Here is a 57671-nt window from a genome sequence, read left to right as displayed (position 1 = left end):
CGAGCCGTAAAGCTTTAGATGTCGTACACACGCATATACGTGAAGAATATCAAATCAGTACAGATCAACATGTGGTACATCCGTTTTTACATGAAAAATTAGAAGAGAAACAACAGCAATCGGCTTTTTGGCGTAATCCTGTGATTGCATGGTTATGGATCCATATCCCAGATATACTCGGGATGATTTTCTTATTGGTGTTTATCTTTGCAATTTACATGGGCGGTTCATTGCTTTGGCAATGGTTAAAGGCCAATGGGGTATTGTAGATAGGACAGATTTGTGGCTTGAGTGCTAGCAATGAAAGGCTGTTCAACTGAAAAGTGATTGATAAAACAGTAAATGCTCTGAGAAAAAATTAGACTCAAAAAAAGCCTCCATAGGGAGGCTTTTTTACGACTTACATTAGATGCTCGATTATGGGCAATCTAATTGTTGTAAAGCCGCAACACGTTGTTCAATCGTTGGGTGTGTTTGGAACAATGCAGCTAAGCTGAAACCTTGTTCTTGACCCGCAGAAATAGCAAAGGCTTTCATTTCTTTTGGCATTTGATCTGGCATTTCAGATTCTGCTTGTAAACGTAACAGGGCAGAAATCATCGCTTGTTTACCTGCTAGACGCGCACCAGCTTCATCGGCACGGTATTCACGGTAGCGAGAGAACCACATCACAATGGCAGACGCTGCGATACCAAAAACAATATCTAATACAATCGTAATGACAAAATATGCGATACCCGGTGCTTCACCATCTTCACGACCAAAAACATTACGGTCAATGAAGTCACCTGCTACACGCGCAAAGAACATCACAAAGGCGTTGACTACACCTTGCACCAACGCAAGGGTTACCATATCACCATTGGCTACGTGACCAATTTCGTGAGCGAGTACGGCACGGAGCTCATCTTTGTTCATACGTTCAAGTAGACCGGTAGAAACTGCTACTAAAGCATCATTTTTATTCCAGCCTGTTGCAAAGGCATTTGACTGGTACGATGGGAAAATACCCACTTCTGGCATTTTGATACCAGAACGTTGTGCTAGTTGCGCAACTTCGTTAAGTAACCATGCTTCAGCTTGGTTACGTGGTGCATTAGGGTCAATCAGCTCTGTACCCGTGGTTTTCTTCGCCATCCATTTTGACATGAATAGTGAGATCATTGAACCCACCATACCGAACACAAAACAGATTACGAGCAAGTTGCCTAAGTTTAAGCCGCCTGCACCGTGGTAACTACCGACACCGAAGAGTGACAAGATTATGCCAGCTACAACCAGTACCGCGAGGTTGGTCAGCAAGAACAAACCAATCCGCATCATTGGGTAAATCCTCTTATTATAGAAAAATGATCTGATTTACAAATAAAAATCATTAAACTCAATATGAGGTGAAAGTCTTAAAATTTCAAGGAAAAATTAGTAAAACAGATGCAATTTTACAAAATCAGTGAATTTATTCATTGAAATAAATACGCGCTGAAGCAGACGCATTTGCTGTGGCAAATGAACCTGAAGGTGCGTCGGTAAAACTACCATTGTCTGTTTGAATAATTTGACGTGCTGATGATTTAGCAACCGTAGGGGCAGCAGCATGATAATTATCCGAACTGGCAATAATCCGACCACTATTTGAAGCGATATTGGAATTACTCGAACCTGATACACTTAAACTACCAGCATATAGGTTATTGTAGCGGCTAGTGACACGGCGGACATAATCTTGTGTTTCGCGAAAAGGTGGGATACCACCATATTTTGCGACATTGCCTTCACCTGCGTTATAACCTGCTAAAGCAAGAGACGTATTGCCATTAAAACGTTTCAGTAGCCAAGATAAATATCGAGCACCAGCCATAATGTTCTGATGAGGATCATAAGCATTTGTTACATTGAAGCGACGTGCTGTGGCAGGCATGAGCTGCATTAAACCTTGAGCCCCAACAGGTGAACGAGCATTAGTGTTAAAGCCTGATTCGGTATGCATCACCGCTTTGATTAGACCTTCGGAAACACCATGTTGGGCCGCTGCTTGTTTAATAATATTGTCAAAGGCATTTTTATTCCGACTATAACTAGGTAAGACAGACGCTTCATTTGAGCCCCAGTTACTATAACTATGGATATTACTGTCCGGATAGTAGGTTTTTTTTTCAACTTTTAGATTGCTATAGCGGCCTTGTTTATTGGTCAGTAACGTTGTGCCATTACTTTCACGCAATTGATAAATCGTTTGGCCGGCAAAAATGTTTGGTGCAGCTAAACTGATAGCCACACTTCCACCTAATAACAGCCCCAAAGTCCAAGTAATGTTTTTCATTTTATTGTGAAGAAAAATTCTGTCCCCAAACAGTTAAAGAGAGTTTATCAAAAAAAAATTAGATGAAAAGGCTTCATAGACTGATTTCTTCTTTACTTTGTAAAAATCAAGTCATTTTGATGATTCAATAATCAAAAAAAATATTTATTTTTTTTTATTGATCTTAACTTGACACACTTAAGTCATTGATAATTAAATTTATTTAAATTGATCAAAAAATGATCAATTTAAATAAAAGCCTTAAAATAAGGGCGGCTCACCTTGTCAAGTCATTTAGAATCCACAAAGTTATCCACAGCTTTTGTGGACAACTGTGGAAAAGTCCAAAAGATAAGCATTTGGGCTAAAAAATGAACTGTACCGTATAGAATATTGCACTGAAGATTACGTGATCATGACAGTATTTCTACTTTTTTCGGAAATTACATTCTTTTGATGCGAGAAGTCTGCGAATCGGATAAAATTGCGCGGTATTTTTTTTTAGGTTTAACTCGTCTATGTTCTCGCCAGTTGAGTCCGAACAAGGATTTAATTTCAAACCAGAACTACCAACTAGCTCTGCGTATTATCGTCTATTGAAAAAGCTACGCCGTCAGGTCGGTCATGCCATTCGTGATTTTAAAATGATCGAAGAGGGTGACAAAGTGATGGTCTGTATTTCAGGCGGTAAAGACAGTTATACCTTGCTCGACATTTTGTTGCAGTTTAAGCGTATTGCGCCGATTAATTTTGATGTGGTTGCGGTCAACCTTGACCAAAAACAGCCGGGTTTCCCTGAAGACGTATTGCCACGTTATTTAGAAGAAAACAAAATTCCGTATTACATCTTAGAAAAAGATACTTACAGCATTACCAAACGTTTAACACCAGAAGGTAAAACGTACTGCGCAGTGTGCTCACGTCTACGTCGTGGTTCGTTATACGGCTTTGCTCAAGAAATTGGGGCGACGAAAGTGGCTTTAGGTCATCACCGTGATGATATTTTGGCGACGTTCTTTTTGAACTTGTTCCATGGCGGCAGTTTAAAAGCCATGCCACCGAAATTATTGTCTTCTGACAAAAAGAACATTTTGATTCGTCCACTGGCTTATGTGGAAGAAAAAGACATTATCAAATATGCAGAAATGCGTAAGTTCCCAATTATCCCGTGTAATTTGTGTGGTTCTCAAGAAAACTTACAACGTGCGATGCTAAATGACATGCTGCGTACTTGGGATAAAGAATTTCCTAAACGTTTACACAGTATTTTTGGTGCTTTGCAAAATGTTTCGCCCTCACAACTGGCTGACCGTGAGTTATTCGACTTTGAAGCCCTAGATGAACAACGCGAATTTGATTTTAAAAATAGCGAAAGTTGTTCAACTGAAGAAGGTGAGTCAGAAAGCAAACGCATTAATATGGTGAACTTAGGGTTTATGGCAGATTAACCCGAAAACCTTATCATGCAAAAGGCATTCTACAGAATGCCTTTTTTATGCTTATGATTTTTCACATTTTGTTGTTAAACAGTTAAATATTGAACGGCGCGTACAAAAAACTTTAGCCTTTTCACAAATGATCATGCTATAACAAACCTCAAGCAAAATATGCTTGCACTGATGTTGTCCGGAACGGCAACACACACGAACAAAATAAATTGAGGAAAGATCATGCCTGCTTTTTTAACTGATGATTGGTTTTCAACTGTAGAAACTCTGACAGCTCAAGCTGGTGATTTAAACTTACCACCTGCATTGGCTAATCTTGCAATTAACCTTGTGGTTGCTGACGCTGCAGGCAATACTGAATTGTCATTAGACGGTGGTGCAATTAAAAAAGGTTTATCTTCAAATGCGAAAACAACTTTGAACATGGATGCCGAAACTTTACGTAAGGTATTCCTTGAGTTTGATATGGCTGCAGCGATGCAAGCGTTTATGACGGGCAAAATAAAAGTACAAGGTGATATGTCACAATTGATGGCATTACAAACAGCAAAACCAAGTGCTGAGCAAAAAGATTTGTTCAAAAAAGTACTTGAGCAAACTGCTTAAGTCTAAAACGAAAAAAGCTTACCTAAAGGTAAGCTTTTTTTGTGCGCTCACATGTAAATGTTAGGTGGATGTATATTAGATATTCACCAGTTGAGGTGTGGTTTTAATATGTTCCAAATAAGCACGAATACGCGTGACATATTGCACAGCTTGACGATAACGACCATTGCTGGCCTTGTTACGGTCTAGATAAGCATATAAATTCACCCACTTATTCGGGTTTTTACCTTGAGATTGGATGCGCTTTTGAATCTGACTTACAGCACCAGGACCCATGTTATAAGCCACTAAGGCATACCAATTACGATCTGGGTATGGAATGTTACTATAACGGTTTAGCATTTGGTCATAGTACTTTGCACCACCTTGAATGCTTTGAGTCGCATCTGTGCGGTTGCTCACACCCATGGCTTTTGCTGTACTGTTGGTCAGCATCATAATGCCACGAACACCCGTTGGGGATACCGAGTCAGGTTTGAGGTAAGACTCTTGATAACCAATCGCTGCCAATAAATGCCAGTCTAGATCGTATTGCTTGGCCGTGTTTTTAAAACTTGCCTTATAGATCGGCATACGTTTACTTAAATCACGTTGAATCACATTCCAAGAATCTTGTTTGACCACATTACGGTTGTAGAATGATGCCAACTGTCCAATTGCGCCATTTTGTTTGGCACGGCAAATAAAACCACTCGCGGTTTGGCTTAGTGGATCATCTGCATTTTTAAATACCCAGTTTAAGTTGCTGTTTAAACCATTCTTTTTTAAAGAAACGGTATCACCACAACTGGCTGAAAATGACGTCAAATGCTTGGCTTCAATGGTACTCATTTCGGCAGTGGTCATAGCAAAATTGGCTTGACCTTTGGCAACCATTTTTAAAGCAGTGGCATTATCATTCACTGTTTTAAAATCTAATTGGACATTTAAACTTTCTGCATAGTTACGTGCAAGGTCGTAACCAAAACCATGTCGATGTTTACCATCCTGAAAAACAATGGCAGGATTGGCAACTGCAACAACAGTGAGTTTATTACTGTTGACGACAGCATCATATTGATGTGCTGTTTTGCTGGCATTAATACTGTGAAAAGGAATTAAGACAGTACTAAGTGCAAGCGCTTTAAATGGGAGAGAGTTAAAAGAGTTAAGGCAAAGCCTCGACCCAGAAGTTGAACTACTGTGCATGTTGTCTCCGCTACAAGTAATTTATGCCCTAAAAAGCAAAGGCAAACAGGCCTCAGACTTTTTCAAGTTTGATAAATTCAATAAGGGTTGGGCAGTCATGACGTCATTCAAAAATGACTAGGGGGTTTCGGGAAATATGTAGAAAATCTACACTGGATAAAAATTAAACAAGCCTAAAAGATGTGCGCATAATAATGAGCAAAAAAATACTTGTCAAATTTTGTACGAAAAAATATTAAAATATGTAACATAAACAATTGATTTTGTTTGGGAATAAATTTTATATACTTTGCCTGTGTAGAAATGGAGGATAAAATAGGCATGTTTTGTAAAAATCAGCACTTGCTCAAGGCCTAAAAATCATCATGAAATCTAACTTAATTACCCGTGGTGGACACGATTTATTGGTCGCTGAACTTCAACATTTATGGCATGAAGAGCGACCTGAAATTACCAAAAAAGTGAACTGGGCGGCTAGTCTTGGAGATCGTTCGGAAAACGCGGATTATCAATATAATAAGCAATTGTTACGCAAAATTGACCGACGTGTACGCTACTTGGGAAAACGTTTGGAAGAGCTTCGTATTATCGATTACTCACCCGAACAAAAAGGGAAAGTCTATTTTGGGGCATGGGTTGATATTGAAAATGAAGACGGCGAACACAAAACGCTAAGAATCGTGGGGGTAGATGAAATTTATGATCATCATCCGCAACATATCTCAATTGATTCACCTATGGCTCGAGCACTCTTATCCAAGCAAGTGGATGATGAAGTCGAAGTTCTAACCCCGCTAGGGAAAAAATGTTGGTATATCAATTCAATTCGTTATGAAATGGGCGAAAGCACTGAAAAACAATAAACTGCTTTTATTTTGTTCAATTGGACGTGTTTTTTACAAAATAATTTGCCATTGCTGAATTTTATTTATATGATGGCGGCCATGGAAGCGTGGCAGAGCGGTTTAATGCACCGGTCTTGAAAACCGACGAGGGCGCGAGTCCTCCGTGAGTTCGAATCTCACCGCTTCCGCCAAATTCAAAAACCCTGATGTTTTTAGCATCAGGGTTTTTTTATGTGCGTAAATTGAGGTAATGCAATTAGCCTTGACCTCAATTCAATAAATTTTGATTGAGCTTCTATTTTTCAGCTCGAAGCCAAAATTTTACAATCGCCTAAATTTTGTATGAACGATTCGCCAAGTGTTCAAAATAAGGCAAAATAATTTGCCAATCTGAATTTTTATTTATATGATAGCGGCCATGGAAGCGTGGCAGAGCGGTTTAATGCACCGGTCTTGAAAACCGACGAGGGCGCGAGTCCTCCGTGAGTTCGAATCTCACCGCTTCCGCCATATTCAAAAACCCCAATGTTTTACATTGGGGTTTTTTATTGCCTAAATTTTTGAATAGTTTTTTTCTACAGGCGAAGTTGATATACAGCATGAATATGACATGCTATTAATTATTCACAATAAACAGAAAACATAATTAATAGATTTAGAAAAGGAATTCATCCATGCAAAAACCAGAGCTTATTCATGAACTGGAATGGCAAGCGCGTTGTCAATTGGCGGCACTGTATCGCTTAGTGGCTTATTATAAAATGACCGACTTAATTGATACCCATATCAGCCTGCGTTTAAGTCATGAACCGGAGCATTTTTTGATTAATCGTTATGGTGTGACCTTTGACAAAATGACAGCTTCTGATTTGGTCAAAATTGATCATGAAGGAAAAATTATTGAAACTTATGATGCAGGGAAGATGGTGAATGTCGCCGGCTTTGTAATTCATTCGGCCTTACATCATGCGCGTGCAAATATTAATTGCGTTATTCATACGCATACTGCAGATGGCGTGGCAGTTTCTGCACAGGAACATGGATTATTGCCAATCTCACAACATGCGTTAAAGTTCTATCAGAACATTGCTTATCATGAATATGAGGGTATTGCCTTTTCAACTGAAGAGCGTGAAAGACTGGTACAAGATATGGGGCATTATCGTTGCATGATTTTACGCAATCACGGCTTGCTTGCGACTGGAGAGAGTGTAGCACGGGCATTTCATGAAATTTACTTTTTAGAACGGGCTTGTCAAATTCAAGTAAAAGCGTTGTCGAGTGCTACATTGCATTATCCGAGTCCTAAGGTTTGTGAACATACGTTGCAGCAGTTTGAAAATCCGATGGCCGAGCCCATTATTCAAGCAGCTTGGCAGGCGGCCTTGTCCTTGATTGAAGATCAGCAGTCAGATTATTGTCGATAGTATCATTTTCGATCATCTAGCTTATAGAGTATAGGTGCTATGTCTTATGTGCAGAAGAATAGTCATGGCATGAGCAACGCGTTATCATGTTCGTAGTGGAATTATGAGATGAACTATGAAAATCGTTGCAGATGAAAATCTGGCATTTACTGAGTATTTTTTTTCCGAATTTGGTGATATAAAGCAAGCGGCAGGTCGAACATTGACCCATGATGATGTCAAAGAAGCCGATGCATTATTGGTACGATCAGTGACTCAAGTAAATGCAGAGTTAATTCAACAGACCGCACTCAAATTTGTCGGTAGTGCTACGATTGGAACAGATCATTTAGATATTAATGCTCTAGAAAAGCAGGGCATTGCTTGGTCAAATGCCGCAGGTTGTAATGCACAAGCGGTTGCTGAATATGTGATTACTGCATTGCTTTATGTTAAACCTGAATTGTTGAATGCAAATGAACAATTTACCTTGGGCATCGTTGGCTTAGGTAATGTCGGTTCACGTTTAGCCGTCATGGCAGAATTATTCGGTTGGAATGTCATTGGCTATGATCCATTTGTGCAATCTGATCAGGTGAAACAAGTTGAATTTGCAGAATTGTTAAAAAATGCAGATGCGATTAGTATCCATGTGCCACTAACTAAAGTGGGGGAATATCCAACCTGTCATTTAATTAATGCTGCTGCACTTGCCGCTATGAAGCCTTCAGCGATTTTGATTAATTCCGCGCGTGGGCCAGTGGTCGAAGAAGCTGCCTTAATTGCCGATATTCAACAGACTCAGCGTAAAGTGGTCTTAGATGTTTTTGAACATGAGCCAGAGATTTCAACAGCGTTGTTGGATTTAATTTACGTGGTGACACCCCATATTGCAGGCTATAGCTTGGAAGGTAAAGCACGTGGCACACAGATGATCTATGAAGCATTCTGTCAAACTTTTAATCAACCGATAAATAAAGCTTTTGAAAGTCAGTTGCCCGTCTGTGAGCAGTATTTTACTGGCGCTGACTTTAAGACGGTATTACAGCGTTATTTAAAAGATATTTATGATATCGCTCGTGATGATGCCAACTTACGTGCTTGCCTAAAAGACGGCAAGGTGGATCAAAAAGCCTTTGATTATTTACGTAAAACCTATCCTTTACGCCGTGAATGGGCTGCGCATGGAGGCCCAGCAGCATGAGTCAAATGAACTTTCAGCCGAGTTGTGAACTCACTGCACTTCGTGCACGTGCCACGATGTATGCTCAAATTCGCCAGTTTTTTGCTGCACGTGATGTGCTTGAAGTGGAAACACCTGTGCTTTCACAAGCGGGTGTCACCGATGTGCATTTAGCATCGGTACAAGCTCAGCGTCATGTGAATGGTCAAAAGCAAACGCATTATTTGCAAACTTCACCTGAATTTGCCATGAAGCGTCTGTTGGCAAGTGGCAGTGGGCCTATCTACCAAATCTGTAAAGTTTTCCGTGATGATGAACATGGACGTAAACACAACAGTGAATTCACCATGTTGGAATGGTACCGTCCGGGTTTTAGCTTAAAAGACTTGATGTTTGAAGTGACTGACCTATTGAATGAAACTTTGAAACAGCGCTTTGGTGAAATTCGTCCGACTATTTTGAGCTATAAGCATGCTTTTATGGATCGTTTGGATTTGAATCCGTTACAAGCCACTTTACAAGATCTGAAAGATTGCTGTCGTCGTGTTGGACTTAGCTTAGATCTGGGTGAAGACCGTTTAGGCTATATGGATTTATTGTTTTCGCATTATGTTGAGCCGAGCCTCGGTTTTGATGCGCCAGTGTTCCTTACAGATTTTCCACCGGAAATGGCTTCTTTGGCGAAAACCCGTGTGGACGAAGATGGTGAATTGGTTGCAGCACGATTTGAGCTGTATATCGAAGGTTTAGAGTTAGCGAACGCTTATGATGAACTGATTGATGCGGATGTTTTACGAAGTCGTTTTGAGGCAGATAATGCAGAGCGCGCTAAACTTGGGTTGCATGTGATGCCGATTGATGAATATTTGCTTGCTGCATTACCGCATATGAGTGAGTGTGCAGGTATAGCCTTAGGTATTGATCGATTGCTAATGGTGGCTATGAATCAGCTAAAGCTTGAAAAAGTCATTAGTTTTCCAGCAGCTGTGTCATAAGTGAACTGAATAGCTGCTGTCTATAAATGCTTATACATTTTAGACAGCAGCATAGCTTTCAAATTTAAAAAGGCCTATCAACGTATAGATTGTGATTTAGCGATAATATGTCTAAATATTTATAAAAGATGCAATTTAATTACAGCAGAGTAGCTCAAATTTTATATAAATTATCAATGTCACAATAATAAAAAGAGTAATAAAGGCTATTTCAAGACCTTTATTTCTTTGAATTTTTTTATGATAGAAAACAATGCTGAGTGGGGAAAGAAAAAAGGAGACAATTATCGCCCACAGCCAGTTTAAATTTGGGCTTCTATCAATACTCCCGTCATTCTGTGTAGTCCAGTCTTGATGTGGATGAATAAAATCCACAGCAGCGCTCGCCAATAGAAAAATATTAATATAAAACATAACTCCCAAAACTATATAAAAAGGAATAGAGCTTATAAATGAACGCTTAATTATTAAGGAGCCTAAGGCTAACATTCCAAAAAATATCATGATGAGCTGTGGCAAACTTTTTAAAAGGGTTTGGGTAAAGCCCATCCCTACTAGGAGTCCGCAAAAGACAATAGCAATCAATATATTGGAAAGTTGTTTCTTCATTATTTTTATTCTTTTTACCAGTCTTAAATTGGGTTGAGTATCAGTATTTAATTTTCAGAGATGACACTAGATTATTTCAATTTTTCATTTATTTCAAAATACTTCGGCAGGCTTAACAGCAATGATGAAAGTCAATCCTCTCATTTCTGAGAGGATTTATTTTAAGCTGTAGGCGTGTTATGGCCGAGTTCATGCTTGAATTGTCCGATAGCTTCAATTCGTTTCTGAATCAACATTTCACCAATATCAGGGCCTTTCACATCTGAAGGTAAGTCAGAAGCCTTGATATTACGAACCACCTGCATGGCATCTAAAACGTATTGAGCTTGCGGATAGGCACGATCCTCTAAACCTAAGCGACCACGTGAATCACATTCACAGGCTTGTACAAAGGCCTCTACGCGTTCAGGACGGCGTAATACATCCATACGTTGTAACAGACGCCATAATGTTCCCGGTTTTAAACTCAGAGCTTGGTGGCATTTTAAATGCTCTTTACACACTGAGATGGCCAATTGTTTGGTATTGGTGGGAACTCGCATACGGTCACAGATTTCGGTAACAGGTTTTACACCACGTTCTTCATGCATGATATGGCGCGGTAACTCATCTACTGGAGTAAGTGCTTTGCCTAAGTCGTGTACCAGTACAGCAAAACGAACATCCAAAGAATAATTTGCACGACACGCTTGTTGTAGCGACATCATGGTATGAATGCCACAGTCTATTTCAGGATGATATTCAGGACGCTGTGGAATACCGTATAACGCATCAATTTCAGGGAACAAGACTTTTAAAGCGCCACAGGCTCTTAATACCTCAAAATATTCATCTGCATGGTCTTCCATTAATGCACGGGATGTTTCCTTCCATACGCGTTCAGGTGTGAGGGCTTCAAGCTCGCCAGATTTGGCAAGCTCTTGCATCAGCTCAAGTGTTTCTTCAGCCACTTTAAAACCTAAAGCTTTATAACGTGCCGCAAAACGTGCAATACGTAAAACCCTTAATGGATCTTCGACGAAGGCATCAGACACATGACGAAGGACACGCTGTTCTAGATCACGTTGACCGCCATAGGGGTCATAGACATTACCTGCATCATCCATCGCTATCGCATTGATCGTGAGGTCACGTCGAATGAGATCTTGTTCGAGTGTGACATTGACGTCGGTATAAAATTCAAAGCCATGATACCCATGTCCAGACTTACGTTCTGTACGGGCTAAGGCATATTCGTCTTTGGTCTCTGGATGAAGAAAAACAGGGAAATCTTTACCCACAGGTTGATAACCTTGAGCAAGTAATTGTTCCGGCGTTGCACCGACAACGACATAATCTTTTTCGTGATAGGGGTGCCCGAGCAAGTGATCTCGAACTGCACCGCCTACTAAATAAACTTGCATGAAAAAACCTCTATTCTTAGAGCAATCATGCTACAGAACAGAGGTTTTCTCAAGTCACAAAGTGTGTTCAGGTCAACTAAATTAGAGTGCTAATTTTTCGTTTTCTTGAATCTCTGCAACAGTTAATGCAGTCATATTCACTAAACGGCGTGTTGTCGCTGTTGGCGTTAAAATATGAACAGGTTTTGCAGCACCCAAAAGAATTGGGCCAATCGTCACGTTACTGCCCGATGTTGATTTCAACAAGTTGAACGAAATGTTCGCTGCATCCAGATTTGGCATAATCAGCAAGTTCGCAGAACCTTTAAAACGTGAGTTCGGGTATGCGAAATGACGAATATTTTCATCCAGTGCGGCATCACCATGCATTTCACCTTCAACTTCAAGTTCAGGTGCAATTTCTGACAAAATATCATAAACCTTACGCATTTTTTGTGCGCTAGGATCGTTTTGGTCTGAACCGAAACTTGAGTGAGAAAGCAATGCTACACGCGGCGTAATACCAAAACGGCGTACTTCTTCAGCCGCTAAAATAGTCATTTCAGCAAGCTGTTCAGCTGTTGGATTACGGTTAATGTAAGTATCGGCAATAAACAAGTTACGGTCTTCAAGCATCAATGCATTCAGCGTGAAGAAATTATTGCGGCCTTCTTTTAGACCAATCACATTGCTGACGAAGTCTAAGTGAATGTCGTAGCTTGAATATGTACCACACAGCATGCCGTCAGCCACACCATGGCGAACCAGCATTGCCGCAATAAGTGTAGAACGACGACGTGCTTCACGCTGAGCATATTCAGGCGTTACACCTTTACGCTGCATGATGCTGTAGTAATCGTCAGCAAACTTATCGTAATCAGGGTTTTTCTCTTGATCGACGATAGTGATGTTCACGCCGTCTTCAAGACGTAGACCTAATTTTTTGATGTTTGCTTCAATGACTGCAGGACGGCCTACAAGAATTGGTTTTGCTAAACCTTCATCAACAGCAATTTGTACTGCGCGAAGTACACGTAAATCTTCACCTTCAGCATATGCAATACGTTTTGGATCAGTTTTCGCTTGCGCAAAAATTGGTTTCATCATGAATGCAGAGTTATAAACAAACTCAGACAAACGTTGACGATACGCAGAGAAGTCTTGAATTGGACGAGTTGCAACACCTGAATCCATCGCTGCTTGCGCAATAGCAGGTGCAATTTCAAGAATCAAACGTTGATCTAATGGGCGCGGAATGAGGTAATCACGACCAAATGAAGCAGATTTTTCACCATATGATGCAGCATCAGCTTCGACATGTGCCATGCGAGCAATCGCATGTACACAAGCAATCTTCATCTCTTCATTAATTGTGGTTGCACCAACATCTAGTGCGCCACGGAAGATATAAGGGAAGCAAAGCGCATTGTTCACTTGGTTTGGATAGTCTGAACGACCAGTTGCCATAATCACGTCTGGACGTGCTTCATGTGCATGTTCAGGAAGAATTTCAGGGTCTGGGTTAGCAAGGGCAAAGATGATCGGATCTTTCGCCATGACTTTAACCATTTCTTTGGTCAAAATACCTGCTGCAGAAAGACCAAGGAACATGTCCGCACCTTCCATTACATCAGCAAGCTGAGAGCCTTCGATATCTTGAACATATGCTTTTTTAGACTCATCCAAGCCTTCACGTTTAGTGGTCAATAAACCGCGTGAATCTGCCACAACGATGTTTTCTTTTTTCACGCCAAGTGCACAAAGTAAGTTCAAACATGAAAGGGCAGCAGCACCTGCGCCAGAAGCGACAATTTTGATTTCTTCAATTTTTTTGCCATTGAGTTGAAGTGCATTCAGTAATGCAGAACCCACAATGATTGATGTACCGTGTTGGTCATCATGGAACACAGGAATATTCATGCGTTCACGAAGTTTTTGCTCGATGTAGAAACACTCTGGGGCCTTGATGTCTTCAAGGTTGATACCACCGAAAGTTGGTTCCAATGCTGCAACGATATCTACGATTTTGTCTGGATCGTTTTCAGCAATTTCAATGTCAAAAACATCAACACCAGCGAATTTTTTGAATAGAACGCCTTTACCTTCCATAACAGGTTTTGACGCTAAAGGACCAATGTTACCTAAGCCCAGTACGGCTGTACCGTTACTGACTACAGCAACAAGATTACCGCGCGCTGTGTAAAGTGCAGCAGTAGATGGGTCGCGTTCAATTTCTAAACAAGGTGCAGCGACACCTGGCGAGTATGCGAGGGCTAAATCGTGTTGGTTGACCAATTGTTTGCTTGGTGTAACGCTGATTTTCCCCGGAGTTGGAAATTCGTGATAATACAAAGCCTGCTGTTTTAAAGATTGATCGTCCATCTGTATCTCGATTGTGTTTTGTTTATCCAATATAAAGCTGCAATGCTTGCTTTATCCGCTTGAATATAACATTAGTTGCACAGTTGGGACAGTCGAAGTCGCGTCTTTTTTAGACAATCTTATAGCTCAGGCATAGTGACTTATATTAAGTAAGTATAAGCAGGCGAAGAGATATTATTTTCAAGGAACACGGTTGCCTCTTCTTGTGGCAGTGGCTTAGAGAAAAAATAGCCTTGAGCAATGTCACATTCTAAGTCTTGTAGATACTGTAACTGCTGTTCAGTTTCAATCCCTTCAGCGACTACCGTCATGCCCATCGCTTTACCCATGGCAATCATGGCACTAACGATGGCCAATTGTTTATTTTCACCAATTTTAGAGATAAAACTGCGGTCTATTTTTAAGATATCAATTGGAAAATCAGCTAGATAGGATAGAGAAGAATAGCCCGTACCAAAGTCATCAAGTGAAATATTGATCTTTCGTTTTTTTATTTCATTTAACAGTTCACGTACTGAATCTAGATTTTCGACCAAAGAAGATTCTGTAATTTCCAGTTCCAGACTGGCACCATCAATCTGATTGGCATCTATCGCTTCATCGAGATCATTTAATAATTGTCCACGGCGCAGTTGCTGTGCAACAATATTGACGGATACACAAATATTTTGATAACCCAAATTATTCCAAAAGCGAATTTGCTGCGCGGTTTTTTGCAGGACAAAACGCCCGATATCCGAAATTAAACTGGTTTGTTCTGCTAAAGGAATAAATAAGCCCGGTGGTATTAAGCCTTTTTCAGGATGATTCCAGCGCACCAAGGCTTCAAAACCGTAAATATTTTTATCACGGAAATTGATCTTCGGTTGGTAATACACCACCAGCTCATTATTTTGAATGGCTTTACGTAAGTCTCGCTCCAAGAAGATACCTTGTTCTAATAATGCAGTATTTTCATTGGAATAATAACGTGTAGTATTGCCTCCCAAATTTTTGGCTTCGCTCAGCGCTTGTTCTGCACAGTTATTTAGATAATCTAGCTGACGGCCATGTTCAGGGTAGAACGCGACGCCCATCGATAAAGTGATGACATGATCTTGGCCAAAAATATTAAATGGAATGCTAAAGGCTTTATTGATGCGTTCACAATGCTCTTGCACAGAAGGGCGGATGTGTGAAATTTCATACACAATCGCAAAATCATCGCCATTTAAGTGTGCGACAAACAGAGCTTCGGCATTGGTTAGACGTAAACGCTGTGCGACTTGGCGTAACAGTTCGTCACCACCATTATTGCTGAGATATTCATTTAATGGACGGAAGCGATCGATGTTTAAACGAATGACGGCCAACTGTTTAATCGAATCTTGTTGCGAAACTAAATACTGATGCAGTTGATAGTTGTAATAAAAACGGTTCGGTAAATCCGTTAAGGTGTCATAATTTTCTAAATACGATAAACGTTGTTCTTGCAATTTACGTTCGGTTAAATCTGAGACAATTCCAATGTAATGGGTGACGCGATTTTGATCATCGGTAATCGCATTAATATGCATCCATAGCGTCAGTTCTTTACCTGAAAGAAATTTTTCGTGCAATTCCCCATCATACTCACCAATTTTCAGCACTTGCTTAATGATCGAATAGTGCATACTACGTTGAATTGATTTGTAATTTGCAGTGATATCAAAAAGATGTTTACCAATAATTTGGTCGTAGTTAAAGCCGGTTAATTGTTCGTAAAACGGATTGACTTCGATATAGCACAGCTCTTCATTTAAAATGAAAATCCCTTCAGCAGCTTGTTCGAGTACACTGGCTGCAAGTTTTAAACGTTCTTGAGATGTCCGTTCTTGATGGATATCACGTCGAATACCGACCATGCGCAATGGCTTACGATTATCTGGATCGCGTTGAATGACCCGTCCAATATCATGTACCCAACTCCATTTTCCTTGACTGTTTTGAATCCGATAGGTGGCCTCATAACGGTTTTTAAATCCACGTAGATGTTGAATCATCGCTGATTTAAAATGTGGGATATCATCAGGATGGATCACATGTTGTAACTGTTGCTGATGCTCTTTCGAATGTCTAAGGGTTTTTTCTTGCTTATAGTTGGTGACAACGATTTTACGGTCTTTGATATTCCAATCCCAAGGACGTAAACCTGCAATTTCATGCGCAAGGACTAAATTGGCTTGTTGGTTTTCTAAATCCTTGTTCATTTGCTCAATGTCGAAGGTCCGCTCTTTGACTTTCTGTTCAAGGATTTGGTTACCTAGCTGTAGTTGTAATTCGATGTCTCTTGATTTGTTGACTTCTTCTTGGAGCTGCTGACACAGTTCATCAGTCCATTTGACTTGTTGCTTGGCACTATCGACCAATAGGTTGTTTTTAGCATGTAAAGTCGATACACGACGATGAATGCGATATGACGTCATGGCGCACATTAGAATCACAATAAGCCCAAAATTAATACTCAGGCTAAATAAGTGATTTGAACCATCTAAGAAAAAAAACTGTGCAATCAGATAGGGCACAATAGATGGAATAAATGCCAAACAAAAATAATTGAGTTTTTGCGTTAAATAGGTCAAACCAAAGGTTTGTGTCACGATCAAGAGTAGGGCAGAGAGTGTCAGGGCTTGAATTGGTTCAAAGCTTTGATTGGTCGCAGGCAAATAATAAAAAATTAAAAAAATACCGCTCGCAATCAGTGTGCCGACAGAAAAACACTGAAATTGTAGCCAACGATGCGCAATCATCAGTGAATATTGTTCGGGTTTAAAATAAACGGTGCTCATCAGCCAGCATAAACTGACAAAAACTTCGGTAAAAATAAACCAAATATTGAAATACAAAGATGGCGATTTATAAAAAATTTGATATATCGAAAAAATATATAAGCAAATAATCAGGATACTGACTAAAAAATAGCGGCTATGGCGAATCGTGTTCGCAATTTGAGCAGTATGATTGTACTGCTTGATATATTCATCTTGTTTATACATCATGAATATAAAAACCCTGCCTTAACTAAATCTAGATCGTTGTATTTGTATTGTTCCTGAGAGTATTTGTTTATTCTTGGTAACAAATAAATTGTTTTTATTGACTCTAGGGTAATTGCGTTACAAATAAAAAGCAATATCAAGGATGCCATCATTGATGCTTTCAGATGAACTATCGAGTAAAAATTAAATAAATTTATAATTTAAAATTGAAAGTGCAACTACAGGTGCAGTTTCTGTGCGAAGGACACGTTCACCGATACACCAGTTCACGAAACCCTTCTCATTTGCTGCGCTGATCTCTACTTCGCTCAAGCCACCTTCAGGGCCAATCAGTAAGGCAACGTGCGGGTCAGCATCAGCTAATACATCAACTTCATCTTTATTGGGTGCGAGCACCAATTTTGTTGTCGGTAGGTCACTTTCCAACCATTTTTCAAGGGAAAGAGGCGGAAGTACTTTAGGAACAATGTTGAGTCCACACTGTTCGCAAGCAGCAATAGCGATGCCTTGCCAATGGTCAAGTTTCTTTTGATCACGATCGTACTTCAAACGCATCTCACAACGTTCTGAAGTGAGTAGTTGAATTTCAGAAACACCGAGTTCCACCGCTTTTTGAATCGCATAATCCATGCGGTCGCCTTTGCTCATCACTTGACCCAATAGTGCCGTAAAATGTGGTGTGCGATTGCTTGGATTGAATTGCAAAACTTTGACGGCAGCCGACTTTTTAGCGATTTCAACCAATTCAACATGGTATTCGCCACCTTGCCCATTGAACAAAGTGGCTGTTTCGCCCACTTGAGCACGTAAAACTTTTACCCAGTGATGAAACACTGTTTCCGTTAATTCAACAGTCGTATCAACAGTTAAATCAGCTTCAATATAAAAACGTGGCATTAAAGTTTTACTCTCAAAAAGGTCGAAATGTCTTATGCAAGACCGAGGTCTTTCACAAGTTGACGTGTAGGGTCAGTGGTGTTCATGGTGTAGAAGTGCAGGCTTGGCGCACCACCAGCAATCAGGCGTTCGCAAAGTTTTACAATCACTTCATGACCAAAGGCTTTGATTGACGCTGTATCGTCGCCATAAGTCGCAAGCTGTTTGCGAATCCAACGTGGAATTTCTGCACCTGTACCATCAGCAAAGCGAATTAAATTACTTGCATTGGTAATAGGCATGATGCCTGGAGCGACAGGAATGTTCACGCCTTCTTTTTGAATGCGCTCTACAAAGTAGAAGTATGCATCTGGGTTAAAGAAGAACTGTGTCAAAGCTGCATTTGCGCCCGCATTGGCTTTATCGCAGAAACGTTTGATGTCGAGATCAAAACTGTCTGCTTGCGGGTGCATTTCTGGGTATGCTGCAACTTCAATTTTGAAATGATCACCAGTGTGCTCACGAATGAAACGTACCAAGTCCGTTGCATAAGGTAATTCGCCTAAACCCACCTGACCTGAAGGCAAGTCACCGCGAAGCGCAACAATACGGTCAATACCTTGTGATTTATATAAATCCAGCAATTCAGCAATACGTGCTTTGCTATCACCAATACAAGACAGGTGAGGGGCAACCGGTGTGCCTTTACCGTTGAAATCATTCAATGTAGACAAAGTGCGTTCACGGGTAGAACCGCCTGCACCATATGTTACAGAGAAAAATTCAGGATTTAATAATTGAAGTTCTTGGTGTACAACTTTAAGTTTTTCCGCGCCCGCATCAGTTTTGGTCGGGAAAAACTCAAAGGAAATAGGAATCTGTTTTGACATGTTCAAATCCTTTTTTATAAATACTTTTTATTTAGACCTCTCCCTAACCCTCTCCTAAGAGGAGAGGGAACGTTCATTATAAATTTACTTAATAATGAAAAGTCCCTTCTCCCTATGGGAGAAGGCTAGGATGAGGGGGAATATAAAACTTAGTATTTATAAGCCTCAGCTTTGAACGGGCCTTCAACTTGAACACCGAGGTAATCCGCTTGTTCTTGAGTCAAAGTCGTTAATACGCCACCGAAACCTGCAACCATTGCAGCAGCAACTTCTTCGTCTAATTTCTTAGGAATAAGTTCTACGCGGATCGCAGCTTGTTTTTGATCTTCAGGAAGATCAGCAAATTTTTCAGCGAATAGGTGCATTTGACCCAATACTTGGTTGGCAAAAGAACCATCCATAATACGTGAAGGGTGACCGGTTGCATTACCAAGGTTCACCAAACGGCCTTCTGAAAGAAGAATAAGGTAATCATTTTCATTTTCTGAACGATACACTTGGTGAACTTGTGGCTTAACTTCAACCCACTTATAACCACGTAAGTAATTTGTGTCGATTTCAGTATCGAAATGACCGATGTTACAAACTACAGCGCCAGCTTTTAATGAATCAAGCATTGCAGCGTCACATACGTGGTAGTTACCAGTTGTTGTTACGATCAAGTCAGTATTTTGAAGAAGATCAAGGTTGATGTCTTCTTTCTTACCCGTTTGAATGCCATTTTTATACGGAGCAACAACTTCGAAACCGTCCATGCATGCTTGCATTGCACAGATAGGGTCAACTTCAGTGACACGTACAATCATACCTTCTTGACGAAGTGATTGAGCAGAACCTTTACCTACGTCACCATAACCGATTACAAGTGCACGGCGGCCAGATAAAAGCATATCTGTACCACGTTTGATGGCATCGTTTAGTGAGTGACGGCAGCCGTATTTGTTGTCGTTTTTAGACTTAGTGACAGAGTCATTTACGTTAATCGCTGGAACTTTTAAAGTACCGTCGCGGTGCATTTCGTAAAGACGTTGAACACCTGTAGTGGTTTCTTCTGTAATACCGTGGATTTTAGCAATCACTTCAGGATATTTTTCGTGAACAAGCGCAGTTAAGTCACCGCCATCGTCCAGAATCATGTTGGCATCCCAAGGTGTACCGTTCACATTGATTTGCTGTTCAAGACACCACATGTATTCTTCTTCAGTTTCGCCTTTCCAAGCAAATACAGGAATACCTGCAGCAGCGATTGCAGCAGCAGCGTGGTCTTGAGTAGAGAAGATGTTGCATGAAGTCCAGCGTACTTCTGCGCCCAATTCAACTAGAGTTTCAATTAAAACTGCAGTTTGAATAGTCATGTGGATACAGCCTAAGATTTTCGCGCCAGCAAGCGGTTTAGCCGCTGCATAGCGTTTGCGAAGACCCATTAGGGCTGGCATTTCTGCTTCTGCGAGTTTGATTTCTTTACGGCCGTAGTCAGCTAGTGAAATATCGGCAACTTTGTAATCTGTAAATGAAGCATTAACCGCGTTCATCACGATCTCCTTAATAAAAACAATTGATCATTCAGTTCGCGGATGCCGTTGTTGATTGGAACGAGTGTCCAACCGAATCGTCGAGCCTAGCGATCTTATATTTAGTGCCTATAAGAAAGTCGCAGCATCCCTCGACTAGGGCAGTATTGTACTTGGAAATAGAGTGAGTTCCAATCAAAAATTGGTTAATATGTAGATGAATAATCTGATAATAAAAAGATAATAACGTACATATCATGAATATATTAAAATTTAATATTTTCCTAGTTTTACTCGTATCTTCACAAGCTGTCTCAGCAAGGCGAGGCGACTTTTCACCACAAGATATTTTTTTTCTGCCTTTAATTTTGATTGGGGTTTTATCCTTATTTAAATTTTCAGGCTTTATTGAAAATTATACGAAAGGCTTAAATTTAACCCTTAGAGTAGTCATAAAAGCAGTGAGTTTTATTATTTTGATTGGCATCATTGCCCTTATAATTATCGGGATAGGGCTAATTTCTGAGTATATTCCTGAAAAATGGTCGATGATATTCTAGTGCAATTTTAAATATAAAAAATTGGAAGCTAATAATGAAAAAATTAACTGCATTCATATGCTTGTGTTTTTCAGCACTAACATATGCCAACGATTCAACAGGCTATGTGGCAACAGGCGGTGTGCAATACCTGAAAAATAAAGATATTCAAATGTTCAGTGAAGACCTGTTTATTAGTAAAAAAATCATCAAGGTCGATTACCAGTTCAAAAATTTAAGCAATAAAGATGTGACTGAAACCATACTCTTTCCACTGCCAAAAGTTGAAAACTTCTTTGAATCTGATTTTGCCAATACTGAAAAATTGCTAAAAAGTTTTAAAGTTCAGGTGAATGGAAAAACGATTCAGCCTGAAATGCATGTGCGCACTTTTATTCAAAAAGATGAAAAAACAGCCCCGATTGATATGACGGAGAGTTTTAAGCAATGCGGGTTTACGGAAAAAGACATGCTGAATCCGTGGAGCAGGCAAGATGATGAATATGAAACTTTCGAGGAAAAACTCAGAAACTGTAAAAATGCAGCTTTGCAAAAAGTTTTGCCCAAAGATCCGAGTGAAGTCATTTCATGGTCATCTCAGGTAATTTACAGCTGGAAGCAAACCTTTAAAGCCAATGCGCTCACACGTGTACAGCATCAATATGCACCGCTGGTGGGCGGGTCTGTGGCTTTATATCCTGATGAATATAATCAAAGTTATTGTATGGATCAAAAGTTTAAGGCAGGACTCAGAAAGGCCAAATCACAGCATGCACCATTTCAAGCGCTGGGCTATATCTTAAAAACAGGCGCCAATTGGGCAAAGCCTATTCAAGATTTTAAGCTGACTATCGAGCGTGATGCTAACGAACTGGTTTCATTTTGCTGGGCAGGTAAAGTCAAAAAACTGAGCGATACGCAATTTCAAATGACTGAAAATAATTTTGTACCGAAACAAGATTTGGACATTATTTTTGTGAGTAAACGTCCGTCATAAGACATAATCCAGCAAGAGATATAACCAAAGTAATGAGCCTAGAAAAATTTAAATCATATGCTGCATATTTCTTGGGAATGTGTGCCTGTTTATATGGTTGTTATACTTTTTTCTATGAAAATGACAAATGGCATTTGTTGCTGTTTTCAATAATGTTGTACGGCTTGCTGTATGCAGTATTTAGATTTATCAGCAAAAAATCATGGAGCTGGTTGTGTCATGGCCTCAGTTTTATTGTTTTGTATAGCACTGTTTTAGCCATATTTTTTAGTTCAAGTTTTTTACAAATTAAAGAATTTCAACTGACTCATCCCAACTGGATTTTGGCAGATCAGGTTCAGATTAATCAAGTTGAAATTGATGATTATAGGCAAAGGCGTTCACTGCAATATGCGTATACGCGAGTGCAATACCAATACATGCTGAATGAGCAAATAAGTACAGGTGTTGCAGATAAACTTGACCCGCAATATATGCTTTGGTTTCTTGAAACGTCGCAGGATTTAAGAGTCAGAGCAGCACTCAAAACTGAGCATGCAATACATCAGCAGCAGTATTCAGTGTATGTAAATACTCAAAATCCGAATCAATCCCGATTTTTTCTTAACCAAGACTATTTTGAACTTCGTAATTCAGGGTTTGCATGGCTGATTTACGGCCTTCAAATGCTGTCCTTGGTTTTAGTTCTTATCGTTGTCATTTTGCTGTGGGATGCCTTTTCTGATTCGAAAGAATCTAAGACAGCTAAAATAAGTAAGACTAAGCCTAAGGCAAAGGTGTAAAAAGCTAAACCTGATATGGAGTAAACATCTTCGTCCTAAAAAACTTCTGCACTAGGGATAAATTTTTTTTGATGCGGCACAACTATGTTTATAAAAATTGCCGTACAAATCGCGCTGATTTGTTTATTATCACTGCAGATTTAAGTTGTGAGTTCTTATTATGTCTTTGGAAATGCCTGAAGAATTAGCCAATCTTGAAGCCAATGGTGGCATTTATGCGGTGTGGATGTTGCTGCAGCACTTAGGTATAGATGCAGATATTCAGCAACTCATCGAAGTTTGCGCTTATGACGCTGACCATGGCACAACAACCATTGGTTTAGCTGTAGGACTGAAAAAGTTTGGTTTTCAAGTAAAGTTTTACACAGAGCATGATCCTGAGCTGCAGGACAGTGAAAAACGCAGTTATGCAGAAGCAGACCAATTGGAACTACCTATATTGCCTGCAATTGGCTATGCACAAATTCAGCAGGCTTTTGAACAAAATCAGTTTGTGATTGTGTATTACGATACTCTAGAGGGCGTGGGGAATCATTCTTTGGTGTATGACATTGACGAAACTGAAATTAGTTTCTTTGACAGTTTTGATGCCATGCCAGCAGAGGTATTTGAACAGCAACGTGGGGCAGAGGGCATTTGCCGACAAGTGATTACTGTAGACGTAAATAATTATGTGGCGAGCTGAGCCATTTTGTTAAAAGCAAAAAGCCCATCATGAGATGGGCCTTTTTCTTTGTGATTTAAGCTTTGGGCTGTTCGGCCGCATTGGCTTTTTCATTCCAAAAATCTGCTTTTTCTTCATCAGCGTCGATGCCTAATCCATTAGCATAAATAAAAGCCAAATCACGCATGGCTTGAACTTCACCTAATTTTGCAGATTGTTCAACCAGTTCAATGGATTTAGCGACATCTTTTTCCACCACATCGCCGCGACGGTAAAAATTGGCGAGTTCTAAAATTGCAGCAGGATGGTCATGTTTTGACGCTTGTTCTAACCAGCGGTGCGCATGCTTAAAATAGGTTTTAGATTCTTCAGGATCTTCTTCGAGCATATCTTTGGCATAGACTACATAGCCTTCACCCAGCCAATACATCGCTTCTACATGACCTAACTGAGCTGCTTTGAGTGCCCATTCTTCAGCAAGTTCAACATGCTCATCATTTTCACTTTGCATATAAATTTCAGCCAGTTCAAATTGAGCATCTTTATTGCCTGCCATAGCGCGGTTATATAAAGCAGGAGAGATTGAAAGTTCAGACATGTGTAATCCAAAAGAGCAGAATAGGCATAGCCTAATCGGTTGGCATGAAAAAAGCCAATCCGAAGATTGGCTTTCAATGTTTAGAGATCGTTGTCTAAAGAATTAAAATTTCAATAACACTGCAGACAATACAAATATGACAACTAATGCACCAATAATTTTCCAAAAATATTCAGCGATATAACTAATACATAGCCCGACAAATAAAGCCGCAATGGTCAGCGCGCCAAACCAATAACTGATGTTATTGCTCGGCGTGCCAAGTGAGAGGCAAATTATCAAGGCAATAATCAATAGCGCCCAGCCGACTAACGTGGCTAAGCGTGTTTGGCCCACACTTAACTCTTTGCTGTAGAACTGCTTTTGATGTTTAGACATGCTGCTTGCCAAGGCAAAAAAACCTAAGCTACTCAGTGCCCAAATCAGGAGAAAGAACATCATGCTTCAACCTCCTTTGTGCCACGTGCTTTTTTAACAGGCAGTCCTTTATGCTTTTTCACTTTGTAAAATGAATAGGCAAACAAGATAGCCAAAAGCCACATTGCAAGATCAAAGGATGCAATCATCCATTGGCCATTTACCATGGTATTCCAAAGCGCTTGACCACCAGTCATGAAGTTTACAATCGGCAGTAAGGCAAAAATTGCTGTAGCAAAAGCTAAAAGTTCTAGCCACGCTTGACGGTGCGTACGGAAAATCGCATAAACGAGCGTCAGTAGCCAAACAATAAAGAAACTACGAATTTCTAATTCCGAACGGTTTTCAAGCTGTACGGGAATAAAACGGTTGGCATAGAAAAATGCTGCACAGGCAATGGGTAAACCAATAATCGCTGCAATATTGGTCACTTCAACCGTGCGGTAGCCAAATGATTTAAAGCCTTGTTTTTGCTGTTGCGGCGCACGTTTTACACACCACAGAATGAGACCTGTAGCGACCATCAGGGTGCCTACAATCCCTGAAATAAACAGCAGCCAACGTAGTGCTAAATCTACACCGCGTGCTTCATGCAGCGTAGTGACTACATTGTAAATACCCATCGGTACAGAAGGTTGCTTTAACTTGGCACTTTCGTCAGTTAAGTCTTTGCCAGTTACGCCATCAAATTGTTTACTTGCATAGACATTTCGATACGCGACACTTTCACCATGTAAGGCGCGTAGTTCAATTTTAGCTTGGTCTGTATTCGGTGCAATGATGCTAACGGTACTAATCGGATTAGTTTTCCATTCATTCTGAACCGCAGTCACGATCGGCGCTAAGTTGGTCAACGGCGCAGCAACGACAGGTTGCTCTTCACGTTTAGAGCGACGATCTCCTCGACCTTCACCACGGCTCTCAGCACGATTTTCGCCTTGGTTTTGTGCAGAATTGGCACGGGTTTGCTGTGGGCGTTCGCCACGTTCTTCACGTCCTTGAGCAGATTCACGTCCTTCAGGTTTATTTTCCTGAACCAATGCACGATTTTGTTCTTGTAAAAATTGTCCACGGTTTTCATAAATACGCTCAATCCCCCAAGGCATGATTGTAAATAACAGCAGCAACAGGCCACTAAAGGTGATCATGATGTGGAAGGGAAGCGCAAATACTGCGGTTGCATTATGTGCATCGAGCCAAGAACGTTGTCCTTTACCTGAACGGAAGGTAAAGAAATCTTTAAAGATTTTTTTATGAGTAATCACACCACTAATGATGGCAACTAACATCAACAGTGTCGCTATCCCGACAAACCATCGCGTCCACATACGTGGCATACCATAAAGTTCGAAATGGAAACGATAGAGAAAATTACCACCACGCGTATCGCGCGGCTCAAGCACTTCACCTGTAGCACTATCAATGTAGATTTGTTTACCACCACGGCGTGCGCGAGGGTCTTCACCTTGTTCACGAACGGTAATTAATGTGGCATTTTGACGCGTATTTGGCAGCAAAATATTCCAAGCACCTGCATTCGGATGATTTTGCTGTAAATAATTCAGTGCGACTTCAGTTTGTTGGACTTGTGAACTGGCTGGAACAGATTGATGCAGCTCAGGTGTCATCCAAACATTGATTTCATTTTTAAAGAAGCTCAGGGTTCCGGTCAGGAAAATAGCATACAGCAACCAACCTAAGATTAGGCTAGCCCATGTATGCAGCCAAGACATGGACTGGCGAGGCCCCTCTACTTTTGCATCAACACGCATTTTAGCTTCCCATCATCATGTAAATGGCATACAAACACACCGCAGGGATCACAATGCCTAAAGTTGCTTTGAGGGTTTTATTCACCATAAAGACCCAAATAAATGAACAGCTCCACAGGATAAATGCAATTAAAGTTGCACTCATGGCTGCACTTCCACGGTCTTCGCTAAACACATCTGCGATCACGATGGCCGATAGCATCGCGACAACATATCCGCCCACTAAAGCGAGGGCAAAGCGATAGAAAATCATCAAGCGATAGGTAAATAGAGAAGGAGTGTCTTTACGCGTTTTAGGCAGCGCAGATGTGAGGGGTGTCACAAGTGCCTCAGGTGGTGAGCTATTCATAAAATACTTAAGCGCTTGGGAATTGTATTAAAGTTAATCTAAATGATAACAATTATTATTAATAATTAGAATAATGTATTCACAAAATTATTGATTTTTCAGCATGCTGAGTAGAAATGGATTTAAAAAGAGGGGAATTGAAGGCAAAAAATAGCGACTGAAGTCGCTATTTTAGAATGCAAGAATGCTTATGTGTCTACATTATTGCTCTTGTTGAATGCCTGCAACTAACCAGTCTTGATCAGAACCCGCAGGCTTAACAAAATGCCATACTTCAGCAAATGGCTGTGGCAGGCTATTTAAGTCTTCACTTACAGTACCTGTAAAACGCACACTTACAACGTATTGACCATTTTCGTTAGCAGAATCGACAACCATAGCATTTAAGTTAGAAAACTCAGCAACGTCTTCATCTTTATTCGCCATAATGTCGTTATACATCGACTGGTAAAGATCAGGCGTTAAGTAACGCTGAATTTCAGAAATGTTGCTTGCAGTATTCATCGATTGAATGTGATTAAAACGCTGACGTGCAACACGTAAGAATGTTGCTGGCTCTGTACCATCCGGCAATTGATTGCCGCTGTTGGTATAGGCAGCACCAAAAGGCGCGTTCGTTGCTGCAGCTGCACCAAATGGAGCATTTGAAGCTGCTGAATTACCGCCTACAGAATTACCAAAAATATTTGTATTGTCATTACCTGCACGAGGTGCAGCATTTTGTTGGCCAAACGGTGCATTGTTTGCACCGCTGTTTGGCGCATAAGGATTGTTAGCGGCTAGTTTTTTTTTTGCGCCCATCTTACGGAAAATGAAGAAGGCAACAGCAGCGGCAAGTAAAATCCAGATCCAGCCTGGAATACCACCTTTCTCTTCCTGTTGTTGAGCTTGCGCTTCAGAAGCTGCTTGACCGTTATTGTCATCGGCCATCGCATTTGCAGCGACAGCACCAATTGCAGCACCAGCCACACCTGCAGCAACCATTCCGCCCACATTCGAGCCAGATTTTGCTGGAGCGCCAGCAGTTGCAGGCTGTTGAACAGGAGCAGATTGACGAGGTTGCTGATAAGACTGAGTTGGAGCAGCTTGACGGCTCATACCATGGCTTTTACCACCACCGGCACGTTTCGCTTCTGCAATCGGCGCTACCAAAAGGGCTGCTGTTAAAAGAGCAGTCATCAAACCACGCTGTCGAACTTCCATCAAATTTTCCTATATCTATATAAAGTTAAAATAGCCATCTAGTTATGCCGCCATTTGTACTGAATTTCAATAGAACATCGGTAAAAAATTGAAAATTCATTCAAAATAAACTAATCAACGTGACTAAGACTCATCGGTGAGCGTAATTGCCTGACTCAATGCCTCATGTAAACGTGCGACAGAAATAATTTCTACACCTGAAATGGGTTTTTGCGGTGCATTCCCACGCGGTAAAATAATGGTTTTAAAACCATGCTTAATGGCTTCTTTGAGTCGTTCCTGTCCATTGGGTACAGGACGGATTTCGCCTGAAAGTCCAACTTCACCAAATACGGCCAAATGCTGTGGCAGGGCTTTAGCTCTTAAGCTAGAGGCACAGGCTAAAAGTACTGCAAGGTCAGAGCCGGTTTCCGTGATTTTTAAGCCACCCACGACATTGACATAGACATCTTGTCCTGCGGTTTGTACGCCACCATGACGGTGCATAACGGCTAAAAGCATGTTTAAACGGTTTTGTTCTAAACCTAAGGCCACGCGTCGAGGTTGTCCGTGCGCATCATCTACCAAAGCCTGAACTTCAACCAAAAGTGGACGTGTACCTTCACGGCTAATCATGACAATGGAACCCGGAATGGCTTCATCATAACGACTCAGGAAAATGGCGGAAGGGTTTGATACCTCGCGCAGACCTTTATCAGTCATGCCAAATACACCAAGCTCGTTGACCGCACCAAAACGGTTTTTCACCGCCCGAATCATACGGAAGCGCGAGTCAGACTGACCTTCAAAATACAAAACACAATCGACCATGTGCTCAAGCACGCGAGGGCCTGCCAAAGAACCTTCTTTCGTTACGTGACCGACAATAAACAATGCTGTGCCACTATTTTTGGCAAAGCGGGTCAGGAGTGCAGCCGATTCACGAATTTGGGAAACACCGCCCGGCGCAGACTGGAGTGTCTCGGTGTATAGAGTTTGGATCGAATCTAAAATGGCAACGGCAGGGCGTTCATGTGCCAAAACTTCACAAATACGCTCGACACAGGTTTCTGCCATGACTTTGAGTTGATCGGTCGGCAAATCTAGGCGCTGGGCACGTAGAGCCACTTGAGACAAAGATTCCTCACCAGTGACATATAAGGCAGAACTTTTACTCGCCGCCATATAGGTTGCGGTTTGTAGCAAAATAGTGGATTTACCAATGCCGGGGTCACCACCAATCAGCACAACTGAACCTGTGACCAGTCCACCACCGAGCACACGGTCAAATTCACCAATACCTGTTGCCATTCGAGTTTCATGCGAAACGGAAACTTGATTTAAGGTAGTCACAGCAGCAGCTTGACCTGCATAGCCACCGCCCATTTTCGGCTGTGCACGGTGTGTAACAGCGGGTGCAATACTGACTTCGACTAATGAATTCCATTCACCACATTCGGTACATTGACCGGCCCATTTGGGATGATCAGCACCACATTGTTCACATCGATAGACACTTTTTGCTTTCGCCATAATATTTACTGTGCACAAACTCAAATTGAGTCACAGCATAGCGGTGAATACATCGAAAAACCAAGTTTTTATCGCATGAAATGACTGATGAAGGTCAATTGATGTCGTTTTATTTTCAATAGCTGCACTTTTACATAGTAAGCACTTTATAATAGCGCATTATATTTTTTGAAATGGGTCACCACATGACTGAACTATTACGACATATCGATGCCATCGCACGTGAAAAAAATCGTGATGTGTTATTTGTGCATTTTGAAGAATATGATCATCAACATCCTGAAAAAAATACGGTGCGTAATGATGTTATGCACTGGTTTGACCTGCAAAATATCGACTATTTCCCTTGTATGGGGCTAGAAGGTGAGTCTTTAATCGATAGCTATACAGGTGATTTATACCTTGACGTACCTTTTGATGAAAGCAGCCCTGCATATAAAACTCTCAGTGAATATCTTGAAGATGAACAAGGGAACATGAAAATTCAGGGGGTATTGTTCTTTTCTTTATCCTTGGAAATTGCCCTAGAAATCGAAGCTGATCTGATGGAAGTTAGCGCTGTAGATTCTGAATATGCTGAAAATGAGTTTGGTGACCAATTTGGTGAAGGCTTTATTGAAGATGCTGAATCAGATCCAAAAGATGAAGCGGCCAATGAAAGCAAGACGAAAAACGACAAATTTGATGATGGTCAAATTGGCACGATTCAATAAGTAAATATTGATTTTCAGTCCGAATAAAAAAGCCACGTGAATTCACGTGGCTTTTTGTTTAGCAGGGGATTAGTACAATTCACCTGATTTACGACGTTCAATAAAATCTTTCGATTCTTTTACAATGATGCCTGAGAGCAATAACAGTGCAATACAGTTTGGTGCAGCCATCAAACCGTTAAAGGTATCGGCAAATAGCCAAACGAGATCAAGTGTTACGACACAGCCGACAAATACTGATGCGATGTAAATTAAGCGATAAATCATTACTGATTTTTCACCTAACAGGTAAGTACAGCATTTTTCACCATAATAGCTCCAACCCAGAATGGTTGAATAAGCGAAGAAAATAATACCGAAAGTCACGACCCAACCACCGAAGCCCGGAAGTAGTTTGTCAAAAACACTGATCGTTAATACGGCACCCGTTTGATCACCAAAGCTTTGTCCTGCCATGATGAAGCCCATCACCAGTACGATACCTGTAATTGAGCAAACAATGATGGTGTCTAAGAACGTACCTGTCATAGAGACAAGACCTTGACGTGCTGGGTGGTCAGTTTTTGCAGCCGCAGCGGCAATAGGTGCTGAGCCCATACCTGCTTCATTAGAGAATACACCACGTGCCACACCATAACGAATCGCAGCACCAATCGCACCACCCGCAGCAGCTTCGCCCGTAAATGCATAGCTAAAGATCATTTTTAGTGCAGGGATCACCAATTCAAGGTTGGTGAAAATAATGATTAAGCCACCCAATACATAACCTACCGCCATAATTGGAACAATAAATGAAGAGGCTTTAGAAATGGATTTGATGCCGCCTAAAATAACGAGGGCAGAGAATATGGTGATGACGATTGCAGTGGTGAGTGTGCTGATCCCTAAGCTGTTTTGCACAGCAAGCGCGACAGTATTGGACTGTACTGAGCTCCCAATACCAAAGGATGCTAAAGTACCAAATAGGGCAAATACCACTGCCAACCATTTCCACTTAGGCCCAAGTCCACGTTCGATGTAATACATCGGACCACCGTTCATTTCGCCATTTTCATTTTTATGACGAAACTTTACAGCGAGTACACCTTCACCATATTTGGTTGCCATACCAAAAAGCGCGGTTATCCACATCCAAAACACTGCGCCCGGACCACCGAGCACACAAGCGGTGGCTACACCGGCAATATTACCTGTACCAATGGTGGCAGAAAGTGCGGTCATAAGTGAGGCGAAATGAGAAATATCGCCATCATGTTGATTGGCTTTAGGATGCTTGCCAAAGACTTGTTTGAATGCGAAAGGCAACATGCGAAATTGCCAGAAAAGTAGTCGGAAGGTGAGGAATACACCTGTTCCGACAATGAGGACCAACATGTACGGGCCCCAGACCCATCCACTGAGTGTTTCCATGATATTTTGAATTTCTTGCATAGTATCTTCTTCTTATCGGCCCTGAGTGAGTGAATGCTACATTTTTGATATCTGTAGCAATTGATATGCCATTGTTAGAAACTTCCATGATTTTTGGCATAAATTTTTATCGTTGGTAAAATATTTTTTGCATAAAATTTAAGTTATTACAAGTAAATTGTTGTTTTATTGGTCGCTTTAAAATGTGAACTGGCGCTAAGATTTTTATATATAAGAAAAATAAATTAACTTTGTCACTTAATCCGAAAATATAGATGATGAGAAATAATTTTGTATTTTCTGAAATTTTTACGTTAATTTGTCGCAATTGGAACGCGAAGTTGAATTAAATAATGTCAAATGAAATTCATGGATCGCACGCTGATAGCGGCGATTTGAAACGAAGCTTGTCCAACCGACACCTGCAATTGATTGCGATTGGTGGTGCGATTGGTACAGGTTTATTTATGGGGTCAGGAAAGACCATCAGTTTAGCTGGTCCGTCCATCCTTATTATCTATATGATTATTGGTTTTATGGTTTTCCTCGTCATGCGTGCATTAGGCGAGTTATTACTATCAAATCTTGAATATAAATCTTTTATCGATTTTGCAACCGACTTAATCGGCCCGTGGGCAGGCTATTTTGTGGGTTGGACCTATTGGCTGTGCTGGATCACTATAGGGATTGCTGATTTATCGGCCATCATTTATTACCTGCAATTCTTTAATGGAGGTAACCCGTTCTCGCCGGAAGAAGGGGTGATGATCAGTGTTGCCGCCATTGTATTTATCATGGGGTTAAACCTTGTTACGGTTAAACTTTTTGGTGAATTAGAGTTCTGGTTTGCACTGATTAAGATTATTGCAATCGTGGTGCTTATTGGTGTCGGTCTTTGGATGGTCTTTACCGGTTTTACCTCATCGACAGGTGAAATCGCATCATTCACACATTTATGGTCACATGGTGGTCTATTCCCAACAGGAGTAACTGGCTTCTTGGCAGGTTTCCAAATCGCCATTTTTGCCTTTGTCGGCGTAGAACTCGTGGGTACTACGGCAGCAGAAACCAAAGATCCAGAACACAACTTGCCTAAAGCTGTGAACTCGATTCCGATTCGTATCATTATTTTCTATGTGCTGGCACTTGTGATTGTGATGTCCGTTACGCCATGGAATGCCATTGACCCAAGCATTTCACCATTCGTGAACTTGTTTAGCCAAGCCGGTATTGCTGCTGCGGCGATTATTATGAACTTGGTTGTGTTGTCATCAGTTATGTCATCGATGAATAGTGGTGTGTTCTCGACTTCACGTATGTTGTTTGGTTTATCTCGTGAAGAGCAAGGTCCAAAAGCGTTTGGCCGTCTAAACTCACGTGCAGTTCCGGCAAATGCGTTGTATTTCTCGGCAGTTTGTTTGCTGTTAGGTGCTGCATTACAGTATTTCGTACCGAACACTGTTGAAGCCTTTACATTAGCAACCACACTTTCTACGATTTTATTTATCTGCGTATGGCTCATGATTATCTGGAGCTATATCGTTTACTATAAAACTCGTCCTGAGTTACATGCGAAGTCAACCTTTAAATTACCAGGTGGCTTATATACTTGCTGGCTTGTGATTATCTTCTTCATCGGCATGATTTATGTTTTGTCATTAGAAGCAGATACCATGAAAGCACTCATGGTGAGCCCAATTTGGTTCATCATTTTGATTATTGGTTATTTTGGTTTTTATAAGAAAAAGCACCATTAATTTACATTTTTGAACGGATGTAAAAACATAAAAAGCTGCTCCTGAGGGGGCAGCTTTTTTATTTGAATATGGATTTAATTTACACTAATACACAGTATTCATTAGTGCTAATAGAAGTATAAAACAGCATTCAAATTGATAAGCTATTTCAGTGAAATCAATAGCCTGATCGGTATCGAAAAATACACAAATGTGGTTTGAAAACAGCACCATCAAATTTTGCTTAAATTTAGTGCAGAATGGCAAAAAGCTCACTTGGAATTACAGGGCTTTTCTTTTATCCGCGGGTTGATCACGTTATACTCGGAAAAATCTTTTCATTAGGTACGTTTATGTATCGTTTTATGAATTATAAAATTATTGTATTAGCAAGTGCTGTGCTGCTGACAGCTTGTGGTCAGTCTGGTGCATTGCATTTACCTTCAGATGCAAATGCAGATAAGCGCGCAAAATATCTGATTTATCCAGATACGCCTGCACAGCAAAAGCAGGAAAAACAAGCGGATTCTGTTCCAACTGAATCGGAATCTTCAAATTCTTACCCTACACCTTAATGCTTTTATAGAAAGGATACTTTCATGAGTTTCACCCGTACGAATGGGGTATTGCATGCAGAGCAATGTTCTTTACAACAGCTTGCACAGCAATATGGCACACCGCTTTATGTTTATTCAAAAGCTACTTTTGAAAAGCATTATTCAGATATGGATCGTGCATTTAGCTTTATCGACCATCAAATTTGTTTTGCGGTAAAGTCAAACTCTAATCTTGCGGTGTTAAACGTACTTGCCAAGCAGGGCGCTGGTTTTGATATCGTGACGGGTGGTGAACTCGCACGTGTGTTAAAAGCCGGTGGTGAAGCTTCTAAAATTGTATTCTCAGGTTTGGGTAAAACTGAAGCCGATATCCAAAAAGCATTGGACGTGGGTATTGCATGTTTTAACGTTGAATCACATGCAGAGTTGGATCGAATCCAAAAAGTTGCTGTGGCAATGGGTAAGAAAGCACCGATTTCATTGCGCGTAAATCCAGATGTGGATGCTAAAACGCATCCTTATATCTCTACGGGTTTAAAAGAAAATAAATTCGGTATTCCTTCAGACAGCGTTTTTGACACTTACGCGTATGCGGCGTCGTTGCCAAATCTTGAGATTGTCGGGATTGATTGCCATATCGGCTCACAGTTGACTGAAACTCAGCCTTTTGTTGATGCACTTGATCGTGTCATTGTGATGATCAATCAATTGAAAGAGATGGGTATTCACCTAAAACACATCGATATCGGTGGTGGTTTAGGCGTGACTTACAAAGACGAAGTTCCACCAACTGTTGAAGAATATGCTCAGGCAATGCGTCCGGCTTTAGAAAAATTAGGCCTTAAGGTATATATGGAACCGGGTCGTAGTATTTCTGCAAATGCAGGGGTGTTGTTAACTAAAGTTGATTTACTCAAACCGACCAATCATCGTAATTTTGCCATTATTGATGCTGCTATGAACGACTTAATCCGTCCTGCTTTATATGAAGCTTGGATGGACATTCAGGAAGTAACACCTCGTACAGACATAGAAAAGAAAGACTGGGATGTGGTTGGTGCGATTTGCGAAACCGGCGATTTCCTCGGTAAGCAACGTCAGTTGGCGATTCAAGAAAATGACGTGCTTGCAGTATTGGGTGCGGGTGCTTATGGTTTTGTCATGAGTTCAAACTACAACAGCCGCGGACGTGCTGCTGAAGTGATGGTTGATGGTGATCAGTCTCATTTGATTCGTGAGCGTGAAACCATCGAATCATTATGGGAACGTGAACGTTTATTGCCTTAAGGAGAAATTCGAGATGTTATTAGAATTTACCAAAATGCATGGCCTTGGCAATGATTTTATGGTGGTCGATCTAATTAGCCAACGGGCTTATTTAGATACAGTGACGATTCAGCGTTTGGCCGACCGTCATTTTGGTATTGGTTTTGATCAGCTTTTGATTGTAGAACCACCTGATTTACCCAACGTCGATTTTAAATATCGTATTTTTAATGCGGATGGTTCTGAAGTTGAACAATGCGGTAATGGCGTACGTTGTTTTGCGCGCTTTGTGCATGAACGTAAGTTGACCAGCAAAACCAAAATCAAAGTACAAACCAAGTCAGGTATCGTAGAGCCTGAATTAGGTGCAAATGGTTGGGTGCGCGTTAATATGGGTTATCCACGCTTTTTGCCGCATGAAATTCCATTTATTGCGGAAGAGCCTGAAAACTTATACGACATTGCATTGGCGAATAATGAACAACTCACCATTGATGTGGTGAGTATGGGTAATCCGCATGCAGTGACGATCGTTCCTGATGTCATTACCGCAGACGTTGCTAAAATTGGTCCACAAGTCGAATCGCATGAACGTTTTCCACAGCGTGTAAATGCAGGTTTTATGCAAATTGTGGATGAGAAACATGCACGTTTACGTGTATTTGAGCGTGGTGTCGGTGAGACTATGGCCTGTGGTACAGGTGCTTGTGCAGCGGCAGTATCAGGTATGCGTCGTGGTTTATTAGCCAATTCGGTCGAAATAGAGTTGGCAGGTGGTAAGCTGCAAATTGAGTGGCAAGAAGGTGGTGTAGTCTGGATGACTGGACCAACTGCAACAGTTTACGAAGGACGCTTAGATTTAAGCTACTTCCAAGGTTAAACTCGAAGCCCTGATTCATTCAGGGCTTTTTTTCATAAAATAAAAAGTGAATAAAAATTATAATTCAATGGGATTGGAATCAACATGGAACAAATAAACGAAGAAATAAAAGAAGAAATCTTAGAGCAACTTTTTCATAAAGCCTTACATGAACCGGCCTATCGCCCTGAATTTTTAGCGCAGTTATTGGCAGCCAATGTGTATTGTGTGGGAATAACAGGTGAACGTGATTCACGCATTGCCGAAGATTTGATCTTGGATGAAGGCGACAGTGTTCAATTGAAATCATGGGAAGATGAAAAATATGATTGCGTCATCCCGTTTTTTACTTCTTTGGAAAAAATGCGGTTTGCAATATCTGAAGAGGAGTCGTATATCCGGCTACCAACCAAGGCATTATTTGAAATGACCATTGGGGCAAGGCTTGTATTGAATCCACAATCACCTGATGCGACGAAGGACTTTGTACCAGAAGAAATTCAACATTTGCTGAACGGGCAGTATATTCAGCCCTCAGAAAACTATGAAGTTAGGGAAGATACGGAAGTTTTAATTGGTCAGCCGGCGGAATATCCGCAGTTTATGATTGATCAATTAAGCATTTTTTTTGGCACAGAGCGTGTGGTAAAAGCTGCCTATTTGGCGCAAATGCTGAATGAAGCTCGAGATGATTCACCAACTTTGTTGATCGGACTAGATTTAGAAGTAGGGTTATCTGAACAACAAATTCAAGATTTGCACAGTAAAATTGGTCGTATCACACAGGATAGTTTAAAAGAGCAATGCCCAGTGGATTTAATCCATGTCAATCCACACAGTGTGGATGGTGTAGAAGGGTATTTGCTTAATGAAACGCAAGCTTTTTACCAACGTGTTGATGGTAAGCCTAAAGGGTTCTTTGCTAGACTCTTTTCATAAAATAGATATGTAAAATCGCTTTAGTGAACGTACTGCAACGCTAAAGCACATGTTGAAATGGGAGAAGACAGATGACGATGGATCAGAGTCAACTACTGACTATGTGGTTGAAGGAACGTGAAATTCAAAATCAGTCTAAACATACATTGCAAGCATATGAGCGTGATGTCAGTGATTTTCTCCAATTTTGTACAATACGCAACTTGCCACTGCATGATGTTGAAAAGTCAGATCTGCGTGAATTTGTTGCTCATAAAGTGGAACAGTTTCAGCTCAGTCCAAGTAGTTTGCAGCGCATGTTATCTTCGATACGCCAATTTATGAAATGGGCAGAACAAGGAAATTATCTCAATTTTAATCCTGCAGATGATTTTCAGCTCAAACGCCAATCACGTCCTTTACCTGGATTGGTCGATATTGAAACAATTAAACAAATCATGGAACAGCCTGAGCCAGAAAGTGAAACTCAACGGCAGCTTTGGATACGTGATAAAGCGATTTTGGAGCTGCTATATTCAAGTGGTTTACGTTTGGCTGAAGTGCAGGGCTTAACCATTCGAGATATTGATTTTAATCGCCAACTGTTACGTATTACGGGTAAAGGGAATAAAACGCGCATTGTACCTTTTGGTTCTAAAGCCAAAGAGGCTGTGATGCATTGGTTGCAATTATATCCTGCATGGCATGGTGATTTTGTCCCAGAAGCCCAAGTTTTTATCACTCAAAAAGGTAATCCACTGGGGGTAAGACAAATAGAAAATCGAGTTAAATTTCAAGCTCGACGTGCAGGTGTAAATGTCGATTTACATCCGCATTTATTACGACATTGCTTCGCTAGCCATATGTTGTCCAATAGCGGTGACTTGCGTGCTGTACAAGAAATGTTGGGGCATAGTAATTTAACCACTACACAAATTTATACCCATGTGGATTTTGATCGATTGGCACAAGTTTATGATCAGGCCCATCCAAGGGCACAGCATAAAGATTCGTAACAATGGCAAAAACGACTTTGGTACTCAGTGGTCTAAATTTTGCTTAAATTCACAGGCTAGATTTCACATTTTGTATCCTAAAGTGGTCTACTTCATGAAAATTAAATAAGGATGTGAAAAAATATTGGTAAAATTGACCGACATTTTGAACTATTGTCGCATTATAAAAATTCAAATTATCGGGTATAAAAATTGTCCATTATTGAATTGACGTAAGTGCTGAAGTGAAATTCGCCATTTACTAAATTGCTGTACCGTTAAAAATATATAGGCCATACCATGATTTCAGATATTCAAGAAAAATATGACCAGTTAAATGGTCAGCAAAAAGAAATTTTTGCAGGATACGGCTTACGCCAGATCAAACACTTTGTTGAAATCAGTTTGCCTGAAGTAGAAGCTGTATTGCCTGAAGGTGCGCAGCTACAAGGGATTAATGCCGATGGAAAAGTTCAGGCGTTTAATGCGGCAACGGGCCAATACTTTATTTGGATTTCGGATAAACAATGGCAGCTTACCAATAAAGCAACTGCTAAATTTGACAGTAAAGAAGATGCCCTCACCATTTGGCGTATTTTTGATTTGGCAAAGTATGAACTTATTGACCTAAGCCACATCCATCGTGACTTTTTGGAAAATCAGCCAGCCTAAACCATCGGTCAAATAAACAACTCATGGGCTATCTTCATTGGTTTTGGATGTTTAGCCCTTATATCACCCGCACCATGGCATGTTGTGATGCTTGTGAGCAGAGCGTTAAAGTGTCTACCTCGTTTGGTTTTAAGCTTTCAAATGAACATTTGAGATAAGTAAGTGGACGTCTTTGCAAAACTTATGATGCTAAACAAAATCTTTAAATGCAAACCCATTTCGCTGTTCAGTAATTCAATTCGCTCAGTTTTGATAGCGAGAGCTTGTCAATCCAATCAATGGTTTTCCTACTTGAGCAATTGAGCTCAAAGACCACCTAGATATTTCCCATTTAATTGCTGCAAATGTGCCCCAAATTATTATTTTTCTTTGCTTAAAATATAAGTAAATACCGCATTGCTAGGTATTTGCATTCGAGGCTGTGAAGGTAATCCGTCACTTACATTGCCAAGCTTGTAGTTTCAGCCTCATCGTTTCTAATGATTGAGTTACTCGTTGGCAGATCAATTGTTTGGTTACAAATCTTCTAACGGTAACTGGAAGCTTTGTTTGATGATTTGGCTTGGTAAATCAGTCTTTACACTGGTGATGCCATTTTTCTTGGTTAAGTGAGTAGACTGAAATTTGCGGTAACTTTCTAGGTCAGGCACCACTACTTTGAGCATTGCATCGCACTCACCCAAAATAATGTAGCACTCCATGACTTGAGGAAGTTCTTTCATCGCTTCGATAAAAGTATCGATGGTTTCAGCATCTTGCCCAGTCAACCAAATACGAGAGAATAAAATCAATTGAAAGCCAATCTTTTGTGGATCGACCACGGTGGTGTAATTCTGAATCACACCTGCTTCTTCGAGTAATTTGACCCGACGTAAACAAGAAGAAGGCGAGAGTCCAATTTCCTTGGCTAAGTCATTATTTTGCATGCGGCCATTATTTTGAAGTGCGCGAATGATATTTTTATCAATACGATCTAGTTTAACTAGAATTGACTTGGAAGATGTCTTCATAAAATAGAATATAATTCTAAAAATAATATCTATTATAGAATATTTGATATCCTATTTTAAAGCGATTCAAACATACTAATTTCACTTTCAGGACATAGAAAGGGAAAATTGAAATGTCTGTATTTGCTTTGTTTGCCTTAACGGTAATTCCCCTTATTTTCACACCAGGACCCGATATGCTTTTTATCCTGTCACAAGTGATGGGTAAGGATGCAAAAGCAGGCATGATGGCAACAGTGGGGGTGTGCTCAGGTTATTTGGTTCACTCGATTTTGGTGGCATTGGGTATTGCTGCGATTATCGTGTCATTTCCACTACTGTTTGAAACAATCCGCTGGTTGGGGATTGCTTATCTTTTATATTTGGCAACGCATTTGCTGCGTTCAGTATTTAGCAGTAAAAAATTAAGTATTGAGAAAAAGTCAGCGTCCAACCCGATTAAAAAAGGCTTTTTTACGGCTTTACTGAACCCGAAAGGAATGTTGATATATTTTGCAATTTTGCCGCAATTTATTGATAAATCAGCGAATACTGTGAGCCAAGGTTTGATTTTGTCCTTCATTTTTATTGGGCTGATTTTTGTGGTTTATTGTAGTTTGAGTGTGGTCTTTGCACGTATTACACAAAAAACTCAAATTGATGAACGCAAACAAAAGTGGATCGATGGTACATCAGGTGGTTTATTGGCTCTTGCTGCGACGTGGCTAATTGCCAATTAAAACAGCAAATGTAAATAGAAATAAATGCTTTAACTAAAACCTTCGTGAAAGCGGAGGTTTTTTTATCTGTGCTGAATATCGACACATATTAAGAATAAGAAAGAGAGAAAAACCCACCAATTAGCTTCGGAAAAGTGAAATCAGCGCTAAATTCATTGTACTTCTATCTTAAATGACAAGTTTAGATATGTTGCCGAATGTGTAGAGGGAAAGCTCTATTTCAGAAAGATTGATCGAAAATTGATATTAAATCAGATCTTTTGATGAGCTAAATCAAGTAAAAAAATAATAAAAATCAATGCTTAAAAAATAACTGAATAATGCGTTTTTTGGATAACTGAACCATTCTTTAAAAAATGTGAACGATAAGTTCAAGGAAATTACGCTTTTTTACAGGTCTTTCGATAATTGTGACTTGACCGAAATGCCGTACACATTGCAAGATAGGGCACCTAAAAAATTTAAAGTGAAGAGTTAATATAACTTTTCTCAACATTTACATTTGCTAAAACAGCCGAGGATTACATGAAGGCTCTTGTTGCTGTAAAACGTGTGGTTGATGCCAACGTTAAAGTTCGCGTTAAGCCGGACAACAGTGGTGTTGACTTAACGAACGTTAAAATGTCAATTAACCCGTTCTGTGAAATCGCAGTGGAAGAAGCGGTTCGTTTAAAAGAAAAAGGAACTGTTTCAGAAATCGTTGTTGTTTCTATTGGTCCTAAAGAAGCTCAAGAACAAATCCGTTCTTCTATGGCGCTTGGTGCAGACCGCGGTATCCTTGTTGAAGCTGACGACAGCCAGTTAGGTGCACTTGAAGTTGCAAAAATCCTAAAAGGTGTTGTAGACGCTGAACAACCTCAATTGATCCTTCTTGGTAAACAAGCAATTGATGACGACTCTAACCAAGTTGGTCAGATGCTTGGCGCGCTTTTAGGTGCTGGCCAAGGTACTTTCGCTTCAGAAGTTAAAGTTGAAGGCGACAAAGTACAAGTGACTCGTGAAATCGACGGTGGTTTACAAACTGTTGAACTTGCACTTCCTGCAATTATCACCACTGACTTGCGTTTGAATGAGCCACGTTATGCTGCTCTTCCAAACATCATGAAAGCGCGTAAAAAACCGCTTGATACTAAGTCACCTGCTGATTATGGCGTTTCACCTGCGACTAAGCTTAAAACTGTTAAAGTTGAAGCTCCTGCAGAACGTAAAGCGGGCGTACAAGTGAAGTCTGTAGACGAGCTTGTAGATAAATTGAAAAACGAAGCGAAAGTGATCTAATACAGAAGGATAAAAATCATGAGTATTTTAGTTATCGCTGAGCACGACAACAAAGCACTAAATGGTGCAACTCTTAACGTTGTTGCTGCAGCGCAAAAAATCGGTGGTGATATCACTGTATTAGTAGCTGGTTCAGGCGCTCAAGCAGTTGCAGACCAAGCAGCTAAAGTTGCGGGTGTAAGCAAAGTATTACTTGCTGACGACGCTGCTTATGCTAATCAATTGGCTGAAAACGTTGCTAAATTAGTTGCTTCTATCGGTGCGGGTTACACTCACATCCTTGCTGCTTCTACGACAACGGGCAAAAACGTACTTCCACGTGCTGCTGCGCTACTTGACGTAAGCATGATCACTGACATCATTGCTGTTGAAGGTCCTAAAACTTTCAAACGTCCAATCTATGCAGGCAACGCGATTGCAACTGTAGAGTCTGGAGAGTCTGTTGTAGTTGCGACTGTTCGTGGTACTGCATTTGATGCTGTTGCAAGCGAAGGCGGCTCTGCTGCAGTTGAAGCTGTTGCATCTACTGGTGATGCTGGTATTTCTAAGTTCGTTTCTGAAGAAATCGTGAAATCTGAACGTCCAGAATTAACAGCTGCGCGTATTGTTGTTTCAGGCGGTCGTGGTGTTGGTTCAGGTGAAAACTATCACACTGTTCTTGATCCATTGGCGGACAAGCTTGGTGCTGCGCAAGGCGCATCTCGTGCAGCAGTTGATGCTGGTTTCGTACCAAACGATATGCAAGTGGGTCAAACAGGTAAAATCGTTGCTCCTGACTTGTACATCGCTGTAGGTATCTCTGGTGCGATTCAGCACTTGGCAGGTATGAAAGAATCTAAAGTGATCGTTGCGATCAACAAAGATGAAGAAGCACCAATTAACTCAGTAGCTGATTACTGGTTAGTGGGTGATTTGAACACTGTAGTTCCAGAATTAGTATCTAAAATCTAATTTCTGAACGCAGTTCAAAACGCTCCTAAGCTTATGGTTTAGGGGCGTTTTTATTGTTTGAAGAATTAGTAGGTCTTCTTGGTTATGTTTAATCGATTAATTATACGTAAATGTACATATATAAATTGCAGTTAGATGTTTCATGCTTATGAGGGTAGGGATTCTTAGTTTAGTAGTTTAACATTCATGTGGTGTTTCTTATTATTGGTATTAGACACTACTGTAGCGTAAGCTATTTGTATGTTAAAACTTAAATGGTAAGTAAGCAGGAGCAATCGCTTGGTAATAGGATGAAAATTAATAAATTATAAAAAAATACAAAGATTTAAAATAAAATAATAAAAATTTATCTTTCAAGTTTGAATCTTAAACTTAAAGCAAGCTTAAAGAATTGTATGTTTTGTTGAGATGGCTTTTTATTGAACTTGCCCTTTAGGCGGAGTCTCCCTTTGAAATTTGATTTTCAGTTACCAGTCAGTGTATTGGTGCTGATGATCTGCTGTTTACTTTTTCCTGTTTTACAAAGTATCTCTTTTCCTTTATTTGATGGAATGACTGTTACAGCAGTTGAATCGGTCCAAGCATTGTTATTGCTGTTTTTTGCGATTTTTACTTTTTTCTATATTCGACCACTTGAAATGCAAGATGGAAAGAAACAATTTTGGTTGTGGGCTGTCGCATGGTGGTTGTTGCTATTTGGTCGCAGTATTAGTTGGGGGCGTGACTATTTTCCTGATGTGCCTAAACCGTATTTTCGTTTAATTTCGGTATTCATGATTGCACCAGTCGTCTTTATGCTATTTTCGCCTTATTTGCGTCAAGAAATTGTACATAAACTAAATACCTTGGCTTTGCCAATTTGGCCATTCGGCTTGGTGATATTGGGCTTGCTGATTTCTGATGCAGTTGAGCATAGTCGAAGTCTCAGTTTTTTATTTTTGTATGATTTGGCTTATAAAGATTTCATCGAAGAAGTTTATGAATTTCCGCTTATTTTAGGTTTGTTTTTAACAGCATACCCATGGATGCAGCAGGATCATGTACCTCAAGAATTAGAGGTCATGCAATATCATAAAGAGTGATTTTATCACATTTATGTGTCTAAATTTGAAGCTTCAAAAAGATTTTTTTTTGAACAATAAACAACCTCTATTCGTAGAGGTTTTTTTCACAGCAAATAAAATCAAAATGCTTAAAATAAATACAAAAAATCATGGTTCTAGTGCAAGATGATTGGCACAAAAATCAGGGTTTTTATGCTATACTGTTCGACTTGATTTTTGATATTGGTTCAGTGTTTTTTGAACTAATTTTTACAGATTTACGATATATAAATGCGGGCAGAATTCTGCTTGTATAACAAGGAGTATGCATGAGCGTATCGGAAATTAGACCGATTGCCATTGAGGATGAACTGAAGAGCTCATATCTCGATTATGCAATGAGCGTGATTGTGTCACGTGCGTTGCCAGATGTCCGAGATGGTCTCAAACCTGTTCACCGTCGTGTGCTTTTTGCAATGCACGAATTGGGCAATGACTACAACAAAGCTTACAAAAAGTCTGCCCGTGTAGTCGGTGACGTCATCGGTAAATATCACCCACATGGTGACTTAGCTGTATACGAAACCATTGTTCGTATGGCTCAAGATTTCAGTTTACGCTATCAATTGGTTGATGGTCAGGGTAACTTCGGTTCTGTCGATGGTGACAGTGCAGCAGCAATGCGTTATACCGAAGTTCGTATGCGTAAATTGACCCACGAACTTTTAGCGGATCTTGAGAAAGATACCGTAGAGTGGGAAGACAACTACGACGGTTCTGAACGTATTCCACAAGTCATGCCAACACGTGTGCCTAACTTGTTGATTAACGGTGTAGCTGGTATTGCTGTAGGTATGGCAACCAACATGGCTCCGCATAATATGACAGAAGTCATTAATGCATGTCTTGCTTATGCCAACGATCCGCATATCAGCATTGAAGGGTTAATGGAACACATTTCTGGTCCAGACTTCCCTACAGGCGGCATCATTTACGGTAAATCAGGCATTGTCGATGCATACCGTACTGGTAAAGGCCGTTTGCATATCCGTGGTAAATATCACATTGAAGAAGACCAAAAATCGGGCCGTAGCACGATTGTCTTCACTGAAATTCCTTATCAAGTTAACAAAGCAAAAACCATTGAACGTATTGCTGAGTTGGTCAAAGAGAAAAAACTTGAAGGTATTTCTGAACTTCGTGATGAATCAGATAAAGAAGGGATGCGTATTGCAATTGACTTGAAGCGTGGTGAAAACGCTGAAGTGATTGTAAATAACTTATTCCAAAATACCCAATTAGAAAATTCATTCAGCATTAACATGGTCTGCCTCGATAATGGTCAGCCTAAGTTAATGAACTTGAAAGATATTATTGCAGCGTTTATCCGTCACCGTCAGGAAGTGGTTACACGCCGTACCATGTTCGAACTGCGTAAAGCACGTGAACGTGGACATATCTTAGAAGGTTTGACGGTTGCACTCGCAAATATCGATGCGATCATTGAAACCATCAAAACATCTGCAAACCCAAGCGAAGCGCGAGAACGTTTACAAGCGGGCGAGTGGGCAGGCGGTGGTGTTGTTGCCTTGCTTGAAAAAGCAGGCGCGGTATCTGTCCGTCCAGATGAAATTGAAGGCGAAGATCCAGCACGTCCATTTGGTTTAACAGGTGATATTTATCGTCTGTCTCCAACCCAAGTAGGTGCGATCTTAGAACTTCGTTTACATCGCTTAACTGGTCTAGAACAAGACAAGTTACAAGCTGAATATACAGAAATTCTAGGTCAAATTGCTGAATATACTGCAATTTTGAACGATTTCAACTTATTGATGAATGTAATTAAAGAAGAATTGGCTTTAATCCTTCAACAATATGGCGATGCACGTCGTACCGATATCGTGGAATCACGTATCGACTTCTCTCGTGAAGATTTAATCCCTGAAGAGCAAATGGTACTAACTGTTTCTAAATCAGGCTATGCAAAAACTCAACCATTGTCAGACTACGCTGCACAGCGTCGTGGTGGGCGTGGTAAATCTGCAACTTCAATGAAAGAAGACGATTACATCCAACATTTGATCGTGACTTCTAACCACGCAACAGTGCTTTGCTTTACCAATGTAGGTAAAGTTTATCGTCTGAAAGTATATGAAGTACCTCAAGCATCTCGTGGTGCGAAAGGTCGTCCAATGGTGAACTTATTGCCATTAGATGAAAACGAGACCATCACCGCTATTTTACCAGTGGTCGATGCGCCGAAGAAATTTAAAGAACGCTTGGCTGACTTTAAAGCATTTGTAAAAGCCAATAGTGCACAGCTACAAACCAATGAAGTGATTAATAGTCATTTTGCTGGTTTAGAAGCTGCACTTGCTGAGACTGAAAACGGTGCAGATGATTTATCTGACGCACTTCGTATTCAGTTGAAACAATTGGGTCTAGAGTTATCTACGACTGATCTTGATGACGAAATCATCAATGACTTTGCACAGCAAGCAGAAGCCGTTCGTAAAAACTTCTACGTATTTATGGCAACAGAATACGGTACGATTAAACGTGTTGAGTTAGAACAATTCTCGAATGTTCGTTCAAACGGTCTACGCGCGATTGAGCTGAATGGTGATGACACCTTAATCGGTGTTGCCATTACCGACGGCGAACAACAAATCATGTTGTTCTCAAACGAAGGTAAAGCCATTCGTTTTGCAGAAACTGACGTGCGTTCAATGGGTCGTTCTGCCAAAGGTGTTCGTGGTATGCGCGTGACCATTGGTGCAGCAGCTCAAGCTGAAGACGCTGAAGATGCGGATGTAGAGTCTGATGATGAAGATACCTCTGATTCAGCTCTCATTAGCCGTATAGTGTCATTGGTGGTTGTTCCGGAAACTGGTGAAGTACTTTGTGCTTCAGCTAATGGTTATGGTAAACGTACACCAGTAGATGACTTCCCAACCAAGAAACGTGGCGGTAAAGGTGTTATTGCAATCAAAACATCTGAACGTAACGGTGAACTTGTTGGTGCGGTAGCGATTGATGCGTCTAAAGAGCTAATGTTAATTTCAGATGGCGGTACGTTGGTTCGTACACGTGCGTCTGAAGTGGCACAAACAGGTCGTAATGCTCAAGGTGTTCGTTTGATCCGTTTAGGTGAAAGCGAAATTTTAGTCGGTGTTGTGGCGATCGAAGCAGTTGAAGAAGACGAAACTTTTGAAGAAGTGGAAGCATTCGAAACTGAGCAACTTGTAGATGACTCAACGATTATTGATCAAAATGACAATGAATCAGATCTCAATGAGCCTGAAGAAGACTAATTGAAGATTGAGAAAAGAGGGCGCTACGGCGTCCTTTTTGATAGATGAATAATATTAACAAAAATTTATATAAACAAGAATAGTGACTTAAATGTATTTCAAAAAATTAATTAGAACCAAAGGAATAGTCATTTGTTTTGCATTAATGGGATGTAGTGAGCCGACGTCTGTAGAGTTTAATGAAGGTATAAAAAAAGAATCATCTATTCCTTATAAGCTGACACCTTTGCAACTTAAACACATTGAGCAATTGTATGTTGCTATACGTGATAAAGATTTAGATCAAATCCAGAAAATAACAGATGAGAAGTTTTATCAAGCTTTGTTAGAAGATCCAACATTATTACCAGAAATATCTTCATATATTCCATATTTTGAAAAAGTTTTAGATTATAAAATGTTGGAATATAAAAGTATTAAAAATAGTGTGCATGGTGAACTAATAGAAGCAAAGCTTAAGTATGAATACGAGCAGCAAACTGTATTTTACACCGTATTATTTAAACAAGATGATCCTTTGGCTAAAATTATCGGTAGTCATCTAAAGTTGGTACTTAAATAAACCCTTAGAATTTTCAGTGGTACTTTATTTAAATACATTAAAAGTGAAGCTCATTTACCTTGCGTAAGTGAACAGAGTTTAATTTAATGTACTGTCAACAAGTTGGGAAGAGAAAAGTTAAAGAGATATCTTAATTTTAATATCAACTTTGAAGTTTTATATATACTCAAAAGCTTAAATTAGGAATAAGTGTGGTTATGAAGGCAAATTTTTTGTTACTAGGTTGTGTCATAGCGTTGTCAGGTTGTGACCAAATTGGCCAAAAAGCATTAAATGCAATACCAGACCCAAGTACTGAACAGACTGAAGTAGCCCAAGCTGCCTATGATCAATTACGTGAAGGCAATTTTGAAAAGTTGTATACCTACTTTGAACCAGAACTCAAAGCGAAGTTTGAACAGAATGAAAAAGAGCTGCGTAAATTTGCACGAGGTATTCCGAAACAAGATTACTCACGTAAAAATATAGTGGCTAAGCACATTGAAAAATCGACTGAAAAACCGTCTTTATATACGGTCACTTATGAGTACGGTTATACCAATAAAAACCTTGTACAGTATGATGTAAGTTTTGATAAACCCGCAGGAAGTAACAAAATTCGAGATTTTAATATTTCAGTTTTTGGCGAAAAAAATAAATAAAGTTTGGAAAAATAAAACAAAGCTGTAAAAAAAGGACGCCGAAGCGTCCTTTTTTATGACATAAAATTAAGCGGCATCTTTTAGATTGGCAGCATAATTTTTTTGCTTTTCAGTATCAAATTGGCCTTCCCATTTACTGATCACCAGTACCGCAAGTGCGTTACCAATTACATTCAGTACAGTACGTGCCATATCTAAAATACGGTCAATACCCGCAATGAATGCCAGACCTTCAAGTGGAATACCGACACTGCCGAGAGTCGCCAGCAAGACCACGAAAGAAACGCCAGGTACACCTGCAATCCCTTTAGAGGTAATCATCAAGGTCAGGACCAGAATCACTTGTTGGGTGATTGTCAGATCAATCCCGTAAAGCTGAGCAATAAAGATAGCCGCAATACTTTGATATAGGGTCGAACCATCGAGGTTAAATGAATAGCCAATTGGAATCACGAAACTGGTAATCGGTTTCGGAGCACCATAAGCTTCCATTTTTTCCATAATACGGGGGAGGACGGTTTCAGAACTTGCAGTTGAATACGCGAGAATCAATTCATCTTTTAAGATCTTGATAATGGCCCAAACACTGAAGCCACAGAATTTAGCAACTGCACCTAATACAATGAAAATAAAGAAGAAAATTGCACCATAAACTAAAACTGCGAGTTTAAGCAGTGGCACAAGAGAGCTGAAGCCGAAATTCGCAACAGTTGCAGCAATCAAGCCGAATACACCAATAGGTGCAAACATCATGATCATGTGCGTAACTTTAAACATCGTTTCAGAAACAGCGGTCAACACTTTAATTAAAGGTTGTTTTACTTCTTGATCAAGCGCACCTAAACCTACACCAAACATCACAGAGAAAAAGATGATCGGGAGCATTTGACCACTCGTCAAAGCTGCAAAAAAGTTAGATGGAATAAGTGAAAGTATTGTTTGAATCAAACCATGAGAATGTTCACTGACTTCATGTGTTGTTTCTTGATACTTTGAAATATCGACTTGCGTCAATGCAGACATATCAATGCCGGCACCAGGTTGGAATACGTTGGCTGCAACTAAACCGACTAAAATTGCAACTGTGGTAATGATTTCAAAATAAATAATTGTTTTGAAACCTAGTTTACCTAAGTTACTACCGTGACTTGTATTGGCAATACCTAAAATAAGCATCGACACAACAAGCGGAATAACGATCATCTTAATGAGGTTAATAAAAATTGAACCTAAAGGCGTCAAAAAGTTATTAACTAAAGCATCACGATATTCAGGAGAATAGTGTAGGAAAGCACCAACAAGTATACCTAGAATGAGAGCAATCACGATTTGCCAGGCAAGGCTCACCTTAATCTTTTTCATACATCAGCTCTTATGTCAGATTTGGGAGAAAAAAGCCCACAGTCATCCACGAACAAATGTTGCAGACAGACTGAATCCGCCATGACAAAAAGTTATGAATAATTTGGGAGATAAATACGATAATATTTTGCAGTTTATATGAGAATACAGCCAACGATTTTGATCAAAACCAAACTGTTTGATCGATAAATTATCATTTTTAGTTGTATAAGCGATTTGATTATTAAGTTTAATTTATAGAATGAATAAAATTGAGTTATTAATGAACACTTCACAAAATCTCTGATTTGCCTAGAAAGATCGAAAAACTAATTGTGAGCCTGTATTTTTCATTTTTATATAGAAGTTTGCTTTATACTTGTGAGGCAGATAAATCAGTGAAAATTCTATAAATCACACAGATTATCCGAACTAAATTTTAACTTTATATATTTTAATAATAACCAGAGGGCTTGTACGGTGTTGAAAAAATTAGTCGTCATCATTGCTTTAATCTTACCTATAACGGCTTGTGAAAAAATCGGCGATTTCTTGATTGCAAAATTCGAATCAAGCCTACCAAGTGAGACAAGCTCACAGCGTATCAAGTCAGAAAAATTATTCGCAGCACTACACCAACCCCATCAAGACAGCTTTTTGGTATTGGTTGAAGAAAATGTTCGTGATGCGATGCTAGCAGATCCAGAGCTGTTTTCACGTATGAAAAAGCTGATTCCTGCAGGTCAACCTAGTGCTGAAGCGGAAGTAATTCAGCGAATGGCAAATACTCGGCTGGGAGAAGGTAAGACCACAACAATTGTGTATAAATATGATTATCCGCAAAGAGAACTGTATATGAGTGTGGTCTTTGCAGGTCATGATGGGAACGATAAAGTGAAAGGATTCTGGCTTGAAAACGCTGCAGAAAAAGAATCAGATGATTTGGTTACTGAGATCACCTCAGATGCAGATGATTTTGATATTCAAGTGGATGAAGCATCGACTGTCACGCCAAATGCATACAGCTAATAGATGACAGCAAGAATTTAAATTTGAGACATGATTAGATACAAAGTGTTCGAGTCTATGATGAATAGGTTTGAACGCATTTCGCTTGAGACCAGACATGTCTTACAGCACAAACAGTTTTATCTTTTGGCAAACTTTAAACGCCAGACAGCAAGACATAAAAAAATCAGTCCAATACTTGTGAGATAAAGCAGTTTTGGGATGACGATTACTGTAGGCACACCCATCTGATTGAGTTGAAGGAACATTTGAATGCCTTGGGTCGAAGGTAATGCTTGAGCGAGTATTTGCATCCATTTAGGCATAGCTGCATGTGGCCATGCCGTTCCCGAAAGTAGAAATAGCGGAATAGAACTAAAAACGATGACATGTCCTGCACGTTCTGGCAGGTCAAGAAAGGTGGCTAGAAAGAGTGTCATCGCAATAATACAACTGAGGAAGATGGGCACAGCAATGAACATGCCCCAAAAATTTCCACCCCGTGGATAGTCGTTCAGCCAAAAGGTAAAACCAAATAAATAGAAGCATCCCAACGTTCCTATGGTCAAAATACACAAGAAGATGCCAGCCAATTGTGTATAGCTCGGACGCCAAGTGGTGTTTTGTCGATAGGTCGCAATCAGCATGCACAGACCCAATAAAATCGTCTGATGAATAATTAAGGGAGCAACCGCTGGGAAAATATAGCTGCCATAGCCTGAAAGTGGATTAAATAATGGAATCTTATGGATAGATAAAGCTGGGCTAAAATCGGATATGTTCTGGAATTTTTCTGCATATTCGACGAGGGCATTTTCCATCGAACTGGCTAAACCTAAGCCAATTTTTTGTGTCTTTAGAAAGTTTGCAGCACTGAGATATAAACCAATTCCACCGGTTTCACCACGGCGAATGCTATTTGAAAGATTACTCGGCAGCAGTAAAATCCCGTCAGCTTGCTGACTTCGGAGCATATTTTCAGCTTCAGAAAAATTACCAGTCACAGCTCGAATTTCTACATTGGGACTATTGGCTACAGCACCAATAATCGTATTGGTGAGTATGCTTTGTTCCTCATCCACCACAATAATGGGGAGCGATTCTGCGTGTTCCGCTTGATAAGCAATGGGATAAAAAAAACTGTAAAGAAAAACAGAAAGCACTAAGGTGGTAAAAATCGAACTGTGCTTCACAATATCTTTAAAGCTTTGAATATAGTGTCTGAGCAAAGTTGATAGAAATGACACGATTTTATTCATATGATTTGCTCCTTCAGTACTTTCCGTAAAAAGAAGCTGGCAAGAACCAAATAGAACAGACAGTAAATGATCAGGGTGACAAGCGGTGTGATTGAAATGGAGATTGGGCTACCAATGACCCATTGTTCTGTTTGTAATTTGGCATAAGGCGTATAGGGAATAATATTGGCCCAGAATTTTGTAAACATCGGCGCGTTATTCAGCGGCAATGTCACCCCTGCAAAACTCAGTGATGAGCCACCATATACCGCTATAAAACCAAAGGACTTGGTGAGATCACGTGTCGCCAAAACTACAGTAGAGCTGATAAAGGCATAGGCTGTATAAAAAAACAATTGCCCGAGCAAAATGAGCAATAATGAACCCTGAACAAACCAACCTCGAAACGCGATTAGCCACAACATCCACGCCCATGTCCAAGCGGTAAAAATGAAAACATAACTGAGATTTTTAGCGATTAAAGCTTGAAAGATAGAACTTGGATTTACCCATTGATTTACAGTGCCATATTTGATTTCTTGACCAACCGAAAATGCGACACAGCAACACAGTAGTAAATGTAGAATCGCAGGAATCATGTAGGGCTCTAAATAGAACTCGTAATTTAAATCTGGATTATATAAGGGTGAAATTTTGACATTGGGCGTCGGTGCATCGAGGTAGGGAATGGTATTTTCTAAATACTGATGACCACTAAAATCGGCCATGGCTTGCAGTGTACTCAGTAACATGGCTGATGAAATACTATTGCCAACACTAAAATAGCTTTGGTTATAGGCAATGCTGATTTCTGCATCTTTTGCTTGAACCAGTCGTTGCTCTGCGCCAGCAGGAATATGAATATAGCCCCAAATTTGGGTCTGATTTAAAAGCTTTTCAGCATCATCCATACTGGGTGTAATAGTGGCTACTTTTAAGGTATGGTTGAGCTGCGCAAAATGAGTAATGTTACGGCTTAAACTGCTTTGATCTTGGTCTATGATCGCGATAGGTAAATGATCTGGTTTGCCTTGAGCAAACATATTGCTAAAGAGCAAAATCACAAGGGCGGGGGCAAGTGTGACCATACACAAGTCCCATTTGTGCTGCATTAAATAGCGAAACTCACGCAGAATGCCCCTAAACATTATTTACGCTCTTCAATTTTAAACAACACGCTCATACCCACTTTTAAGTCAGCAATCGGCTGAGCGGGTTTCAGTTGGACTTTAAAACTACGAATGTCATAGCCGCCCGTTTGCCGCGTGGTTTTAATCGTTGCAAATTCACCTTCGGCTTCTATGTGATCAATTTTAAACTCGGCAGATTTGTTTAGCGCCGGTATAAATCCTTGCATGGTCTTGAGTTGATACACTTGAGCATACTGGTCTTCACGTACATTAAAGCTAATCCATAAGCTATCATCTTGAATCAGGCTTACAACGGGCACACCCATTGCAACTAATTCTGAAACTTTGCCATAGGTTTTTGAAATAGTGCCATTGGACGGTGCAAATAACTTGGTTTCAGCCTCAAGTGCATTGGCTTCAGCCAACGCGGCTTGCGCAATCTTGACTTGGGCATCTGCCGAGCTTTGTTGTTGTGGTGTACTGCCACGTTTTGCACGCGCATATTGTTGATAAGACGCTTCTGTCATTTGTGCAGCAGACACTGCGGCAGCTTGCATTTCATCACGGCGTTGTCGTGAAATGACACCTTCTTTATAGAGATTTTGACCACGTTGGTAGGTGGTTTGCGCCAATTGTTGCTGTGCTTTTAGACTTTGCCAATTGGCATATAAACTATCAATATTTTCTTGTTGAGAGCCACGTTCAGCTGTGGATTGCAGTGCTTGCGCAGATTGGAGAGCAGCTAAAGCCTGTTGTTTCTTTGTATCGACTTCGGGGCTGGTTAAACGAACCAGTGCTTGACCTGCTTGTACTTTTTCACCGTCATGCACATATATTTCTTCGATACGGCTGGGTACTTTGGTACTAATGTGAATGGTTTCAGCCTCCACTCGACCTTGTAATTCAACCTGCTTGGGCTGATAACTTTTCCATAAGCCAAATGCAATCAATGCCAAAAGTAGTATCAATATAATGCCAACGGCAATTTTTATCAGTATAGATTTCTTATGTTGGTCTTTTGTTGGGGAGAAAGAGTGGTCTTGCTCTAGAGACGTTGAATTAACAGATTCTGTCAGCTTTTTATCCATCGCGATTTCGTCTTGCGTACTACTGTTTTCCATAACAGGCTTTGGTACAACCGTATCATTTGTTGATGTAACAGATGATTTATCCTCAGTTGAGGTGTCTTTTGGTTGATCAGTTGAATCCTGATTCATGTGCATTTCCCCAGTCTAAGTTTAACGGATGTAATCGGTGTGTGATTGATTGATATAGCTTTGGAACTGGTCAATGCTCCCGTGACTTTGTAGCAATGTTGCAAGTGACATCACGTATTTATAAGCATTGAGTGCCATTTCACTTTGTAGCCCGCTCAGTGCATTTTGTGCATCAATCACTTGTGTGGCTGTTCCCATATCTTCTTTAAATGAAAGCTGTTGAATTCTTAAATTTTCTTGAGCAGCTTTTAGGTTTTGCTGCAACAACAGGTGACTTTGTTGAGCGCTGGTGACTTCATTAAATGAGCTATAAATCAGGCTTTCAATTTCTTGTTTGGTACGCTCAGTCATTAACTCAGATGCATAGCGTTGAAGTTCAGCAGCTTGTACGGATTTGTTTTTATCAATACCTGAAAATAAGTTGTAGCGAGCGGCAACACCAACGATCCAGTTTTGTTTATCGTCGAGACTATATTCGCCAAATGCAAAGACGTTGGGTTTTTTTGCTGCGCTTTGGGCTTTCACATTGGCACCGGCCAATTGACTGTCCAATTGCATTTTACGCACCAAACTAGACTGATCCTGATAACTTTTTAGTAAGGCGGTTATATTTTGATTGTGTTGCTGATTGATAAATAATGGCGTTGTAAGATCAGTAATTTGGCTGCTTTGCATTAAGTTGTTTAACTTAAATAAGCTAGAGCGTAAATTCGCTTCAGTATTTTGAAAAGTTCTGAGCGCATTATTCTTCGCCACTTCAAATTGCATACGCTGGCCTTTGCTAATGAAACCCTGTTGTTCCATTTTGAGCGCATTGGCATAGTGTTGTTGCATTGCATTTAAATTGAAGCGGCTGCTTTCGACTAATTTTTTTTGTAATTGAGCATTAAAATAGGCTTGGATTAATTCAAAACGTTGCACATCTTGTTGTTGTTCACTGCTAATCGCGCTGCGTTTAGCTTGAATATTGGCAATTTCCTTGGCGCTAGACGTTAAACCACCGGTATACAGCGGCATCATTACGGAAACGGTAGGGCGGATCACTTGATCATCTAAGACCACCTGTGACGAATCTGGAATTAAGCCCACACCATCACGGATTGGCTGTTGCAGACTGTCTTTTAATGGGTCTGCCAAATCACTCGGTAAGCTTTCATCAATTTTATTATTAATGCCATTACTCAGCGTTTGTTCTAAGTTATTTTTTAAGGCACCGAGAGGAATATCGAGTTCATTATGAAAGGCATAGGCACGGACGTTTAAATCCACACGAGGTAAACCAAGCCCTTTAATGGCCTGAGCTTGAAGTTCGGCAGATCGTTGTAGCGCTTGGTTGGCCTGAGTACTATACGAACTAGTGAGTAGACTTTGTTCTGCTTGGCTATAACTGATACTTTGCGCAAGTACCGTGGGGCTAAAAAAGCCACTGAAACAACCAAGGCCAAGCAGTAAACCTGAACGAAATGTATGTTTAATTTTTATAGAATAATCTGTTCGAGGTAGAGGCATAAAAACACACTCACAGCTAGGATGGGTTCATTATAGTCATTGTGATGAAGTTGGGTAAATTCACTAAGTTGTTGTATTGTTTCATATACATATGTAAATAAATTTTATCTTTGCAGCGCGCATCATTTTTCGCACATCAAGACCTTAAATTAGCATCAATTCAAGGGATAAAAAATATCAGTAAATCTAATAATTTGAATTAAGAAGAATTAATTTTGATCTTTATTGAAAATTTGACTTCAAATGTCAGACAGCATTGGAATATTTTCAGCTTTAACTACTGCAAGCACGCGTCAGATATGGTTAAATGCCATCATTTTATTGTGTTTCACTTTGAAAGGAAAACTCATGCGCGCGTACAACTTCTGTGCTGGTCCTGCTGCATTACCCACTGCCGTTTTAGAAAAAGCTCAAGCTGAAATGCTTGACTGGCAAGGCAAAGGCCTTTCGATCATGGAAATGAGCCACCGTAGTAAAGACTATGTCGCTGTGGCAGAGAAAGCAGAAGCTGATCTTCGTAAGCTGATGAATATTCCAGACAACTATAAAGTGTTATTCCTTCAAGGTGGCGCATCACTTCAATTCTCTGCGATCCCATTAAACCTATTGGGTAAAAACAGCAAAGCAGACTATATCCACACGGGTATTTGGTCTGAAAAAGCGTTGAAAGAAGCACAGCGTTATGGCGACATTAATGTTGTTGAAGCGGGTACCACCATTGACGGTAAACTTGCGATTACTGATCAAAGCACCTGGAACTTATCTGATGATGCGGCTTATGTGCATTATGCAGATAATGAAACCATTGGTGGTCTTCAGTTTGCCAACATTCCTGAAACAGACAAACCATTGGTTGCCGATTTTTCATCGAGCATTTTATCTGCACCGTTAGATGTATCTAAGTTCGGTTTAATCTATGCAGGCGCTCAGAAAAATATTGGTCCAGCTGGTTTAACATTGGTGATTATTCGTGATGATTTATTGGATCAAGCGAAAGCAGATATTCCAAGTATCTTGAAATATTCAGCTCAAGCGAAAAATGGTTCAATGGTGAATACACCTTCAACTTATGCATGGTACTTATCTGGCCTCGTTTTTGAATGGTTACTTGAGCAGGGCGGTGTAGACGCAATTTATAAAGCGAATATGGCAAAAGCTGAATTGCTTTATGGTTATATTGATTCAAGCGATTTCTATGCAAATCCAATTGCAAAAGAATTCCGTTCAATCATGAACGTACCATTTACTTTGGCAAATCCAGAATTGGAAAAACAATTCTTAAAAGAAGCTGAAGAAAACCACTTGCTTAATTTAGCCGGTCACCGTTCAGTGGGTGGTATGCGTGCAAGTATTTATAATGCTGTTCCGCTAGAAGGTGTTCAAGCACTCGTTAACTTTATGGATGACTTTGCAAAACGCAACGCATAATCCTAAAGACATAAAAAACCGGCAAATGCCGGTTTTTTTATTGAATAGATTAAAAAATAAAAGTATGTAACACGTATGCACAAATCAGCATACCTAACATAAAAAATAAGCAGGACATTGGCTCGATTTGATATCGAGATTCCATGTGATGGTCAACTTGCGATAAGTTTTCTTCTTGCACGACTTTCATAGATATTCTTTCCGATCTATTTATCGTTAATTACTATTTCTTAAACGCATTTTTAACATAATTATTTGATTAAATAAAGTACTATCTGTCATAAACTTACTAAACTATTTAGTTTATTTAAAAATAAGCAACTGAATTGATAAATTTAGTTTCATAAATTTCCTATCTTATTTATTTATATTAGATTTTTATATTTTATCCTTTGCAGATGGATTTATTTAGCAGCATTATTTTGAATTTAATATTGTGGATAAGTTATTTTAATTTGAATTTAAAAATAGAATATATTGACTGGTTTATGGATAAGAAATATTCAATCATTTAAATATTCAGCGAATACACATGATTAGCGAGAAATAAAAAAACCGCACTGAGGCGGCTTTTTTTATTTGAAATAGGTTTTTTGAATTCAAATTAGGCAGATTTCGCGTAAATATTGGCTTGTATCCACAGGTTGCCACGAATATATTGCCCAACATTGAAATCTTTATGCGCC

General features: G+C 40.1%; 52 protein-coding genes and 2 tRNA genes (2 of these 54 cut by a window edge). 30 read left to right on the top strand and 24 right to left on the bottom strand.

Annotated elements, in window-relative coordinates; translation table 11 throughout:
* Positions 1-269 carry the end of a DUF4112 domain-containing protein gene (locus FTT99_RS02185; protein ID WP_180026673.1) on the top strand. 322 nt of this gene lie to the left of the window's left edge, so only the last 269 of its 591 coding nucleotides appear in the window; its start codon lies off the left edge, out of view; the stop codon is at positions 267-269.
* A gap of 148 nt (positions 270-417) precedes the next feature.
* Here FTT99_RS02185 and htpX read toward each other — a convergent pair whose 3' ends face one another.
* Both htpX and FTT99_RS02175 read right to left on the bottom strand, forming a co-directional pair.
* Positions 418-1323 (bottom strand): protease HtpX, encoded by a 906-nt coding sequence (htpX, locus tag FTT99_RS02180; protein WP_078192146.1) that lies wholly within the window; start codon positions 1321-1323, stop codon positions 418-420.
* 133 nt (positions 1324-1456) lie between these two features.
* Positions 1457-2320: a lytic transglycosylase domain-containing protein gene (locus FTT99_RS02175; RefSeq protein ID WP_180023271.1), complete on the bottom strand. Its 864-nt coding sequence runs from the start codon at positions 2318-2320 to the stop codon at positions 1457-1459.
* Between the two features lie 497 nt (positions 2321-2817).
* Here FTT99_RS02175 and ttcA point away from each other — a divergent pair, with 497 nt between their 5' ends.
* Together ttcA and FTT99_RS02165 are read left to right on the top strand one after the other, a co-directional pair.
* Positions 2818-3747, top strand: coding sequence for a tRNA 2-thiocytidine(32) synthetase TtcA (gene ttcA / locus FTT99_RS02170; RefSeq protein ID WP_078192144.1), 930 nt, complete (start codon positions 2818-2820; stop codon positions 3745-3747).
* Positions 3748-3969: 222 nt separating this feature from the next.
* Complete coding sequence (locus FTT99_RS02165; protein ID WP_180008384.1) at positions 3970-4353, top strand: SCP2 sterol-binding domain-containing protein; 384 nt, start codon at positions 3970-3972, stop codon at positions 4351-4353.
* Positions 4354-4428: 75 nt separating this feature from the next.
* Here the strand turns inward: FTT99_RS02165 and FTT99_RS02160 are convergent, their stop codons facing one another.
* A complete protein-coding gene (locus tag FTT99_RS02160) occupies positions 4429-5541 on the bottom strand; it encodes a transglycosylase SLT domain-containing protein (protein WP_180107763.1) in 1113 nt (370 codons plus the stop codon).
* A 365-nt stretch (positions 5542-5906) separates the two neighbouring features.
* Between FTT99_RS02160 and greB the strand changes: the two genes are divergently transcribed.
* The 6 genes from greB (at position 5907) to epmA (ending at position 9970) form a co-directional block, all read left to right on the top strand.
* Positions 5907-6404, top strand: coding sequence for a transcription elongation factor GreB (greB, locus tag FTT99_RS02155; protein ID WP_180076767.1), 498 nt, complete (start codon positions 5907-5909; stop codon positions 6402-6404).
* An 83-nt stretch (positions 6405-6487) separates the two neighbouring features.
* Positions 6488-6577: transfer RNA gene (locus FTT99_RS02150), tRNA-Ser, on the top strand.
* A gap of 229 nt (positions 6578-6806) precedes the next feature.
* Positions 6807-6896 (top strand) — tRNA-Ser (locus FTT99_RS02145).
* A 164-nt stretch (positions 6897-7060) separates the two neighbouring features.
* Positions 7061-7813: a class II aldolase/adducin family protein gene (locus FTT99_RS02140; protein WP_180129260.1), complete on the top strand. Its 753-nt coding sequence runs from the start codon at positions 7061-7063 to the stop codon at positions 7811-7813.
* Between the two features lie 115 nt (positions 7814-7928).
* On the top strand, positions 7929-8996 hold the full coding sequence (locus FTT99_RS02135) for a 4-phosphoerythronate dehydrogenase (RefSeq protein WP_180129262.1): 1068 nt from the start codon (positions 7929-7931) through the stop codon (positions 8994-8996).
* 5 nt (positions 8997-9001) lie between these two features.
* Positions 9002-9970, top strand: a complete 969-nt coding sequence (gene epmA / locus FTT99_RS02130) for an EF-P lysine aminoacylase EpmA (protein WP_373684541.1) — start codon at positions 9002-9004, stop codon at positions 9968-9970.
* Between the two features lie 135 nt (positions 9971-10105).
* Here the strand turns inward: epmA and FTT99_RS02125 are convergent, their stop codons facing one another.
* From FTT99_RS02125 to ahcY, 7 genes are all read right to left on the bottom strand, one after another.
* Entirely contained in the window at positions 10106-10579 is a 474-nt protein-coding gene (locus tag FTT99_RS02125) for a hypothetical protein (protein WP_111883903.1), read from the bottom strand.
* A gap of 161 nt (positions 10580-10740) precedes the next feature.
* On the bottom strand, positions 10741-11982 hold the full coding sequence (locus tag FTT99_RS02120) for a multifunctional CCA addition/repair protein (RefSeq protein WP_180129265.1): 1242 nt from the start codon (positions 11980-11982) through the stop codon (positions 10741-10743).
* Positions 11983-12063: 81 nt separating this feature from the next.
* Complete coding sequence (locus tag FTT99_RS02115; RefSeq protein ID WP_078192090.1) at positions 12064-14343, bottom strand: NADP-dependent malic enzyme; 2280 nt, start codon at positions 14341-14343, stop codon at positions 12064-12066.
* 140 nt (positions 14344-14483) lie between these two features.
* Entirely contained in the window at positions 14484-17360 is a 2877-nt protein-coding gene (locus FTT99_RS02110) for an EAL domain-containing protein (protein WP_180129267.1), read from the bottom strand.
* Positions 17361-17543: 183 nt separating this feature from the next.
* Complete coding sequence (locus tag FTT99_RS02105; RefSeq protein ID WP_180129268.1) at positions 17544-18257, bottom strand: 16S rRNA (uracil(1498)-N(3))-methyltransferase; 714 nt, start codon at positions 18255-18257, stop codon at positions 17544-17546.
* A 32-nt stretch (positions 18258-18289) separates the two neighbouring features.
* The gene (metF, locus tag FTT99_RS02100; RefSeq protein WP_180008362.1) at positions 18290-19126 is read right to left on the bottom strand and encodes a methylenetetrahydrofolate reductase [NAD(P)H]; all 837 of its coding nucleotides are present in this window, start codon (positions 19124-19126) and stop codon (positions 18290-18292) included.
* Positions 19127-19275: 149 nt separating this feature from the next.
* The gene (gene ahcY / locus FTT99_RS02095; protein WP_078192086.1) at positions 19276-20658 is read right to left on the bottom strand and encodes an adenosylhomocysteinase; all 1383 of its coding nucleotides are present in this window, start codon (positions 20656-20658) and stop codon (positions 19276-19278) included.
* Between the two features lie 236 nt (positions 20659-20894).
* Here ahcY and FTT99_RS02090 point away from each other — a divergent pair, with 236 nt between their 5' ends.
* From FTT99_RS02090 to FTT99_RS02075, 4 genes are all read left to right on the top strand, one after another.
* Positions 20895-21197 (top strand): hypothetical protein, encoded by a 303-nt coding sequence (locus FTT99_RS02090; protein WP_111883908.1) that lies wholly within the window; start codon positions 20895-20897, stop codon positions 21195-21197.
* A 34-nt stretch (positions 21198-21231) separates the two neighbouring features.
* On the top strand, positions 21232-22173 hold the full coding sequence (locus FTT99_RS02085; RefSeq protein ID WP_180161201.1) for a DUF4424 family protein: 942 nt from the start codon (positions 21232-21234) through the stop codon (positions 22171-22173).
* A 152-nt stretch (positions 22174-22325) separates the two neighbouring features.
* Positions 22326-22955, top strand: a complete 630-nt coding sequence (locus tag FTT99_RS02080) for a hypothetical protein (RefSeq protein ID WP_180161199.1) — start codon at positions 22326-22328, stop codon at positions 22953-22955.
* A gap of 160 nt (positions 22956-23115) precedes the next feature.
* A complete protein-coding gene (locus tag FTT99_RS02075) occupies positions 23116-23640 on the top strand; it encodes a cysteine peptidase family C39 domain-containing protein (RefSeq protein WP_180161197.1) in 525 nt (174 codons plus the stop codon).
* 55 nt (positions 23641-23695) lie between these two features.
* On the opposite strand, the gene FTT99_RS02070 is transcribed toward FTT99_RS02075, so the two are convergent.
* From FTT99_RS02070 to radA, 6 genes are all read right to left on the bottom strand, one after another.
* On the bottom strand, positions 23696-24217 hold the full coding sequence (locus FTT99_RS02070; protein ID WP_180161195.1) for a tetratricopeptide repeat protein: 522 nt from the start codon (positions 24215-24217) through the stop codon (positions 23696-23698).
* 102 nt (positions 24218-24319) lie between these two features.
* The gene (locus FTT99_RS02065; protein ID WP_111883910.1) at positions 24320-24658 is read right to left on the bottom strand and encodes a DUF3325 domain-containing protein; all 339 of its coding nucleotides are present in this window, start codon (positions 24656-24658) and stop codon (positions 24320-24322) included.
* Positions 24655-26406, bottom strand: a complete 1752-nt coding sequence (locus FTT99_RS02060; RefSeq protein ID WP_180161193.1) for a PepSY domain-containing protein — start codon at positions 26404-26406, stop codon at positions 24655-24657. Before FTT99_RS02060 ends, FTT99_RS02065 begins: the two co-directional genes overlap by 4 nt.
* A gap of 1 nt (position 26407) precedes the next feature.
* Positions 26408-26755, bottom strand: a complete 348-nt coding sequence (locus tag FTT99_RS02055) for a hypothetical protein (RefSeq protein ID WP_180161191.1) — start codon at positions 26753-26755, stop codon at positions 26408-26410.
* Positions 26756-26956: 201 nt separating this feature from the next.
* Positions 26957-27958 carry a Tim44 domain-containing protein gene (locus FTT99_RS02050; protein WP_078192078.1) on the bottom strand — a complete coding sequence of 334 codons (1002 nt, stop codon included), beginning with the start codon at positions 27956-27958 and terminating at the stop codon, positions 26957-26959.
* 123 nt (positions 27959-28081) lie between these two features.
* Positions 28082-29470, bottom strand: coding sequence for a DNA repair protein RadA (gene radA / locus FTT99_RS02045; protein ID WP_180026689.1), 1389 nt, complete (start codon positions 29468-29470; stop codon positions 28082-28084).
* 185 nt (positions 29471-29655) lie between these two features.
* On the opposite strand from radA, the gene FTT99_RS02040 reads away from it, so the two are divergent.
* Positions 29656-30183, top strand: coding sequence for a hypothetical protein (locus FTT99_RS02040; RefSeq protein ID WP_306670268.1), 528 nt, complete (start codon positions 29656-29658; stop codon positions 30181-30183).
* A gap of 69 nt (positions 30184-30252) precedes the next feature.
* Here the strand turns inward: FTT99_RS02040 and FTT99_RS02035 are convergent, their stop codons facing one another.
* Complete coding sequence (locus FTT99_RS02035; protein ID WP_078192076.1) at positions 30253-31614, bottom strand: sodium:alanine symporter family protein; 1362 nt, start codon at positions 31612-31614, stop codon at positions 30253-30255.
* A gap of 332 nt (positions 31615-31946) precedes the next feature.
* Here FTT99_RS02035 and FTT99_RS02030 point away from each other — a divergent pair, with 332 nt between their 5' ends.
* The 7 genes from FTT99_RS02030 (at position 31947) to FTT99_RS02000 (ending at position 38596) form a co-directional block, all read left to right on the top strand.
* A complete protein-coding gene (locus FTT99_RS02030; protein WP_180129281.1) occupies positions 31947-33350 on the top strand; it encodes an amino acid permease in 1404 nt (467 codons plus the stop codon).
* 344 nt (positions 33351-33694) lie between these two features.
* The gene (locus FTT99_RS02025; RefSeq protein ID WP_373684535.1) at positions 33695-33904 is read left to right on the top strand and encodes a lipoprotein; all 210 of its coding nucleotides are present in this window, start codon (positions 33695-33697) and stop codon (positions 33902-33904) included.
* Between the two features lie 24 nt (positions 33905-33928).
* Positions 33929-35173 carry a diaminopimelate decarboxylase gene (gene lysA / locus FTT99_RS02020; RefSeq protein ID WP_180129285.1) on the top strand — a complete coding sequence of 415 codons (1245 nt, stop codon included), beginning with the start codon at positions 33929-33931 and terminating at the stop codon, positions 35171-35173.
* Positions 35174-35186: 13 nt separating this feature from the next.
* Complete coding sequence (gene dapF, locus FTT99_RS02015) at positions 35187-36032, top strand: diaminopimelate epimerase (RefSeq protein ID WP_111883917.1); 846 nt, start codon at positions 35187-35189, stop codon at positions 36030-36032.
* Positions 36033-36116: 84 nt separating this feature from the next.
* The gene (locus FTT99_RS02010) at positions 36117-36950 is read left to right on the top strand and encodes an enhanced serine sensitivity protein SseB C-terminal domain-containing protein (protein WP_180129287.1); all 834 of its coding nucleotides are present in this window, start codon (positions 36117-36119) and stop codon (positions 36948-36950) included.
* A gap of 71 nt (positions 36951-37021) precedes the next feature.
* On the top strand, positions 37022-37945 hold the full coding sequence (locus tag FTT99_RS02005; RefSeq protein ID WP_180003344.1) for a tyrosine recombinase XerC: 924 nt from the start codon (positions 37022-37024) through the stop codon (positions 37943-37945).
* Between the two features lie 279 nt (positions 37946-38224).
* Positions 38225-38596 carry a hypothetical protein gene (locus FTT99_RS02000; RefSeq protein WP_111883920.1) on the top strand — a complete coding sequence of 124 codons (372 nt, stop codon included), beginning with the start codon at positions 38225-38227 and terminating at the stop codon, positions 38594-38596.
* A 515-nt stretch (positions 38597-39111) separates the two neighbouring features.
* On the opposite strand, the gene FTT99_RS01995 is transcribed toward FTT99_RS02000, so the two are convergent.
* Positions 39112-39606: an Lrp/AsnC family transcriptional regulator gene (locus FTT99_RS01995; protein ID WP_078190405.1), complete on the bottom strand. Its 495-nt coding sequence runs from the start codon at positions 39604-39606 to the stop codon at positions 39112-39114.
* 113 nt (positions 39607-39719) lie between these two features.
* Here FTT99_RS01995 and FTT99_RS01990 point away from each other — a divergent pair, with 113 nt between their 5' ends.
* From FTT99_RS01990 to FTT99_RS01960, 7 genes are all read left to right on the top strand, one after another.
* Positions 39720-40325 (top strand): LysE family translocator, encoded by a 606-nt coding sequence (locus tag FTT99_RS01990; protein ID WP_180023307.1) that lies wholly within the window; start codon positions 39720-39722, stop codon positions 40323-40325.
* A 525-nt stretch (positions 40326-40850) separates the two neighbouring features.
* Entirely contained in the window at positions 40851-41603 is a 753-nt protein-coding gene (locus FTT99_RS01985; protein WP_078192067.1) for an electron transfer flavoprotein subunit beta/FixA family protein, read from the top strand.
* Between the two features lie 18 nt (positions 41604-41621).
* A complete protein-coding gene (locus FTT99_RS01980; protein WP_111883923.1) occupies positions 41622-42554 on the top strand; it encodes an FAD-binding protein in 933 nt (310 codons plus the stop codon).
* 449 nt (positions 42555-43003) lie between these two features.
* Positions 43004-43636, top strand: a complete 633-nt coding sequence (locus tag FTT99_RS01975; RefSeq protein WP_180161189.1) for a hypothetical protein — start codon at positions 43004-43006, stop codon at positions 43634-43636.
* A gap of 290 nt (positions 43637-43926) precedes the next feature.
* Complete coding sequence (gene gyrA, locus FTT99_RS01970) at positions 43927-46911, top strand: DNA gyrase subunit A (RefSeq protein ID WP_180161187.1); 2985 nt, start codon at positions 43927-43929, stop codon at positions 46909-46911.
* A gap of 91 nt (positions 46912-47002) precedes the next feature.
* Positions 47003-47473 (top strand): hypothetical protein, encoded by a 471-nt coding sequence (locus tag FTT99_RS01965; RefSeq protein WP_180161185.1) that lies wholly within the window; start codon positions 47003-47005, stop codon positions 47471-47473.
* A gap of 197 nt (positions 47474-47670) precedes the next feature.
* The gene (locus tag FTT99_RS01960; RefSeq protein ID WP_180023310.1) at positions 47671-48114 is read left to right on the top strand and encodes a DUF3887 domain-containing protein; all 444 of its coding nucleotides are present in this window, start codon (positions 47671-47673) and stop codon (positions 48112-48114) included.
* 66 nt (positions 48115-48180) lie between these two features.
* On the opposite strand, the gene gltP is transcribed toward FTT99_RS01960, so the two are convergent.
* Entirely contained in the window at positions 48181-49476 is a 1296-nt protein-coding gene (gene gltP, locus FTT99_RS01955; RefSeq protein WP_078190399.1) for a glutamate/aspartate:proton symporter GltP, read from the bottom strand.
* A 459-nt stretch (positions 49477-49935) separates the two neighbouring features.
* On the opposite strand from gltP, the gene FTT99_RS01950 reads away from it, so the two are divergent.
* Positions 49936-50484: a hypothetical protein gene (locus FTT99_RS01950; RefSeq protein ID WP_180129293.1), complete on the top strand. Its 549-nt coding sequence runs from the start codon at positions 49936-49938 to the stop codon at positions 50482-50484.
* A 119-nt stretch (positions 50485-50603) separates the two neighbouring features.
* Here the strand turns inward: FTT99_RS01950 and FTT99_RS01945 are convergent, their stop codons facing one another.
* From FTT99_RS01945 to FTT99_RS01930, 4 genes are all read right to left on the bottom strand, one after another.
* Positions 50604-51722, bottom strand: a complete 1119-nt coding sequence (locus FTT99_RS01945; protein WP_180129295.1) for an ABC transporter permease — start codon at positions 51720-51722, stop codon at positions 50604-50606.
* The gene (locus FTT99_RS01940; protein ID WP_180129296.1) at positions 51719-52849 is read right to left on the bottom strand and encodes an ABC transporter permease; all 1131 of its coding nucleotides are present in this window, start codon (positions 52847-52849) and stop codon (positions 51719-51721) included. The genes FTT99_RS01945 and FTT99_RS01940 overlap by 4 nt, the downstream gene beginning before the upstream one ends.
* Complete coding sequence (locus FTT99_RS01935; protein WP_373684542.1) at positions 52849-53952, bottom strand: HlyD family secretion protein; 1104 nt, start codon at positions 53950-53952, stop codon at positions 52849-52851. The genes FTT99_RS01940 and FTT99_RS01935 overlap by 1 nt, the downstream gene beginning before the upstream one ends.
* Before the next feature lie 117 nt (positions 53953-54069).
* The gene (locus FTT99_RS01930) at positions 54070-55557 is read right to left on the bottom strand and encodes a TolC family protein (RefSeq protein WP_180129299.1); all 1488 of its coding nucleotides are present in this window, start codon (positions 55555-55557) and stop codon (positions 54070-54072) included.
* Between the two features lie 348 nt (positions 55558-55905).
* Here FTT99_RS01930 and serC point away from each other — a divergent pair, with 348 nt between their 5' ends.
* Entirely contained in the window at positions 55906-56985 is a 1080-nt protein-coding gene (gene serC, locus FTT99_RS01925; protein ID WP_078192058.1) for a 3-phosphoserine/phosphohydroxythreonine transaminase, read from the top strand.
* Between the two features lie 604 nt (positions 56986-57589).
* Here the strand turns inward: serC and FTT99_RS01920 are convergent.
* Positions 57590-57671 carry the 3' end of a hypothetical protein gene (locus FTT99_RS01920; RefSeq protein ID WP_180129301.1) on the bottom strand. It continues 851 nt past the right edge of the window, so 82 of the gene's 933 nt are visible here — the last part of the coding sequence; its start codon lies off the right edge, out of view; the stop codon is at positions 57590-57592.

The sequence above is a fragment of the Acinetobacter sp. YH12040 genome (assembly GCF_013420005.1).
Taxonomy (GTDB): Bacteria; Pseudomonadota; Gammaproteobacteria; order Pseudomonadales; family Moraxellaceae; genus Acinetobacter; species Acinetobacter amyesii.
The sequence above is the reverse complement of the archived record's forward strand: the minus strand, read 5'-3'. Positions and strand labels throughout refer to the sequence as shown.

Bases quoted from the DNA above. Each gene is read 5' to 3' on its own strand.
- htpX (WP_078192146.1), bottom strand. From the start codon at position 1,323: ATGATGCGGATTGGTTTGTTCTTGCTGACCAACCTCGCGGTACTGGTT.
- FTT99_RS02175 (WP_180023271.1), bottom strand. From the start codon at position 2,320: ATGAAAAACATTACTTGGACTTTGGGGCTGTTATTAGGTGGAAGTGTG.
- ttcA (WP_078192144.1), top strand. From the start codon at position 2,818: ATGTTCTCGCCAGTTGAGTCCGAACAAGGATTTAATTTCAAACCAGAA.
- FTT99_RS02165 (WP_180008384.1), top strand. From the start codon at position 3,970: ATGCCTGCTTTTTTAACTGATGATTGGTTTTCAACTGTAGAAACTCTG.
- FTT99_RS02160 (WP_180107763.1), bottom strand. From the start codon at position 5,541: ATGCACAGTAGTTCAACTTCTGGGTCGAGGCTTTGCCTTAACTCTTTT.
- greB (WP_180076767.1), top strand. From the start codon at position 5,907: ATGAAATCTAACTTAATTACCCGTGGTGGACACGATTTATTGGTCGCT.
- FTT99_RS02140 (WP_180129260.1), top strand. From the start codon at position 7,061: ATGCAAAAACCAGAGCTTATTCATGAACTGGAATGGCAAGCGCGTTGT.
- FTT99_RS02135 (WP_180129262.1), top strand. From the start codon at position 7,929: ATGAAAATCGTTGCAGATGAAAATCTGGCATTTACTGAGTATTTTTTT.
- epmA (WP_373684541.1), top strand. From the start codon at position 9,002: ATGAACTTTCAGCCGAGTTGTGAACTCACTGCACTTCGTGCACGTGCC.
- FTT99_RS02125 (WP_111883903.1), bottom strand. From the start codon at position 10,579: ATGAAGAAACAACTTTCCAATATATTGATTGCTATTGTCTTTTGCGGA.
- FTT99_RS02120 (WP_180129265.1), bottom strand. From the start codon at position 11,982: ATGCAAGTTTATTTAGTAGGCGGTGCAGTTCGAGATCACTTGCTCGGG.
- FTT99_RS02115 (WP_078192090.1), bottom strand. From the start codon at position 14,343: ATGGACGATCAATCTTTAAAACAGCAGGCTTTGTATTATCACGAATTT.
- FTT99_RS02110 (WP_180129267.1), bottom strand. From the start codon at position 17,360: ATGATGTATAAACAAGATGAATATATCAAGCAGTACAATCATACTGCT.
- FTT99_RS02105 (WP_180129268.1), bottom strand. From the start codon at position 18,257: ATGCCACGTTTTTATATTGAAGCTGATTTAACTGTTGATACGACTGTT.
- metF (WP_180008362.1), bottom strand. From the start codon at position 19,126: ATGTCAAAACAGATTCCTATTTCCTTTGAGTTTTTCCCGACCAAAACT.
- ahcY (WP_078192086.1), bottom strand. From the start codon at position 20,658: ATGAACGCGGTTAATGCTTCATTTACAGATTACAAAGTTGCCGATATT.
- FTT99_RS02090 (WP_111883908.1), top strand. From the start codon at position 20,895: ATGAATATATTAAAATTTAATATTTTCCTAGTTTTACTCGTATCTTCA.
- FTT99_RS02085 (WP_180161201.1), top strand. From the start codon at position 21,232: ATGAAAAAATTAACTGCATTCATATGCTTGTGTTTTTCAGCACTAACA.
- FTT99_RS02080 (WP_180161199.1), top strand. From the start codon at position 22,326: ATGTTGTACGGCTTGCTGTATGCAGTATTTAGATTTATCAGCAAAAAA.
- FTT99_RS02075 (WP_180161197.1), top strand. From the start codon at position 23,116: ATGTCTTTGGAAATGCCTGAAGAATTAGCCAATCTTGAAGCCAATGGT.
- FTT99_RS02070 (WP_180161195.1), bottom strand. From the start codon at position 24,217: ATGTCTGAACTTTCAATCTCTCCTGCTTTATATAACCGCGCTATGGCA.
- FTT99_RS02065 (WP_111883910.1), bottom strand. From the start codon at position 24,658: ATGATGTTCTTTCTCCTGATTTGGGCACTGAGTAGCTTAGGTTTTTTT.
- FTT99_RS02060 (WP_180161193.1), bottom strand. From the start codon at position 26,406: ATGCGTGTTGATGCAAAAGTAGAGGGGCCTCGCCAGTCCATGTCTTGG.
- FTT99_RS02055 (WP_180161191.1), bottom strand. From the start codon at position 26,755: ATGAATAGCTCACCACCTGAGGCACTTGTGACACCCCTCACATCTGCG.
- FTT99_RS02050 (WP_078192078.1), bottom strand. From the start codon at position 27,958: ATGGAAGTTCGACAGCGTGGTTTGATGACTGCTCTTTTAACAGCAGCC.
- radA (WP_180026689.1), bottom strand. From the start codon at position 29,470: ATGGCGAAAGCAAAAAGTGTCTATCGATGTGAACAATGTGGTGCTGAT.
- FTT99_RS02040 (WP_306670268.1), top strand. From the start codon at position 29,656: ATGACTGAACTATTACGACATATCGATGCCATCGCACGTGAAAAAAAT.
- FTT99_RS02035 (WP_078192076.1), bottom strand. From the start codon at position 31,614: ATGCAAGAAATTCAAAATATCATGGAAACACTCAGTGGATGGGTCTGG.
- FTT99_RS02030 (WP_180129281.1), top strand. From the start codon at position 31,947: ATGTCAAATGAAATTCATGGATCGCACGCTGATAGCGGCGATTTGAAA.
- FTT99_RS02025 (WP_373684535.1), top strand. From the start codon at position 33,695: ATGAATTATAAAATTATTGTATTAGCAAGTGCTGTGCTGCTGACAGCT.
- lysA (WP_180129285.1), top strand. From the start codon at position 33,929: ATGAGTTTCACCCGTACGAATGGGGTATTGCATGCAGAGCAATGTTCT.
- dapF (WP_111883917.1), top strand. From the start codon at position 35,187: ATGTTATTAGAATTTACCAAAATGCATGGCCTTGGCAATGATTTTATG.
- FTT99_RS02010 (WP_180129287.1), top strand. From the start codon at position 36,117: ATGGAACAAATAAACGAAGAAATAAAAGAAGAAATCTTAGAGCAACTT.
- FTT99_RS02005 (WP_180003344.1), top strand. From the start codon at position 37,022: ATGACGATGGATCAGAGTCAACTACTGACTATGTGGTTGAAGGAACGT.
- FTT99_RS02000 (WP_111883920.1), top strand. From the start codon at position 38,225: ATGATTTCAGATATTCAAGAAAAATATGACCAGTTAAATGGTCAGCAA.
- FTT99_RS01995 (WP_078190405.1), bottom strand. From the start codon at position 39,606: ATGAAGACATCTTCCAAGTCAATTCTAGTTAAACTAGATCGTATTGAT.
- FTT99_RS01990 (WP_180023307.1), top strand. From the start codon at position 39,720: ATGTCTGTATTTGCTTTGTTTGCCTTAACGGTAATTCCCCTTATTTTC.
- FTT99_RS01985 (WP_078192067.1), top strand. From the start codon at position 40,851: ATGAAGGCTCTTGTTGCTGTAAAACGTGTGGTTGATGCCAACGTTAAA.
- FTT99_RS01980 (WP_111883923.1), top strand. From the start codon at position 41,622: ATGAGTATTTTAGTTATCGCTGAGCACGACAACAAAGCACTAAATGGT.
- gyrA (WP_180161187.1), top strand. From the start codon at position 43,927: ATGAGCGTATCGGAAATTAGACCGATTGCCATTGAGGATGAACTGAAG.
- FTT99_RS01965 (WP_180161185.1), top strand. From the start codon at position 47,003: ATGTATTTCAAAAAATTAATTAGAACCAAAGGAATAGTCATTTGTTTT.
- FTT99_RS01960 (WP_180023310.1), top strand. From the start codon at position 47,671: ATGAAGGCAAATTTTTTGTTACTAGGTTGTGTCATAGCGTTGTCAGGT.
- gltP (WP_078190399.1), bottom strand. From the start codon at position 49,476: ATGAAAAAGATTAAGGTGAGCCTTGCCTGGCAAATCGTGATTGCTCTC.
- FTT99_RS01945 (WP_180129295.1), bottom strand. From the start codon at position 51,722: ATGAATAAAATCGTGTCATTTCTATCAACTTTGCTCAGACACTATATT.
- FTT99_RS01940 (WP_180129296.1), bottom strand. From the start codon at position 52,849: ATGTTTAGGGGCATTCTGCGTGAGTTTCGCTATTTAATGCAGCACAAA.
- FTT99_RS01935 (WP_373684542.1), bottom strand. From the start codon at position 53,952: ATGGAAAACAGTAGTACGCAAGACGAAATCGCGATGGATAAAAAGCTG.
- FTT99_RS01930 (WP_180129299.1), bottom strand. From the start codon at position 55,557: ATGCCTCTACCTCGAACAGATTATTCTATAAAAATTAAACATACATTT.
- serC (WP_078192058.1), top strand. From the start codon at position 55,906: ATGCGCGCGTACAACTTCTGTGCTGGTCCTGCTGCATTACCCACTGCC.